Source organism: Streptomyces mesophilus (assembly GCF_040300965.1).
GTDB classification, from domain to species: domain Bacteria; phylum Actinomycetota; class Actinomycetes; order Streptomycetales; family Streptomycetaceae; genus Streptomyces; species Streptomyces mesophilus_A.
The window spans coordinates 1-57,075 of sequence record NZ_JBEPEW010000022.1; the positions used below are offsets into that span (position 1 = coordinate 1).

At 70.0% G+C, this 57,075-nt stretch carries 51 protein-coding genes (1 of these 51 only partly in view); 30 read left to right on the forward strand and 21 right to left on the reverse strand.

All coding sequences use genetic code 11. The features are described from left to right. The 3 genes from ABT367_RS11130 to ABT367_RS11140 form a co-directional block, all read right to left on the reverse strand. Nucleotides 1-2,012, reverse strand: a 2,012-nt coding sequence (locus ABT367_RS11130; protein ID WP_352251854.1) for an iron-containing redox enzyme family protein, incomplete at its 3' end; no start/stop codon positions are given. Nucleotides 2,013-2,346: 334 nt separating this feature from the next. Then, nucleotides 2,347-3,381, reverse strand: coding sequence for a GDSL-type esterase/lipase family protein (locus ABT367_RS11135; protein ID WP_352251856.1), 1,035 nt, complete (start codon nucleotides 3,379-3,381; stop codon nucleotides 2,347-2,349). Nucleotides 3,382-3,438: 57 nt separating this feature from the next. Further along, entirely contained in the window at nucleotides 3,439-4,674 is a 1,236-nt protein-coding gene (locus ABT367_RS11140) for a trans-sulfuration enzyme family protein (protein WP_352251858.1), read from the reverse strand. 234 nt (nucleotides 4,675-4,908) lie between these two features. On the opposite strand from ABT367_RS11140, the gene ABT367_RS11145 reads away from it, so the two are divergent. Both ABT367_RS11145 and ABT367_RS11150 read left to right on the forward strand, forming a co-directional pair. Beyond that, the gene (locus ABT367_RS11145; protein WP_352251860.1) at nucleotides 4,909-5,904 is read left to right on the forward strand and encodes a PDR/VanB family oxidoreductase; all 996 of its coding nucleotides are present in this window, start codon (nucleotides 4,909-4,911) and stop codon (nucleotides 5,902-5,904) included. 30 nt (nucleotides 5,905-5,934) lie between these two features. Then, nucleotides 5,935-6,108 (forward strand): hypothetical protein, encoded by a 174-nt coding sequence (locus ABT367_RS11150; protein ID WP_352251862.1) that lies wholly within the window; start codon nucleotides 5,935-5,937, stop codon nucleotides 6,106-6,108. Between the two features lie 62 nt (nucleotides 6,109-6,170). On the opposite strand, the gene ychF is transcribed toward ABT367_RS11150, so the two are convergent. Beyond that, the gene (ychF, locus tag ABT367_RS11155; RefSeq protein ID WP_352251864.1) at nucleotides 6,171-7,259 is read right to left on the reverse strand and encodes a redox-regulated ATPase YchF; all 1,089 of its coding nucleotides are present in this window, start codon (nucleotides 7,257-7,259) and stop codon (nucleotides 6,171-6,173) included. Nucleotides 7,260-7,506: 247 nt separating this feature from the next. Between ychF and ppgK the strand changes: the two genes are divergently transcribed. Together ppgK and ABT367_RS11165 are read left to right on the forward strand one after the other, a co-directional pair. Then, a complete protein-coding gene (gene ppgK, locus ABT367_RS11160) occupies nucleotides 7,507-8,262 on the forward strand; it encodes a polyphosphate--glucose phosphotransferase (protein ID WP_352251866.1) in 756 nt (251 codons plus the stop codon). A gap of 89 nt (nucleotides 8,263-8,351) precedes the next feature. After that, nucleotides 8,352-8,987, forward strand: a complete 636-nt coding sequence (locus ABT367_RS11165; protein ID WP_434975443.1) for a DUF6542 domain-containing protein — start codon at nucleotides 8,352-8,354, stop codon at nucleotides 8,985-8,987. A 139-nt stretch (nucleotides 8,988-9,126) separates the two neighbouring features. On the opposite strand, the gene ABT367_RS11170 is transcribed toward ABT367_RS11165, so the two are convergent. Then, nucleotides 9,127-10,110: a 4-hydroxy-3-methylbut-2-enyl diphosphate reductase gene (locus ABT367_RS11170; protein WP_352251868.1), complete on the reverse strand. Its 984-nt coding sequence runs from the start codon at nucleotides 10,108-10,110 to the stop codon at nucleotides 9,127-9,129. Nucleotides 10,111-10,185: 75 nt separating this feature from the next. Between ABT367_RS11170 and ABT367_RS11175 the strand changes: the two genes are divergently transcribed. From ABT367_RS11175 to ABT367_RS11185, 3 genes are read left to right on the forward strand one after another with little or no spacing between them, the layout of a single operon-like run. Then, the gene (locus ABT367_RS11175) at nucleotides 10,186-11,562 is read left to right on the forward strand and encodes an APC family permease (RefSeq protein ID WP_352251870.1); all 1,377 of its coding nucleotides are present in this window, start codon (nucleotides 10,186-10,188) and stop codon (nucleotides 11,560-11,562) included. 51 nt (nucleotides 11,563-11,613) lie between these two features. Then, entirely contained in the window at nucleotides 11,614-12,870 is a 1,257-nt protein-coding gene (xseA, locus tag ABT367_RS11180) for an exodeoxyribonuclease VII large subunit (protein WP_352251872.1), read from the forward strand. After that, nucleotides 12,867-13,103, forward strand: coding sequence for an exodeoxyribonuclease VII small subunit (locus tag ABT367_RS11185; protein WP_352251874.1), 237 nt, complete (start codon nucleotides 12,867-12,869; stop codon nucleotides 13,101-13,103). Before xseA ends, ABT367_RS11185 begins: the two co-directional genes overlap by 4 nt. Before the next feature lie 119 nt (nucleotides 13,104-13,222). Here ABT367_RS11185 and ABT367_RS11190 read toward each other — a convergent pair whose 3' ends face one another. Further along, complete coding sequence (locus ABT367_RS11190) at nucleotides 13,223-13,813, reverse strand: malonic semialdehyde reductase (RefSeq protein ID WP_352251876.1); 591 nt, start codon at nucleotides 13,811-13,813, stop codon at nucleotides 13,223-13,225. 151 nt (nucleotides 13,814-13,964) lie between these two features. Continuing rightward, nucleotides 13,965-14,522 carry a DUF4245 domain-containing protein gene (locus ABT367_RS11195; protein WP_434975444.1) on the reverse strand — a complete coding sequence of 186 codons (558 nt, stop codon included), beginning with the start codon at nucleotides 14,520-14,522 and terminating at the stop codon, nucleotides 13,965-13,967. Nucleotides 14,523-14,666: 144 nt separating this feature from the next. Between ABT367_RS11195 and glpX the strand changes: the two genes are divergently transcribed. Then, a complete protein-coding gene (gene glpX, locus ABT367_RS11200; protein ID WP_352251880.1) occupies nucleotides 14,667-15,704 on the forward strand; it encodes a class II fructose-bisphosphatase in 1,038 nt (345 codons plus the stop codon). Between the two features lie 63 nt (nucleotides 15,705-15,767). On the opposite strand, the gene ABT367_RS11205 is transcribed toward glpX, so the two are convergent. After that, nucleotides 15,768-16,874: a pectin acetylesterase-family hydrolase gene (locus tag ABT367_RS11205; RefSeq protein WP_352251882.1), complete on the reverse strand. Its 1,107-nt coding sequence runs from the start codon at nucleotides 16,872-16,874 to the stop codon at nucleotides 15,768-15,770. 111 nt (nucleotides 16,875-16,985) lie between these two features. Here ABT367_RS11205 and ABT367_RS11210 point away from each other — a divergent pair, with 111 nt between their 5' ends. Together ABT367_RS11210 and ABT367_RS11215 are read left to right on the forward strand one after the other, a co-directional pair. Continuing rightward, nucleotides 16,986-18,236: a sensor histidine kinase gene (locus ABT367_RS11210; protein WP_352251884.1), complete on the forward strand. Its 1,251-nt coding sequence runs from the start codon at nucleotides 16,986-16,988 to the stop codon at nucleotides 18,234-18,236. Then, the gene (locus tag ABT367_RS11215) at nucleotides 18,233-18,898 is read left to right on the forward strand and encodes a response regulator transcription factor (RefSeq protein ID WP_352251886.1); all 666 of its coding nucleotides are present in this window, start codon (nucleotides 18,233-18,235) and stop codon (nucleotides 18,896-18,898) included. Before ABT367_RS11210 ends, ABT367_RS11215 begins: the two co-directional genes overlap by 4 nt. A gap of 77 nt (nucleotides 18,899-18,975) precedes the next feature. Here the strand turns inward: ABT367_RS11215 and ABT367_RS11220 are convergent, their stop codons facing one another. Both ABT367_RS11220 and ABT367_RS11225 read right to left on the reverse strand, forming a co-directional pair. Continuing rightward, nucleotides 18,976-19,356 carry a WhiB family transcriptional regulator gene (locus tag ABT367_RS11220; protein WP_199545654.1) on the reverse strand — a complete coding sequence of 127 codons (381 nt, stop codon included), beginning with the start codon at nucleotides 19,354-19,356 and terminating at the stop codon, nucleotides 18,976-18,978. A gap of 116 nt (nucleotides 19,357-19,472) precedes the next feature. After that, nucleotides 19,473-20,228 carry a DUF1707 SHOCT-like domain-containing protein gene (locus ABT367_RS11225; protein ID WP_352251888.1) on the reverse strand — a complete coding sequence of 252 codons (756 nt, stop codon included), beginning with the start codon at nucleotides 20,226-20,228 and terminating at the stop codon, nucleotides 19,473-19,475. Nucleotides 20,229-20,387: 159 nt separating this feature from the next. Here ABT367_RS11225 and ABT367_RS11230 point away from each other — a divergent pair, with 159 nt between their 5' ends. The 3 genes from ABT367_RS11230 to ABT367_RS11240 all read left to right on the forward strand — a co-directional run bounded on the left by ABT367_RS11230 (nucleotide 20,388) and on the right by ABT367_RS11240 (nucleotide 24,683). Then, nucleotides 20,388-22,055 (forward strand): fumarate hydratase, encoded by a 1,668-nt coding sequence (locus tag ABT367_RS11230; protein ID WP_352251890.1) that lies wholly within the window; start codon nucleotides 20,388-20,390, stop codon nucleotides 22,053-22,055. A gap of 180 nt (nucleotides 22,056-22,235) precedes the next feature. Beyond that, entirely contained in the window at nucleotides 22,236-23,054 is an 819-nt protein-coding gene (locus ABT367_RS11235; protein WP_352251892.1) for a hypothetical protein, read from the forward strand. Between the two features lie 12 nt (nucleotides 23,055-23,066). Beyond that, entirely contained in the window at nucleotides 23,067-24,683 is a 1,617-nt protein-coding gene (locus tag ABT367_RS11240; protein WP_352251894.1) for a hypothetical protein, read from the forward strand. Nucleotides 24,684-24,744: 61 nt separating this feature from the next. Here the strand turns inward: ABT367_RS11240 and ABT367_RS11245 are convergent, their stop codons facing one another. Further along, the gene (locus tag ABT367_RS11245; protein ID WP_352251896.1) at nucleotides 24,745-25,653 is read right to left on the reverse strand and encodes a trypsin-like serine peptidase; all 909 of its coding nucleotides are present in this window, start codon (nucleotides 25,651-25,653) and stop codon (nucleotides 24,745-24,747) included. 112 nt (nucleotides 25,654-25,765) lie between these two features. Between ABT367_RS11245 and ABT367_RS11250 the strand changes: the two genes are divergently transcribed. The 3 genes from ABT367_RS11250 to ABT367_RS11260 all read left to right on the forward strand — a co-directional run bounded on the left by ABT367_RS11250 (nucleotide 25,766) and on the right by ABT367_RS11260 (nucleotide 30,207). Further along, nucleotides 25,766-27,172, forward strand: a complete 1,407-nt coding sequence (locus ABT367_RS11250; RefSeq protein WP_352251898.1) for a class II fumarate hydratase — start codon at nucleotides 25,766-25,768, stop codon at nucleotides 27,170-27,172. Nucleotides 27,173-27,208: 36 nt separating this feature from the next. Further along, nucleotides 27,209-27,886, forward strand: coding sequence for a cytidylyl-2-hydroxypropylphosphonate hydrolase (fomD, locus tag ABT367_RS11255; protein WP_352251900.1), 678 nt, complete (start codon nucleotides 27,209-27,211; stop codon nucleotides 27,884-27,886). A 182-nt stretch (nucleotides 27,887-28,068) separates the two neighbouring features. Continuing rightward, entirely contained in the window at nucleotides 28,069-30,207 is a 2,139-nt protein-coding gene (locus ABT367_RS11260) for an ATP-binding SpoIIE family protein phosphatase (protein ID WP_352251902.1), read from the forward strand. 201 nt (nucleotides 30,208-30,408) lie between these two features. Here the strand turns inward: ABT367_RS11260 and ABT367_RS11265 are convergent, their stop codons facing one another. Together ABT367_RS11265 and ABT367_RS11270 are read right to left on the reverse strand one after the other, a co-directional pair. Further along, the gene (locus tag ABT367_RS11265) at nucleotides 30,409-31,929 is read right to left on the reverse strand and encodes a hypothetical protein (RefSeq protein ID WP_352251904.1); all 1,521 of its coding nucleotides are present in this window, start codon (nucleotides 31,927-31,929) and stop codon (nucleotides 30,409-30,411) included. A 213-nt stretch (nucleotides 31,930-32,142) separates the two neighbouring features. Continuing rightward, nucleotides 32,143-34,626, reverse strand: a complete 2,484-nt coding sequence (locus tag ABT367_RS11270) for a transglycosylase domain-containing protein (protein WP_352251906.1) — start codon at nucleotides 34,624-34,626, stop codon at nucleotides 32,143-32,145. Between the two features lie 313 nt (nucleotides 34,627-34,939). Here ABT367_RS11270 and ABT367_RS11275 point away from each other — a divergent pair, with 313 nt between their 5' ends. From ABT367_RS11275 to ABT367_RS11300, 6 genes are all read left to right on the forward strand, one after another. Further along, nucleotides 34,940-35,899 (forward strand): SPFH domain-containing protein, encoded by a 960-nt coding sequence (locus ABT367_RS11275; protein ID WP_434975445.1) that lies wholly within the window; start codon nucleotides 34,940-34,942, stop codon nucleotides 35,897-35,899. Further along, nucleotides 35,896-36,150, forward strand: coding sequence for a hypothetical protein (locus ABT367_RS11280; RefSeq protein ID WP_352251910.1), 255 nt, complete (start codon nucleotides 35,896-35,898; stop codon nucleotides 36,148-36,150). Before ABT367_RS11275 ends, ABT367_RS11280 begins: the two co-directional genes overlap by 4 nt. 105 nt (nucleotides 36,151-36,255) lie before the next feature. Beyond that, complete coding sequence (locus tag ABT367_RS11285) at nucleotides 36,256-36,663, forward strand: hypothetical protein (protein WP_352251997.1); 408 nt, start codon at nucleotides 36,256-36,258, stop codon at nucleotides 36,661-36,663. 129 nt (nucleotides 36,664-36,792) lie between these two features. After that, nucleotides 36,793-37,320 (forward strand): PadR family transcriptional regulator, encoded by a 528-nt coding sequence (locus ABT367_RS11290; RefSeq protein WP_165335484.1) that lies wholly within the window; start codon nucleotides 36,793-36,795, stop codon nucleotides 37,318-37,320. After that, nucleotides 37,317-38,006, forward strand: coding sequence for an ABC transporter ATP-binding protein (locus tag ABT367_RS11295; RefSeq protein ID WP_352251912.1), 690 nt, complete (start codon nucleotides 37,317-37,319; stop codon nucleotides 38,004-38,006). The genes ABT367_RS11290 and ABT367_RS11295 overlap by 4 nt, the downstream gene beginning before the upstream one ends. Before the next feature lie 23 nt (nucleotides 38,007-38,029). Continuing rightward, entirely contained in the window at nucleotides 38,030-40,333 is a 2,304-nt protein-coding gene (locus ABT367_RS11300; protein ID WP_352252000.1) for an ABC transporter permease, read from the forward strand. A 116-nt stretch (nucleotides 40,334-40,449) separates the two neighbouring features. Here ABT367_RS11300 and ABT367_RS11305 read toward each other — a convergent pair whose 3' ends face one another. Beyond that, entirely contained in the window at nucleotides 40,450-41,391 is a 942-nt protein-coding gene (locus tag ABT367_RS11305; RefSeq protein WP_352251914.1) for a hydrogen peroxide-inducible genes activator, read from the reverse strand. A 145-nt stretch (nucleotides 41,392-41,536) separates the two neighbouring features. On the opposite strand from ABT367_RS11305, the gene ABT367_RS11310 reads away from it, so the two are divergent. Further along, on the forward strand, nucleotides 41,537-42,091 hold the full coding sequence (locus ABT367_RS11310) for a peroxiredoxin (protein ID WP_352251916.1): 555 nt from the start codon (nucleotides 41,537-41,539) through the stop codon (nucleotides 42,089-42,091). Between the two features lie 6 nt (nucleotides 42,092-42,097). Continuing rightward, nucleotides 42,098-42,643, forward strand: a complete 546-nt coding sequence (locus tag ABT367_RS11315) for an alkyl hydroperoxide reductase (protein WP_352251918.1) — start codon at nucleotides 42,098-42,100, stop codon at nucleotides 42,641-42,643. A 120-nt stretch (nucleotides 42,644-42,763) separates the two neighbouring features. Here ABT367_RS11315 and ABT367_RS11320 read toward each other — a convergent pair whose 3' ends face one another. The 5 genes from ABT367_RS11320 to ABT367_RS11340 form a co-directional block, all read right to left on the reverse strand. Further along, complete coding sequence (locus ABT367_RS11320) at nucleotides 42,764-43,495, reverse strand: hypothetical protein (protein ID WP_352251920.1); 732 nt, start codon at nucleotides 43,493-43,495, stop codon at nucleotides 42,764-42,766. Then, entirely contained in the window at nucleotides 43,492-44,841 is a 1,350-nt protein-coding gene (locus tag ABT367_RS11325) for an AI-2E family transporter (protein WP_352251922.1), read from the reverse strand. The genes ABT367_RS11320 and ABT367_RS11325 overlap by 4 nt, the downstream gene beginning before the upstream one ends. Nucleotides 44,842-44,977: 136 nt before the next feature. After that, nucleotides 44,978-45,682 (reverse strand): transglycosylase SLT domain-containing protein, encoded by a 705-nt coding sequence (locus tag ABT367_RS11330; protein ID WP_352251924.1) that lies wholly within the window; start codon nucleotides 45,680-45,682, stop codon nucleotides 44,978-44,980. Nucleotides 45,683-46,114: 432 nt separating this feature from the next. Beyond that, a complete protein-coding gene (locus ABT367_RS11335; RefSeq protein WP_352251926.1) occupies nucleotides 46,115-47,437 on the reverse strand; it encodes a PhoH family protein in 1,323 nt (440 codons plus the stop codon). Between the two features lie 317 nt (nucleotides 47,438-47,754). After that, entirely contained in the window at nucleotides 47,755-48,540 is a 786-nt protein-coding gene (locus ABT367_RS11340; protein WP_352251928.1) for an isoprenyl transferase, read from the reverse strand. 113 nt (nucleotides 48,541-48,653) lie between these two features. Between ABT367_RS11340 and mgrA the strand changes: the two genes are divergently transcribed. Beyond that, a complete protein-coding gene (gene mgrA, locus ABT367_RS11345) occupies nucleotides 48,654-49,691 on the forward strand; it encodes an L-glyceraldehyde 3-phosphate reductase (protein WP_352251930.1) in 1,038 nt (345 codons plus the stop codon). A gap of 226 nt (nucleotides 49,692-49,917) precedes the next feature. On the opposite strand, the gene ABT367_RS11350 is transcribed toward mgrA, so the two are convergent. Continuing rightward, nucleotides 49,918-50,667: an A24 family peptidase gene (locus ABT367_RS11350; RefSeq protein WP_352251932.1), complete on the reverse strand. Its 750-nt coding sequence runs from the start codon at nucleotides 50,665-50,667 to the stop codon at nucleotides 49,918-49,920. Between the two features lie 74 nt (nucleotides 50,668-50,741). After that, entirely contained in the window at nucleotides 50,742-51,200 is a 459-nt protein-coding gene (locus ABT367_RS11355) for a hypothetical protein (RefSeq protein ID WP_352251934.1), read from the reverse strand. 362 nt (nucleotides 51,201-51,562) lie between these two features. Between ABT367_RS11355 and ABT367_RS11360 the strand changes: the two genes are divergently transcribed. The 5 genes from ABT367_RS11360 to ABT367_RS11380 all read left to right on the forward strand — a co-directional run. Further along, on the forward strand, nucleotides 51,563-52,705 hold the full coding sequence (locus ABT367_RS11360; RefSeq protein ID WP_352251936.1) for a winged helix DNA-binding domain-containing protein: 1,143 nt from the start codon (nucleotides 51,563-51,565) through the stop codon (nucleotides 52,703-52,705). A 391-nt stretch (nucleotides 52,706-53,096) separates the two neighbouring features. Further along, complete coding sequence (locus ABT367_RS11365; RefSeq protein WP_352251938.1) at nucleotides 53,097-55,340, forward strand: hypothetical protein; 2,244 nt, start codon at nucleotides 53,097-53,099, stop codon at nucleotides 55,338-55,340. A 36-nt stretch (nucleotides 55,341-55,376) separates the two neighbouring features. Further along, entirely contained in the window at nucleotides 55,377-56,048 is a 672-nt protein-coding gene (locus ABT367_RS11370) for a hypothetical protein (protein WP_352251939.1), read from the forward strand. Nucleotides 56,049-56,094: 46 nt separating this feature from the next. Then, on the forward strand, nucleotides 56,095-56,592 hold the full coding sequence (locus ABT367_RS11375; RefSeq protein ID WP_352251941.1) for a nitroreductase family deazaflavin-dependent oxidoreductase: 498 nt from the start codon (nucleotides 56,095-56,097) through the stop codon (nucleotides 56,590-56,592). A gap of 10 nt (nucleotides 56,593-56,602) precedes the next feature. Continuing rightward, on the forward strand, nucleotides 56,603-57,075 hold the 5' portion of the coding sequence (locus tag ABT367_RS11380) for a methyltransferase domain-containing protein (RefSeq protein ID WP_352251942.1). The gene runs 337 nt beyond the window's last position; only the first 473 of its 810 coding nucleotides appear in the window; its start codon is at nucleotides 56,603-56,605; the stop codon falls past the right edge of the window.

The following is a 57,075-nucleotide window of genomic DNA, read 5'->3' on the forward strand; positions in this document are numbered from 1 at the left end:
CCGGACGGCGGGTTGAGCGAGCGATAGCCGGTGCGGACGCGCTGCCATGCGGTGTCGAGCGCGGCGGCGCCCTGGGACGCGGTGATCGAGGCGAGATAGGTGTCAATGGCGTCCGCGGCCCAGGCCGAGTGGCCGGTGGCGACGTTGTCCACGGTGTTGTGGATGTCGACGAAGCGGGTGCTGAACCCGTACTTCTTGAGCGCGAGCCGGGCGCGGCGGTAGGTGCCGCCGACGCCGGAGAGTTCCATCGCCAGGTTCAGGCCGAGCACTTCGGGCATGAAGGTCTGCGGGAAGCGGCCGATGCTCAGCCAGTAGACGGGCAGTTCGAAGGACCCGTCGCGGAAGCCCTCGAACGACGCGAACTCGCGGGAGGCGGTCGGCGGCAGGTCGTGGCCCATCTCGAGCAGGACCTCGCGGTAGATCAGCGGATGGTTGAGGTCCGCCTCGCCGTTGCCGAGTTCGTCCCAGTACGTATCGAAGAGCGAATGGCCGATCTCCGACGAGGCGTGCTCGTAGTCGGTGAAGCCCTTGATCCAGGCGCCGTCGATCAGAGTGAGCGGCGCCAACTGGACGGTGGAGTCGATGAGTTCCTCGAGGCTGGGCAGCTCCTGCGTCGCGCCCTGCTCGAAGGCCTCGCTGTGCCTGTCATGCATGTCGACCAGCCAGGGCCGCAGGCCCTGCGGGGTCCACCGCTCGGGCAGCGGCATGGACGAGTCGTCGATGCCGTGCCGCGAACGGCCGAGCCAGCCGTGCACGTACTCGCGTGCGTAGGCACGTACCGCCGGGGTGTCCGTGCGGCCCAGCAGCAGGTGGTAGGCCTCACGGACATCGGCCGGCGGCGTGCCGTCGGTCTCCGCCCGCCAGGCGCCGAGGGCGAGCGGACGGGCGGGGGCGAGCGCACCGCCGGCCTCCGGGGTGCCTTCTGCAGGGCCGGACAGCGAGCCGATCCAGCGGCGTACGACACCGAGGTCGTCGGGCGAGAAGACCCGGAACATCCGGCCCTTCTCCCCGACGAGGCCGGTTACCAGCATGCTCTGCTCGGGCGCGCCCGGGCGGACCAGACGACTGCGGGACAGGGCGGCGAGCATCGACCGCGGATCGGTCTGGCACTCCTTGAGCCAGTCGGCCAACTGCCGCCCCTCCAGGGCGTAGTCGTGGTGGTAGACCGAGCCTTCGCGTGCCCGCAGCCGCATCAGCTCGGCCATCTCGAAGACCGGGTCGCGGGCCTCGCTGAGCTCCGTGAAAAGCCGACCGCTCCACTCCCGCAGAGCGGCGAGCGCCCAGCGGAAGCCGATGGCGGCCCGGGTGCGGGCCGCGTCGCCGTCGCGGGCGACGACGGCCGCCACCGCGCGCTCGGCGAGCTCGATGCCGGTGCGGCCCTCGCCCCGCCGGGTCGCGGGATCGAGGACGTCCCAGCGCGTGCCGGTCGGCCGCTGGGCCCGTACGAGCGTCAGCGCGGGCAGCAGGCCCACGGAGCGCAGACACAGGTCGGCGCCGAGGATCTCCGGCAGGAAGTCGTCGGGCCTGCGGCTCATGGCGAGCAGCAAGGCCGGCACCCGGAAGTGACCGTCGTCGATGCGCTGGTCCGCTGTGAGACGGCGGGCGGGCACCGCGTTCTCGGAGACGTCGAGCTGTCGCAGGACAGCCAGATAGGCGTCCCCGCGCGAGGCGCGCGGGGCACCGACGCCCAGGTCGGAGGCGTACAGGGCAAGGACGGCCAGGACCGCCGGGTCGTCCCCGTTGCCCGGTGAGCTCAGCCACTGGAGCCAGGCGCCGGACATCAGGGACAGCGGCGCGCAGGCCAGCGCGGCGCGGCGCCCCAGGACCTCACGGGTCTGGACGGTGAGCGGTGCGAGCAGCTCCTGGTACTGCAGGGACTCCGCGGCCGACCAGTCGGCGGCCCGCTGCCGCAGCTCGCCAAGGCTTCCGTCGGCGTCCAGGGTGCCTTCGAGCTCGGCCCGTATCTCGGTCAGGAGACGGCCCGCGGGCAGAGCCGCTTCCGGGTCGACCACCCTTCCGTAGACGGTCCGTGATGCTTCGACGGCAGGGGACTGCGCGCCAGGGGCGCGGGACAGTGCTGCAGCGACAGTGGGCGCTGACACTTCAAGCCTCTTTCTGGTTCACCGGCGGGACGGGCACTGGTCGGGGCGGCGACTGACCGGACTGACAGCGGTGGGGAGTGGTCTGGCTGACGGGAGGGGGCGGCTCAGAACATCGGGTAGATGGAGGCGTCGTTCTTCGGCTTCGGCTTGCGGCCGAGCAGCTTGTAGAAGAAGTTGCGCAGAGCGGTCATCGGACTGTGCCTTTCGGGGAGTTGACGGCAAATACGGGGACGGGCGGACGGGGTCAGGAGAGCTCGAGCTCCTTGGCGAGCAGCCCCGCGACGAGGTCGTGGCCCTCGTCGGTGAAGTGGATTCGGTCGACGAACAGCCAGTCGTCGTTTCCGATCACGTCGGCGATGACCGGGTTGATGTCCAGGTAGCGCACACCCAGCCGCTCGCAGCCGGCCTGGAGTTCCTTGGAGTACGTCTCACGGGCCGACATGGAGGAGATGTCGCCGTAGACCTCACCGAAGTTCGATATCCCGTCGAGTTCGGCGAAGATCAGCTTCTCCTGCGGGGCCGGCTCTTCGCGGACCCAAGTGGCCAGCGGCTGCAGCACGAAACTCAGCTTCGCCCCCATGCCCTCGGCCAGCAGCTTCCAGGAATCCAGGTGCCGCAGGGTCAGGTCGGTGGCCAGGCCGATCTGCTCGGCAAGCTCGGGCACCCGGGTGTCCTCCACCGCGGGCCCGGCCGCCCCCTTGCGGCGGCCGCCGAACAGGCCGCGGCCCACAGACGCCTTGCGGTTTCGGGCGCGCAGCTCCTCCATCTGCCCGTAGAAATCGTTGCAGTTGAAGAACGCGCCGCTGTCGCCGCGCACGGAGGCCGGCAGACGGCTCAGGCCAAGGTTGTTGAAGCCGGAGAACAGAACGATCTCGTCCACCTGCGGCAGCAGATGCCGGTACAAGGTGAAGAGCAGCAGCTCCTGGGTCGAATTGTGGCTGCGGCCACCGAAGTTCAGCCAGGGCAGCGAGGGTGCGTGCCTCTTCCACAGGTACGAGGACAGAGTGTCGCCGTCGGTGCTCGCACCGATGCCGAACGCCGTGGAGCTGCCGGCGAGCAGGCGCACAGGGCCGTCGGGCAGTGGCCCGCCGACCGAGGCCTTCTGGCCGCCGGGGCCCTCGGAGAGCCGGAAGCCGAGCCGGTCCGTGTTGACGACGTCGGAGCGGTGGCCGGCCGCGTGGAAGTACATCAGATACGGCATCCAGCGGATGTCTCCGCGGTCGTCGAACTTCTCGGCGTACTGCTGCATCTGCGGGGTGAGGCTGGCGCGATGGGACATGGTGACAACTCCGGGGAAAACTAGGCGAGTTGAAAGGTCGAGGCCGGGCGGAAGGGATCAGGCGAGCGCCTGCGCGAAGTCCGCCTTCAGGTCCTCCAGGTGTTCGAGGCCCACGGCGATACGTACTGTCCCCTCGGTGATGCCGATGGCCCGCAGCCCTTCGCCGTCCATGGAGCGATGCGACGTCGCCGACGGTTGCTGCACGAGGGTCTTGAAACCGCCGAGCGAGACCGCGCGGTCCACGAGCCGCAGGCGGCGGGTGAACTCGAGGGTCTCCTTGCGGCCCCCGGCGACATCGATGGCGAAGACGCCGCCGTAGCCGTTGGGCAGCAGACGCTGAGCCAGTTCGTGGCCGGGGTGGTCCGGCAGTCCGGGCCAGTGCACCCCCTCCACGGCGGGGTGCTGCGACAGGAAGTGCGCGAGACCGTCGGCGTTCTCGTGGTGGCGCCGCATCCGCAGGCCCAGCGTGGCGAGACCGCGCAGCGTCAGCCAGGCGGCGAACGGATCGGCGACCGTGCCGGTCTCCAGCGAGCGCGACCAGACGTCCCGGTGCAGCCCTGCATCCGCGAAAGACGCGATGCCACCGAGGACGTCGCAGTGGCCGGACAGGTACTTCGTGGAGGAGTGGATCACCACGTCGGCGCCCATCGACAAGGGACGGCAGCCGAGGGGGGAAGCGAAGGTGTTGTCGACGACGCAGGTCAGCCCGGCGGCCTTGCCGGCTGCGAAGAAGGCCGGCAAGTCGGTGACTTGGGCCGTGGGGTTGGAGAGGGTCTCCAGATAGAGAACCTTCGTGGAGGGCCGCAAAGCGGCGGTCACTTCAGCGGGATCCCGCCCTTCGACGTAAGTGACCCCCACCCCGTAGCGTGCCGCAAGGTCCTTCAGAAGCGCGAATGTTCCGCCGTAGAGATGCTTTTGGACAATGACATGGTCGCCGCTGCCGACCAGCGTATGCAGCAGGGTGTGAATGGCGCCCATACCGCTCGCGGCGGCGAGGCTGGCCGCTGCGCCTTCCAGCGAAGAGATCGCGTTCTCCAGCGCGCGCACCGTGGGGTTGGTGTTGCGAAGGTAGGCGAACGACTCAGGGCTGTTGATGGCCTCCGCCAGCTCCTCCGGGTCGTCATAACCGAAGTTGGCAGTCTGGTAGAGCGGAGTGTTCAGCGGTCGCGCTCCGCCCAGATCCGGGATCCCTACATGGATCGCACGGGTCTCCGGGTGCAGCTGGTTCGGCACGATTTTCCTCTCGCTGGTACTCCGCCGACGAAGACAGCCGAGCGGCACGATGTAGGGCAACGGGGCTCAGATTCATCCACCGCGGATCCCGTTGTCACCAGTTCTCGGCTGCCATGAACCGGCCCGGCACACGTGTGCCACAAGGCTCTGCCGTCTCCGCGGCGGCGTCTTTTCCCGCGGCCTTGGCACGTCCGTGCCGATGCACATCCATGCCGCGCGCAGACCGGGACACCACTGAGCCTGCCGGTGCAGGATGGCCGACCGTCGCGCACAAGCAAGGAGGGCCAGCGGCCGATGAACAACGAACCGTCGCCGAACGACGCAGCACAGGTACGGCCGCTCGTCGTCGTCCACACGCAGTACGAGGCCGAGGGCGTCCTCTCGCTCACCCTGGCGGATCCCCACCGCGCTCCGCTTCCCGCCTGGGAGCCGGGGGCCCACGTGGATGTCATCCTGCCGTCGGGGCTGATCCGCTCATACTCGCTGTGCGGCAGCCTGCAGGACCGCCACACCTACCGCATCGCGGTACTGCTGACCCCGGACAGCCGCGGCGGCTCGGCGGAGGTGCACAGGGTGGGGACAGTCGGGCAGCAGCTGGACGTGCGCGGCCCCCGTAACCATTTCCCCCTCGTCCCGGCCGCTGACTACCGGTTCATCGCGGGCGGCATCGGCATCACTCCGCTCCTGCCCATGCTCCGCCGGCTCTCCCATACCCCCGGGTCTCCCCGCTGGTCGCTGCTCTACGGGGGACGGTCACTGCGAAGCATGGCCTTCCGGGACGAGCTCGCCGCCCTGCCCGGAGGGGAGGTGACCCTGTGGCCACAGGACATCAACGGCCTGCCCGATCCGAGTCGCCTCCTTGCCGCAACGACCGCCACGACAGCGGTCTACTGCTGCGGTCCGGAGGGACTCCTGCAAGAGGTGCGGGCCTGCGCAATGCGCAGACTGCCACCGGGTGCTCTGCACACCGAGACGTTCGGAGCACCCACCAAGACGGACACGACGGTGACCGGCGCGAGCAGCGAGGAGTTCGAGGTGGAGCTCCGTCGCTCTGGTGTCACTCTGCGCGTTCCCGCCGGGCGGAGCCTCCTGGATGTGGTGCGCGAGGTGGTACCGGAGGTGCCGTACTCCTGCGGGGAGGGCATGTGCGGCACATGCGAGACGAAGGTGCTCGAGGGGACTGCGGACCACCGCGACCTGCTGCTCAGTGAGGCCGAGAGGCAGGCTGGCAACACGATGATGATCTGCGTGAGCCGCTCGGCGACACCTCGGCTGACGCTGGACCTGTAGGCGGGGCGATGAACAGGGAGGACCAGATACATGACCATGTCCAACGAGCAGGCCTCAGACCACCCACGGCAGCCCCTCACTTTGCTCGACGATGAACTCGTGGAGGCCGGCTCCGCTCTGCTGCGCGAGTACCTCCGCGCCGCCACGGACATCGGAATCCGCCCCACTTCCCTGCCTGCCCTCGGCGAGCTGCCAAAGGGCTGACGTACGTTGAAACGGCCGCGTCCCCCACCCCGGGACGCGGCCGTTTCACCTATGGAATGCCGTCAGACGTTGAAGCGGAACTCCACCACATCCCCGTCCTGCATCACATACTCCTTGCCCTCCATGCGCGCCTTGCCCTTCGCGCGGGCCTCGGCCACCGAACCCGTTTCGACCAGGTCGTCGAAGGAGATGACCTCGGCCTTGATGAAGCCCTTCTGGAAGTCCGTGTGGATGACGCCGGCCGCCTCGGGGGCCGTGGCGCCCTTCTTGATGGTCCAGGCGCGGGATTCCTTCGGGCCGGCCGTCAAGTAGGTCTGCAGCCCGAGGGTGTTGAAGCCGACGCGGGCGAGGGTGGCGAGGCCGGGCTCCTCGGCGCCGACGGACTGGAGGAGCTCCAGGGCGTCCTCGGCGTCGAGTTCGGCGAGGTCCTGCTCGAGCTTCGCGTTCAGGAAGATGGCCTCCGCCGGAGCGACCAGGGCGCTCTGCTCCGCCTTGAAGGCGTCGTCCGTGAGCTCGTCCTCGTCGACGTTGAAGACGTAGAGGAAGGGCTTGGTCGTCAGCAGGTGCAGGTCGTGCAGGAGCTCCTCGTTGCCGGAGCCCTGGACGATGCCCGCGGAGAAGAGGGTGTCGCCCTTCTCCAGGATCTCCTTGGCGGCCTCGACCGCGGCGACCTTCGGGCCGATGTCCTTCTTGATGCGCGACTCCTTCTGGAGGCGCGGCAGGACCTTCTCGATGGTCTGGAGGTCGGCGAGGATCAGCTCGGTGTTGATCGTCTCGATGTCGTCCTTGGGCGAGACCTTGCCGTCGACGTGCACGACGTTCTCGTCCTTGAAGGCGCGGATGACCTGGCAGATCGCGTCGGACTCACGGATGTTCGCGAGGAACTTGTTGCCCAGGCCCTCGCCCTCGGAGGCGCCGCGCACGATGCCCGCGATGTCCACGAAGTCGACCGTCGCCGGGAGGATCTTCTGCGAACCGAAGATCTCGGCGAGCTTGGTGAGCCGCTCGTCGGGCACACCGACCACACCGACGTTGGGCTCGATCGTGGCGAACGGGTAGTTGGCCGCGAGGACGTCGTTCTTGGTCAGGGCGTTGAACAGGGTCGACTTGCCGACGTTGGGCAGACCGACGATTCCGATCGTGAGCGACACGTTTGACCGACTTCCCGTACGTACGTAATGGGTGATGAGTGAGAGCTACACAGGCAGCCCTCGCGGGCGGGCCGACACACCAGTTTAGGGCCGCCGCGGGGTGGGTGCGGCCCCGGCTGTCAAGGCGGGCGGTCCGGGAGGCTGCGGAACGGACGGTCCAGGCACCGGGGCGGGCGTGCTCGGCGTTGTGACGGGAGTTCTCGGCGCTCCGGACGTGACCGTCCGTGGTCCGACGTAACGTGGAGGAATGGAGACAGAGATCTTCGGTGTGGACATTGGCGGGTCCGGGATCAAGGGCGCCCCGGTCGATCTGGCGCGCGGGGACCTGTCGCAGCCCCGGCACAAGGTGCTGACACCGCATCCGGCGACGCCTGAGGCCGTGGCCGGATGCGTAAGAGAGGTCGTCGAGCATTTCGGCTGGTCGGGGCCGGTCGGTGTGACGTTCCCCGGGGTCGTCACGGGTGGCTCGACGATTCGTACGGCCGCCAATGTGGACAAGGCCTGGGTCGACGTCGACGCCCGCGAGCTGCTGAGCGGGGCCATCGGCGGTCTGCCGGTGACCGTGCTCAATGACGCGGACGCGGCCGGTCTGGCCGAGATGCGGGTCGGCGCCGGCAAGGGGCGCGGCGGGACGGTGATGCTGCTTACGTTCGGCACGGGGATCGGCAGCGCGCTCTTCGTCGACGGGCGCCTCGTGCCCAATACGGAGCTGGGCCACCTCGAGCTGCACGGGCACGACGCCGAGAAGCGGGCGTCCACGAAGGCCCGCGACGACGAGCAGCTGACCTGGGAGCACTGGGCCCGCCGTGTGCAGAAGTATCTGGCGCACCTGGAGATGCTGTTCTCGCCGGAGCTGTTCATCATCGGCGGCGGTGTGAGCCGCAAGTCCGCGAAGTTCCTGCCGTTGATCGAGGGGATCAAGGCGGAGCTGGCGCCGGCCGAGCTGCTGAACAACGCGGGGATCGTGGGCGCCGCCATGGCGGCGCACGAGGACCACGCCTAGGACCGGGTCATCCGAACGCAACGCCAAGCCGCGCCAAAAGCGCGTGTCCCACGCCCGTAATGCCGCGAAGGCCTGCCTACGTTGGGTCGGTGGAGCAACACAGCACTCGGCCCGCCCGTGACACACAGCCCCGCCCCGCCCCTCTGCCGCCCCAGGCACAGGCCCCCGAGGCCATGCCGGGACCGCGGCGCGGCAGCGCTCCGCGGCCGGTGCCGGCCGGACCGCCCGCCGCCCGCGCGGTGCGCGGCGGAGTCCAGGCGGTGCGCCGCGGCTATCTCGCCGTTCGCGCCATGCCGAACCCGCGCCTGACCGGGCTCGGGGCCGGGCTGGGGGCCACGGTGGTGCTGCTCTTCGTCGCCTGTGTGGACCGGCTGCTCTTCGACGGGTCGGTCGCGCTGTACGGCTGCTTCTTCCTGCTGGTCAGCGCGCTGGCCGCGTTCTGGGTGCGGCCGGCCGACCTGGTGACCGCGCCCGTCGCCGTACCGATCGCCTTCGCCCTGGGGCTGCTGCCGATCGCGGGCGGCGACGGGGGGTTCGGCGGTCAGCTGATGGGGCTGATCACGGCACTCGCGCTCAACGCGGGCTGGCTCTACGGCGGCACGCTCGTCGCAGGCCTGATCTCGACGGTCCGCAAGATCCGTGACATGAACCGGCGGCGGGCCCTGCGCGCCGCCGCACACCGCCCGCCGCACAGAAGGCCGGCCCGCGAAACAGGCCGCGCCTAGAGCTCGCGGGACTCCGCCCACACTCCCGAGAGCGCGCCGGCCTCCGCCCACACTCCCAAGAGCGCGCCGGACTCCGCCCACACTCCCAAGAGCGCGCCGGACTCCGCCCACCCTCGACGTCGGACGACGCCCGCACTCCCTACAGCTCGCCGGCCTCCGACCGCAGATCCCGCCGCAGCTCCTTGGGCAGTGAGAAGACGATGGACTCCTCGGCCGCCTTGACCGTCTCCACGTCCTCGTAGCCGCGCTGGGCCAGCCACTCCAGGACCTCGTCGACCAGGACCTCGGGGACCGAGGCGCCCGAGGTGACGCCGACCGTGGAGACGCCCTCCAGCCAGGCCTCCTCGATCTCGCTCGCGAAGTCGACCAGGTACGAGGCCTGCGCGCCGGCCTGCAGGGCGACCTCGACCAGGCGCTTGGAGTTGGACGAGTTGCGCGAGCCGACCACGATCACGAGGTCCGCTTCGGCACCCATCTGCTTGACCGCGAGCTGGCGGTTCTGCGTCGCGTAGCAGATGTCGTCCGACGGGGGCGAGATCAGACCGGGGAACTTGGTCTTCAGGGCGTCGACCGTCTCCATCGTCTCGTCGACGGAGAGCGTGGTCTGGGAGAGCCAGACGACCTTGGACGGGTCGCGGACCTCGACCTTCTCGACGTCCTTGGGGCCGTCGACCAGCTGGATGTGGTCCGGGGCCTCGCCGGAGGTGCCGATGACCTCCTCGTGGCCCTCGTGCCCGATCAGGAGGATGTCGTAGTCCTCGTCGGCGAACCGGATGGCTTCCTTGTGGACCTTGGTGACCAGCGGGCAGGTCGCGTCGATCGTGGCGAGGCGGCCGGCCTTGGCCTCCTCGTGGACGGTCGGGGCGACGCCGTGCGCGGAGAACATCACGATGTTGCCCGGCGGCACCTCCTCCGTCCGCTCGACGAAGATGGCGCCCTTCCGCTCCAGGGTCTGCACCACGTACTTGTTGTGCACGATCTCGTGGCGTACGTAGACCGGCGCCCCGTACTGCTCCAGGGCCTTCTCGACAGCGATCACGGCGCGGTCCACGCCCGCGCAATAGCCACGGGGAGCGGCGAGCAGGACACGTCGGGCGGGGCTCGTTGCAGTCATGTACCCCATCGTAAGGCCGTGCTCAACAGGTCAAAGATCCCCACCTTGGGGAGACTGGGGCTTGAGTTGACCAGGAGGCCCAGGATGTCCGCAGAGCCCAGTCAGACGCCGAGCCCGATGCCCACCGGGGAGCACGAGGGGCTGCGCCGCACGCTCGGCTTCCGGGACCTTGTCGTCTACGGCCTGCTCTTCATCGCCCCGATGGCCCCCGTGGGTGTCTTCGGGGCCCTCGACGCCAAGTCGCACGGCGCGGTCGCGCTGGTCTACATCGTGGCGACGATCGCGATGGCCTTCACCGCGTACAGCTATGCGCAGATGGTGCGGGTCGTCCCGCAGGCGGGTTCGGTGTTCGCGTACGCGCGGGCGGCGCTCGGGCGCGGGCCCGGGTTCATCGCCGGGTGGATGGCGATGCTGGACTATCTGCTGATCCCGGCCGTGGCGTATCTGTTCTGCGGGATCGCGATGAACGCGCTGGTGCCGGATGTGTCGCGGTGGGTGTGGACCGCGCTCGCCGTCGTCATCACGACCGCGCTCAATCTGACCGGCGTACGGACCGCCGCGAAGGTCGGCTTCCTGGTGCTCGCCATGGAGATCGTGGTGCTGCTCGTCTTCATGGTTTCGGCGGTCGTCGTGCTCGTACGGGACGGGGCCCAGCGGGACTGGCTGTCGCCGCTCACGGGCGACGGGACCTTCGCGCTCTCGGCCGTCCTCGGGGCCGTGTCGATCGCGGTGCTCTCGTATCTCGGCTTCGACGCGATCGCGTCCTTCGCCGAGGAGGTCACGGGCGGGTCGGCGAAGGTGGCGCGGGCCGTGCTCTTCTGTCTGGGGCTCGCGGGCTTCCTGTTCATCGCGCAGACGTATCTGGTCGCCCTGCTCGAACCGATGTCGTCCGCGGAACTCGCCGCGAGCCCGGAGAAGCAGGGGTCCGCCTTCTACGACGCCGTGGATGTGTCGGTCGGCACCTGGCTGCACGATCTGGTGGCCGTCAGCAAGGCGATCGGCGCGGCCTTCGCGGCGCTGGCCGGGCAGGCCGCGGCGGGGCGGCTGCTGTTCGCGATGGGCCGCGACCGGCGGCTGCCGAAACTTCTCTCCCGTACGGATTCCGGGGTGCCGCGGATCGCGCTGTCCATCGCCGCGGTGATCACGATGGTCGCGGCGGTGTGGGCGGCGTCGCGGGACGACGGGATGGACCATCTGGTCTCGGTCGTGGACATCGGCGCCCTGGTCGCCTTCACGATGCTGCACGCCTCGGTGATCGCCTGGTTCGGCGTCCGCAAGCTGGGCGGCGAGGTCAGCTGGTGGCGGCACTGGCTGGTGCCGGTGCTCGGCGCGGTGATCGCGATCGCGGTGATCGTGGAGGCTTCGCGGGCGGCGCAGATCGTGGGGGCCTGCTGGCTGGCGGTCGGCCTTGTGGTGCTCCTGGTTCAGCGCGGGCGGCGGACCGAGGAGCCCGCGGCCTGACCCACGGGTTGACCGGGCTCGATGTCGGCGCGCGCCACTACCCTCCTACGCATGGCTCTCAACACATCCGCCGATGCGCCCCTGCCCGTGGGCGAGGTCTCGCGGCTCATCGGGGGGTGGATCGACCGGCTCGGCGCGGTGTGGGTCGAGGGGCAGATCACCCAGCTGTCGCGGCGGCCCGGCGCCGGCGTGGTGTTCCTGACGCTGCGCGATCCCTCGTACGACATCTCCGTCAGCGTCACCTGCTTCCGCGGCGTCTTCGACGCGGTGGCCGATGTGGTCTCCGAGGGCGCGCGGGTCGTGGTGCTCGCGAAGCCCGAGTGGTACGCGCCGAGGGGGCAGCTCTCGCTGCGGGCCACCGAGATAAAGCCGGTCGGCGTGGGTGAACTGCTCGCCAGACTGGAGCAGTTGAAGAAGGCGCTGGCCTCGGAAGGGCTCTTCGCCCCCGAGCGCAAGCGGCGGCTGCCGTTCCTGCCGCAGATGATCGGCCTGGTCACGGGCCGGGCCTCGGCGGCCGAGCGTGATGTCCTGGAGAACGCGCGGCACCGCTGGCCCGCGGTCCGTTTCGAGGTACGGAACGTGGCGGTGCAGGGCGTCCACGCGGTGCCGCAGGTGGTGCAGGCCGTCAAGGAGCTCGACGAGCTCGACGCCGTGGACGTGATCATCGTGGCGCGCGGCGGCGGCAGCGTGGAGGATCTGCTGCCGTTCTCCGACGAGCAGCTCATCCGGGCCGTCTCGGCCTGCCGTACGCCGGTGGTCTCGGCGATCGGGCACGAACCGGACTCGCCGCTGCTCGACCTCGTGGCCGACCTCAGGGCCTCCACCCCGACGGACGCGGCGAAGAAGGTCGTCCCCGATGTCGGCGAGGAGCTCGACCGGGTGCAGCTGATGCGCGAGCGGGCGCGGCGGGCGGTCGACAATCTGCTCGACCGTGAGGAGCGCGGTCTTGCCGTCGCGATGTCCCGGCCCTCGATGGAGCATCCGCACCGGATGGTCGACGAGCGCGAGCAGCAGATCGACCTCCTGGTGGAGCGCAGCCGGCGCACCCTGGGCCACCTGCTCGACCGGGCCGACTCCGAGCTGACCCACACCCGGGCCCGCGTGGTGGCCCTCTCCCCCGCGGCCACCCTGCAGCGCGGATACGCGGTGCTGCAGCGCGGTGACGGCTCGGTGGTGCGGGCCGCGGGCGAGATCGCGGCGGGCGAGGCGCTGCGGGCGCGGGTCGCCGACGGGGAGTTCACGGTCACGCGGACCGATGACGTATCCGACATGGACACTGAGACGAACGATGAGGAGAACGGGGCATGAGCGTGACGGAAGAGGCCCTGGGGTACGAGCAGGCCCGCGACGAACTCGTCGACGTGGTCCGCCGCTTGGAGGCGGGCGGCACGACACTCGAGGAATCGCTCGCCCTGTGGGAGCGCGGCGAGGAGCTGGCGAAGGTGTGCCGGCGGTGGCTGGACGGGGCACGGGCGCGGCTGGACGCGGCGCTCGCTTCCGAACAGGCTGAGGTCGCTGAGGTCGCTGAGGTCGACGAATAGGAGCCCTCAGAAACCCCGGGACACCCCCACCCACAAGCCCCTAGCCCCTCCCTCCAACACACACGAAAGCCCCCGACGGCAGGTCGGGGGCTTTCACGTATACGGAAGTGGGGTGGGACTCAGACCGTCGTGATGACGTCCTCGTACGCCAGACGCGGGGAGCGCGGGAACCACGCGTCCTCGCCCGGCTTGCCGATGTTGACGACCATCAGCGGGGTGTGGTCGTCGTCCAGGAACTCCTTCTGGACGCCCGCGAAGTCGAACCCGGTCATCGGTCCTGCGGCCAGGCCCGCGGCGCGGACGCCGACGATGAAGTACGCGGCCTGCAGCGCGGCGTTCAGCTGCGCGGCACCCTCACGGACCGGACGCTCGCTGAAGAACATGTCCTTGGCCTGCGGGAAGTGCGGGAGCAGGGCCGGCAGCTCCTCGTGGAACTCGTTGTCCGCGGACAGGATCGCGACCAGCGGGGCGGAAGCGGTCTTCGGCTGGTTGCCCTCGGCCATGTGCTGGACCAGGCGCTCACGGGCCTCGGCGGAGCGGACCAGGGTGATGCGCAGCGGCGACTGGTTGAAGGCGGTCGGGCCGTACTTCACCAGGTCGTAGATCGCCTGGACCTGCTCCTCGGTCACCGGCTCGTCGGTGAACGTGTTGGCGGTACGGGCCTCGCGGAAGAGGAGGTCCTGTGCGGCGGCGTCGAGTGCGAGGGTCATGCGAGGCAACCTTTTCGGGCGGTACGGGGGTGGGGGCGCCGGTTTGATCGATCATCGATCGGGCCGACGTCTACGACCATAAGCCCATGACGTTTAACTTTCAACCAAGACTGGAGCGGAGTGATCCGCTTCACAGCCGGAGAGCGGAAACTCAGGCCTTGTCGGCGGGCGCGGGCTCCAGGGAGCCCGCCACCTCGGTCAGCCGCGCCATGGACCCGCTGCCGGTGACGACCGTGGTGGCCCCGCCCTCCTGGAGCACGAGGGCGTCGTACTCGTCACCCTCGTACCGCTTCCAGTCCTTGCCGCCGATGCGCTCGGTCTTCCCGGTGTCCTTGGCGTCCTGGCTCTGGTCCGCGATGAACGGACCCGGCTTGCCCGTGGACTGCTCGACCGCGACGTACTTGCCGTCCGGTCCGTGGAAGCCGAGGTGCCAGTGCTCGTCGTCGGCGCCGCGGTAGCGCACCGAGGTCGCCTTCCAGTCCTTGTCCAGGCCCTTCGGGGCGAGGACCGGGTACGACGCCGCGCGGGACGCCGTGGAGAGGGCGGCTTTCAGCTCCGCCGAGTTCACCGGCTTCACCGGGGTCGCCGATTCGTCGTGCGGGATGAAGATGTAGATCACCGCGACGACGGCTCCGATGACCGCCATCGACAGGACCATGTCCCGGACCGTTTTCGTCTTGCCTGCGCTGCTGCCTGCCACGTCCCCCATATTCGCAGGTGCGGGGGTCTGCCCCGACAGGACCCCGGGGTCCGCTCAGACGTGACCCCCCCTGCTCATTTTGTCGACGTACCGATAGAGTCCAGTGGTACACCCTCATCCGGCCGTCGCCGTTCCCAAGAGAGGTTCGTTCCGATGACCGTGCATCATCACCAACTCCCTTCCGAGCTCGAGGTTCCCTCCGAAGCTCCCGATCGCAACCTCGCCCTGGAGCTCGTCCGGGTCACCGAAGCCGCGGCCATGGCCGCAGGCCGCTGGGTCGGACGCGGCGACAAGAACGGCGCGGACGGTGCGGCCGTGCGCGCCATGCGGACCCTGGTCTCGACCGTCTCGATGAATGGCGTGGTCGTCATCGGCGAGGGCGAGAAGGACGAAGCGCCGATGCTCTTCAACGGCGAGCGGGTCGGTGACGGCACCGGAGCCGAGTGCGATATCGCCGTGGACCCGATCGACGGCACGACGCTGACCGCCAAGGGCATGCCGAACGCCGTGGCCGTCCTCGCCGCCGCCGACCGGGGCACGATGTTCGACCCGTCGGCCGTGTTCTACATGGACAAGCTGGTCACGGGCCCCGAAGCCGCCGACTACGTCGACATCGACGCTCCCGTGTCGGTGAACATCCGCCGTGTCGCGAAGGCCAAGAAGGCCTCGCCCGAGGACGTCACCGTGGTCATCCTGGACCGTCCCCGGCACGAGGGGATCATCAAGGAGATCCGCGAGACCGGCGCCCGGATCAAGCTGATCTCGGACGGCGACGTGGCCGGCTCGATCCTCGCGGTGCGCGAGGGTACGGGCGTCGATCTCCTGCTCGGCATCGGCGGTACGCCGGAGGGCATCATCTCGGCCTGCGCCATCAAGTGCCTCGGCGGTGTGATCCAGGGCAAGCTCTGGCCGAAGGACGACGCGGAGCGCCAGCGGGCGCTCGACGCCGGGCACGACCTGGACCGGGTCCTGTCCACCAACGACCTGGTCTCCGGCGAGAACGTCTTCTTCGTCGCGACCGGCATCACCGACGGCGAGCTCCTGCGCGGAGTGCGCTACCGCTCCGAGACGGCCACCACCTCGTCGCTCGTGATGCGCTCGAAGTCCGGCACGATCCGCCAGATCGACTCGGAGCACCGCCTGTCGAAACTGCGCGCGTACAGCGCCGTCGACTTCGACCGCGCGCGGTAAGTACCTCCACGTGGAACGGGGCGCCCCTTGTGCGAAGGGGCGCCCCGTCCGCGTATCGGAGCGTCAGTCGCAGTTCTCGCAATGCACGTCACCGGGCGGGTCACCGGTGACCAGGTCCCCGACCCAGTCGGCAAGGCGGACGCCTTCCACCTCGATCTCGTAGAACTTGTCCCATTCGAAGATTCCGTGGTCGTCGGTGGGTGCCGTGAAACTGTGGACGGTCACTCCGGTCCGCTCGATCGCCGCCTCGTTGGCGTCGATCTCCGCGAGGATGTCAGGGGGCTGCGAGGCCATCCACTCCGTCACCTCCACCGCCGCGCTCGGATCGTGGGCGAAGTCGAAGCGGGACAGGATCAGGTCGGGGTCGTGCCGACCGACCTTGGCCCAGAAGTCGGGTGGGCCCCACTGAGCCGGTTCGGCCCCCTCGACCGCCCATGTCGGCATGGCGTCGTACGCGCCCCATGTAGCGTCGAGAACCCGGGTGTTGAAGTCGGGGTGATCCGGCCAGGCGCCCGACTGGCCGCCCAGTACGGTGACCTTCGCGTCCGGGAGACGGTCGGAGACGAGCCCGCCGTACAGGGGAGCCGCGACCGAGCCCGCGGTCTTGCCGACCACCACGACCTCCGTGGCATCGGGGTACTGCTCGGCCAAGTAGTCAAGCGCTGCGGTGCCGTTGACGTAACCGCGGTGCTGGACGGTCAGGTCCGGCCCGTACTCGTGCGAGGCGTTGCCCAGGTGTGCGTCGCCCGTGCAGGACGTCACGAACAGGTACGAGTACCCGGTGAACGGGTTCCCCGAAGCGGTGAAGTCGAAGATCCCGTCCTGGTTGCTGTTGTGCGGGCCCTCGTGTTCAAGGCTCCAGTCGTACTCCGCTTCCTCCACGTCCGCGAACGCGCAGGCCGTCGCGGACCAGCAGACCCCGCCGCCGTTCAGGTAGAGCACCACCTTCTTCGGGTCGGCCCGCCGGTCCCAGAAGGCGTACTCGCTGCCGTCGGCGCACTGGCAGTCACCTCCCGGCTCGATCCGCTTCCACTCGGCGGCGGCCCAGTCCGACTCGCGGGAGCCGAGTACGTACACGAGTGCCGTGCCGAGGAGCGCCACCGCGATCAGTACGACGGCGAGCCGCCGGCCGCCGGTGAGCGCGCCCGTCGTTCTGCTTCGTAACCTCATGCCGGCATGGTGGCCGGGCTCCCGCGCCGTCGTCGTCTGCCTGAGGTCATGGCCACGAGCATGACCACAGGCACATCCGGAGAAGACGGTTCTGCCCTAACCTCAACCGGGATGAACGGGTGGGGTGTTGGGGTATCCGCGTGGACGGGCAGGCCGGCGGTCCAGGACGCCGGCCTGGTGGTGCTGCTCCTGACCGGAACCGTGGCCTGGCGGGGCGCACCCGTCGAGGCGACTTCGGGGTGGGCGGTGTCCGCGGTGTGTCTGCTCGCCGTCCTGGTCCGTCGCCGGTGGCCGGTGGCGGCGCTCGTCGCCGCGTCGGCCGGCTCCCTTGCGCACATGGCGATCGTCACCGGTCCGACCTTCGCCGATCTGGCGGCGCCGATCGTGCTCGCCTCCCTCGCGAGCCGGTACGGCCGGGCCGCCTCGCTGACGGCGCTGGGGCTCACCTTGCTAGTTGCCGGCGGCTGGTCGCTGTACGTGGCCCTCGACGGGAAGGTCGACGGGTGGGCGCTGGAGCAGGTTCCGGGCGTGGGGGGCCACGCCCTCGGGGAGCCCGAGGAGGGTGGTGACCCGGGACCCGGGCCGACGGACTGGGGGACGCTGCCGCTGTTCGGCACGCTGATCGCGGGCTGGGCGGTCGGGGCGAGCGCCCGCAGCCGCCGCGCGTATCTCGACGCCCTCGCCACCCGGGCCCGCGACCTCGAGCGCGAACGGGACCAGCGCGCCGCGCTGGCGGCCGCGGCCGAACGCGACCGGCTGACACGCGAGTTGCACGACGTGGTGGCGCACGGCCTCTCGGTCATCGTCATGCAGGCACAGGGCGCCGGGGCCGCGTTCGACAAGCGGCCGGCGGACGCCCGTGCCGCGCTGGCGACCATCGTGGACACGGGCCGGGCGTCGCTGGCGGACATGCGCCGGGTGCTGGCCTCGGACAGTTCGGCCGGGACGAACCGGCACCCGGCGCCCGGGCTCGACCGACTGCCTCAACTCATCGACCGGGTAAGGGAGTCGGGCCTCCGGGTCGGACTGCACACCGAGGGCCCGCCCGGCGCACTCCCGGCCGTCGTCGACCTGTCGGCGTACCGGATCGTCCAGGAGGCGCTGACCAACGTCATGAAGCACGCGGGTCCGACGGCCCGCGCCGAGGTGACGGTACGACGCACCGGGAACGCGCTGACCATAGAGGTGGCCGACGACGGCGACACGGGCGCCGGATCGGCCGACGACAACGCCGGCAACGGTCTGCGCGGCATGCGGGACCGAGTGGCGCTCCTCGGCGGCGAGATGTCCGCGGCACCCGTACCCGGCGGCGGATTCGCCGTACGGGTCCGCCTGCCCCTCGCTCAGGAGGGTGCCGGGTGATCCGGGTCCTGCTCGCCGACGACCAGGTGCTGCTGCGCGAAGGCGTACGGATGATCCTGGAGAACGCCGACGACATGGAGGTCGTCGGCGAGGCCGGCGACGGCGCGCAGGCCTCGGCCATGGCGGTCGCGCTCGCGCCCGATGTCGTCCTGATGGACATCCGGATGCCCGACGTGGACGGTGTGGAGGCGACCCGCCTGATCCGCGAGAGCGCGCCGGACGGACCGAAGGTGCTCGTACTCACCACGTTCGACCTGGACGAGTACGTGTACGCGGCGCTGCGCGCGGGGGCCTGCGGCTTCATCCTCAAGGACACGCTCGCGCCCGACCTGCTGTCCGCGATCCGGGCGGTGGCCCGGGGCGACGCCATGGTGGCGCCCGCGGTGACACGGCGCCTGATAGAACGCCACATCGGCGCCGACGGCGATCCGCTGCCCCGCGCGGACTCCGAACTCGACGGCCTGACCGGGCGGGAACGCGAGGTCCTCGTCCTCGTCGCCCGCGGCCTCTCCAATACGGAGATCGCCCGGCGCCTCTTCCTCACCGAGGGCACGGTGAAGGGGCATGTGAGCCGGATCCTCGCCAAACTCGGTCTGCGCGACCGGGTGCAGGCCGTCGTCCTCGCCTACGAGTGCGGCCTGGTCCGCCCCGGCCTGACCTAGGGCATACGCAAAGGGGCACCCCTCGCCACAAGAGGCGCCCCTTCACGCAGGCGTGTGAATTCAGGCGGGCGTGTGAACTACCCGGCCGCAGCTATCCGGTTGACCGAGTGGACCGACTTCTGGAGTTCCACGTCGCGGCGCCGGCGGCGGGCCAGGACCACGCGGCGTTCGGCGGCGGTGAGGCCGCCCCATACTCCGTACGGCTCGGGCTGGAGCAGGGCGTGCTCGCGGCACTCGACCATCACGGGGCAGCGGGCGCACACCCGTTTCGCGGCCTGTTCGCGCGAAAGGCGCGCGGCCGTGGGCTCCTTGGACGGGGCGAAGAACAGCCCTGCCTCGTCACGCCTGCACACCGCCTCGGTGTGCCAGGGGACTTCCGAATCTCGCGTCGGCACCCTCTGAGTCGGGATCGCAGGGATCGCGGTGACCGGAAGGGACTGATGCGGAGGGTGCAGCACGGTCTACTCCTGACGACGGATTCGCAAGCGAGTGACGATGCAGCAGCCCTACCCGCTGTGCGCGGGCCTATGCACTGAGTTCCGATGCCGTCCGGTCATCCGGCGTGCTCGTGCGGTCAGTTCAGGTGCTTGCGCATATGCCTGGCCACCGTGCGCCCCACGTACTTGTGCAGGTCCTCGATGAACTTTCCGCGCTTGGGCCTGGCCTCGATGTTGCCGAGCACCGCATAGCCGTCCACGAAGACGACGGGCGCGTCCGAGTCGCCGGCGTCCAGGGCCTCGACCTCGAAGTTGCCGAAGACACCGCTGCCGCTGCCGCGCAGCGAGACGTTCTCCGGTACGCGGACCTCGACGTTGCCGAAGACGGAGACGGCCTTGATGACCACCTGCTGGTACTCGAAGATCGCCTCGGTCAAGTCGATCTCGACATTGCCGAAGACCGCGTACGCATGCGTCCTGCGGCCCACGCGCCAGCGGCCCTTGCGGGTGGTGGAGCTGAAGACCGCGACCAGGTTCTCGTCGGCCGTGACCGGCACCGCCCCCGGGGTCGGCTGGTCGCCGACGGGGGCGGCCGGGCGCGACTGGTGGGCGCCGGGCAGGTCCGCGACATACGGCTCGAGCTCGGCGACGGTCTTCGCCTGGTACACCCCGTCTATCCGCTCGGAGTGCTCGTCCGCGGTGAGCCGGCCCTCGGCGAGCGCGGAGCTGAGGATCTCGGCGGTACGGTCGCGGTCCGCGTCCGAGGCGCGCAGGCCCACGGGCTTGGGCGGGGCATCGGCGAGCGCGGGCTCGGGCGCCGGCTTGGTCAGCGAAGGCTTCGCCGGCGCGCGCTCGGGCTCGGACTCGGGCTTGGGGTGCTTTTCGAGGTCCACACACAGCAGCATACGAAACGCGATAGATCGCGACTACCCCGCGAACCCGCGAACTGAGCCTTACCTCACAAGTTCAGGGACGGTCCCGGGTCCTACCCTTAAGGGTGCTTGCCAACAGGACGTCAAGCGCCGTCTGCCGATGTAGAGGAATGGCCGAGAATGCCGGAGTTCGCGTACACCGATCTGCTGCCGACCGGTGAGGACACCACCCCGTACCGCCTGGTGACCTCGGAGGGTGTCTCGACCGTCGAGGGGCCGGACGGGCGGACGTTCCTCAAGGTGGAGCCCGAAGCGCTGCGCAAGCTCGCCGAAGAGGCCATCCACGACATCCAGCACTACCTGCGCCCGGCGCACCTCGCCCAGCTGCGCCGGATCATCGACGACCCGGAGGCGAGCGGCAACGACAAGTTCGTCGCGCTCGACCTGCTGAAGAACGCCAACATCGCGGCCGCCGGCGTACTTCCCATGTGCCAGGACACCGGCACGGCGATCGTCATGGGCAAGCGCGGCCAGAACGTGCTGACCGAGGGCGGCGACGAGGCGGCGCTTTCGCGCGGCATCTACGACGCGTACCAGAACCTGAACCTGCGCTACTCGCAGATGGCCCCGGTCACCATGTGGGAGGAGAAGAACACCGGCTCCAACCTCCCGGCGCAGATCGAGCTCTACGCGACCGACGGCGGCGCGTACAAGTTCCTCTTCATGGCCAAGGGCGGCGGCTCGGCCAACAAGTCCTTCCTCTACCAGGAGACGAAGGCCGTTCTGAACGAGTCCTCCATGATGAAGTTCCTGGAGGAGAAGATCCGTTCGCTCGGCACGGCCGCCTGTCCGCCGTACCACCTGGCGATCGTCGTCGGCGGCACCAGCGCCGAGCACGCCCTGAAGACCGCCAAGTACGCCTCCGCGCACTACCTGGACGAGCTGCCCTCCGAGGGCTCGGAGCTCGGCCACGGCTTCCGCGACAAGGACTTGGAGGAGAAGGTCTTCGAGCTCACGCAGAAGCTCGGGATCGGCGCCCAGTTCGGCGGCAAGTACTTCTGCCACGACGTACGCGTGGTGCGGCTGCCGCGGCACGGCGCGTCCTGCCCGGTCGCGATCGCGGTGTCCTGCTCGGCGGACCGCCAGGCGCAGGCCAAGATCACGGCCGAGGGCGTGTTCCTGGAGGAGCTGGAGAAGGACCCGGCGCGCTTCCTGCCCGACACCACCGACGAGCATCTCGAAGAGGGCGACGTCGTCAAGATCGACCTCAACCAGCCGATGGACGAGATCCTCGCCGAACTCACCAAGTACCCGGTCAAGACCCGCCTCTCGCTGACCGGCCCGCTGGTCGTGGCGCGCGACATCGCGCACGCCAAGATCAAGGAGCGGCTCGACGCGGGCGAGGAGATGCCGCAGTACCTCAAGGACCACCCGGTCTACTACGCCGGTCCGGCCAAGACGCCCGAGGGCTACGCGTCCGGTTCGTTCGGTCCGACCACGGCCGGGCGCATGGACTCCTACGTGGAGCAGTTCCAGGCCGCGGGCGGCTCCAAGGTGATGCTCGCCAAGGGCAACCGGTCCAAGCAGGTCACGGACGCGTGCGACGCCCACGGCGGCTTCTACCTCGGCTCGATCGGCGGTCCCGCCGCGCGTCTGGCGCAGGACTGCATCAAGAAGGTCGAGGTCGTCGAGTACGAGGAGCTCGGCATGGAGGCCGTATGGAAGATCGAGGTCGAGGACTTCCCGGCGTTCATCGTGGTGGACGACAAGGGGCATGACTTCTTCCAGGAGCCGGCCGGGCCGCCGACGATCCTGAACATTCCGGTGCGGGCGCCCGGTCAGGCGTAAACGTCCCGCAGACACACCAACGGGTCACCCTCCGCAGTCTTCCGATTGCGGAGGGTGATCGCATATTCGAGGGTGGAGATCACCGTGCCCATCTGGGCATTACGCGCCTCGGGGTGAAGTGTCCCGGGGTTCCAGGGGCTCCTGTTCGTCGCCCCTGGCGTACGGAAGGATCCCGCCCCCATGCACCGGAAGCAGTTCCTGACCGTCGCACTGTCCGCCGCCCTGTGCGGAACGCTCGCGCTCGGCTCGGCCGTGTCCGCCGCGCCCAAGGATCCGACCCCGGCCGCCACGGGGCCGGTCCAGGAGCCGCCCACGCTCCCGCCGCTGCCGTCGCTGACCACTCCCCCGCCGGCCCAGCCCGACGCCGCGGGACCGACGCCGAGCCCCACCCCGTGGTTCACCTTCCCGACGTTCTCGTGGCCCCCGGCGCCGAGCCCCTCGCAGCCGCCGGCCAGCGGGGAACCGACGCCCAAGCCCACCGGGCCCGAGTTCGATCCGGCGTACGACATGGTCGGCAAGCGCAAGAAGCTGGCCGGCACCTGGAAGACCATCGGCAAGTTCGGCAACGGCGCGGGTGACACGGCCGACTTCGCCGGCACGGTGCTCAGCGGCGAGAAGGACCCGAAGGTCCTGGCCGCGGCCGAGCTCAAGGCCAACGCGAGCCTGGACAACCTGCTCGGCGGGTTCGCGGGCGGGCCTCCCGGCACCGACCGGGCCAAGGCGTACCGCGTCCTCGAAGGGACGATCCAGGCGCTCAAGGCGGAGAACAAGGCCATCAAGGAAGCCGGTCTGCGCGGCGACCTGGCAGGGCTCGCGATCCACGCGGGCTTCGCGATGATGCACATGTCCTTCCTCGCCGCGGATGTCTTCGTGAACATCGCCCTGAGCGTGGTCGGCCAGGTGCTGCCGTTCGACATCCCCGAGTTCAAGTTCACGCCGCCGGCGGTGCCGACCACGACGGCGACGCCGGCTCCGGGTCCCGGCGGCAGCGGCCGGTGACGGCGGCCTGAGATGAGCATCGAGGACCCCACACCCTCGCCCGGCGGTCCGGAACCGGGCATCGAGCCTCCGGCGCCGGGGGCGGAATCCATGACGCCCGGCACGGAGCCCACACCGTCCGCCGCCACGGCTGCCGCGGCCGCGGCGGCCACGGCCCAGGCGACGGCGGGCATGGAGGAGGAGGCGCGCCGGCGCGCCGACGGCCGGGGCGGGGACGGCCCGGACCTCGGCAAGGACGGCGGGGACGGTGGAAGCGGCGGGGACGACGGGGGCGGTGGGGACGACGGGGACGAGCCCGAGACCCCCGCCACCGGGATCTGGCCGCGCCGCCTGGAGCGGGCCAACTGGGTGCTGCTCGGTCTCACCGCGATCGCCACGGTCATCACCGCGATCCGGTACTTCACCGAGGACGTGGACGCGGGCCACACCCAGCGCGACAACTGGGCGCCCGTGCTGATCTGCGCCGTCCTGTTCGCCCTCAGCCTGTCGGCGGCGCTGCTCCGGCCGTTCCTGCTCACCACCAAGCGCTGTGTGCTGATGTCGCTCGCCGCCACCGCGATCTTCATCGTCGGCACGGTGACGATCTGGCAGGTCGTCAACAACGACAAGAACATCAACACGATCGTCGGCACCGCCGTGCAGTCGGACGCCGACACCAAGCGGGTGCTCGGGCAGTACTTCGGGCCGAAGGTGATGGGCGGTCTGAAGCTGATCCCGACCGGTCTGTTCATCCAGGGCGCGAAGTTCACGGGCCCGCAGGAGGTCGAGGTCAACGGCTATGTGTGGCAGCGCTACACCAAGGACATCCCGGAGACCAGCCGCGCGGTGACCTTCCCCGAGGCGCCCGACGGCTACTCGATGGACGAGGTCTACAAGGTGGACCTGCCGAACGGGCAGCAGGTGCGCGGCTGGCACTTCAACCTGACCCTGCGGCAGAAGTTCAGCTACGGCAAGTACCCGCTGGACAAGCAGAACATCTGGCTGCGGATGTGGACGGTCAGCGCCTTCGAGCCCGAGATGATCGTGCCGGACTTCTCCTCGTACCCGCCCTGGAAGTACGACCGTCTCGGCCTGGACCAGTCGATCGTGTCCGAGGGCTGGAGCCCGTACTACACGGCGTACAGCTATCAGGAGCACGAGTACTCGATGACCTATGGCGTACGGCCCTTCTCAGGGCCCAACGTCAAGGCGCCGGACATGTACTTCAACATCGGCGTCGCGCGCAGCTATGCGGGACCGATGACCGGCAAGCTGCTCCAGTCGCTGTTCATCGCCGCGATCATGTTCCTGGCGCTGTTCGTGTACACGAAGGACGACCGGCGCAATCCGCGGTTCGGCTTCTCGACGTGGACGGCGATCTCGTTCGCGGTGTCGCTGCTGCTCGTGGTGGTGGTCGACCAGACGCAGATCCGGGAGATCGTCGGCGACACCTCGCTCAGCTATATGGAGTTCTTCGCCATCGCCCAGTACGTGGTCATCATGGGCATCTTCGCCAACGCGATCATTCTGGGTACGGAGACGAAGATCCGGGCTCTTGAGTGGCGGGACAATCTGCTGCCGACGCTGCTCTACTGGCCCGTGCTCATCGGGCTGTTCTTCCTGTTCACGGTGATCGTGTTCGCCAACTGACCCCGCGTATACGGGAGGTGGCCGCGCGATCGCGCGCGGCCACCTCCCGTTTCTCGGAGCGCTACTTCCGCTGCTCCTGCTCGAACAGCTTGCGCGCCTTCTCCGTGAACACCGCCCCCCAGGCCGAGTTCTCGAAGGCCGGCTCCTTGGGGCGGGAGCTGGTGACGGCGACCTGGACGTCCTCGCCCTCGGGGGTGCGTGCGTACCAGGGGCCGCCGCTGGCGCCGTGGGTGAGGCGGCACGGGGAGAGCTGTTCGCCGCCCTTGAGGCGTTCGTCAGTGAGGGCCGTGGTGGGGCCCGAGCAGTACTGGAGGGACTCGCCGTCGTACGGCTTGTCGACGGGGTAGCCGAGTGCGGTCTTCTCGCCCGCGACCGGCTCGAAGACCGCGCGCCGGGCGCCGGTGACGTCCTCGACGCGGCGGCCCTGCTCGTCGGGGCCGAGGTACAGGAACGCGAAGTCCGCCTCGTGGTCCTCGGCGCTCTGCCAGGCACCGTCGATGCCACCGGACTTCGCCACGTAACTGCCGTGCGGTTTCGCGCCCTTGTCGTACGCGGGGACGAAGAGCATCCGCTTCATCCAGCCGCCGGCGGCCTTGAGGTGCACACAGTGCGCGGCCGTGGCGATCACACTGCGGTTGGCGGATTTCACGACGGCGGCGGTGCACGAGGCGTCGCGGTCGGGGCCGCCCTCCTCGGCCGGGCGGATCGTCAGGAACAGCTTGCCGACATTGCGCACGGGCTCGGCGCCGAGGGTCCAGGGGACGCCGTCGGGGCGGTCGCCGCCGGGGGCGTGGCGTGCGGCTTCGCGCATCCGGTCCTCGGTCCAGTACGCGCGGATGGCGGCGTCGGAGGCGTCGGGGGCGTAGACGGCGGGGGCCGAAGGGGCCTGGGCGCCGGGGCCGGAGGGGGCCTCTGGAGTGAACGCAGTCGCAAGGAGTGCTCCTGCGACTACGGAGAGTATTCCGATCATGTCTCGAACATAAGGCGGAGGCCGGATCATGGCTCGTCAAAGGGGGCCGCTGCGGGAATAGGGGGTACCCAGTCGATGCTCTCGGTTACAGAGACGACCGGAAGGCAGGGCGATGGCGCGCTACGTGGACGAAGCAGCCGAGTACCGGATCGAACACGACTCCATGGGTGAGGTGCGGGTCCCCGCACACGCCAAGTGGCGCGCGCAGACGCAGCGCGCGGTGGAGAACTTCCCCGTCTCCGGACAGCGCATCGAGCGCGCCCACATCCGCGCGCTCGCGCAGATCAAGGGCGCGGCCGCCAAGGTGAACGCCTCGCTCGGCGTCGTCGACAAGGACATCGCGGAGGCCATCGAGTCCGCCGCGGCCGAGGTCGCGGACGGGCGCTGGGACGAGCACTTCCCCGTGGACGTCTTCCAGACCGGCTCCGGCACCTCGTCCAACATGAACACGAACGAGGTCATCGCGACCCTGGCGACCGAGCGCCTCGGCCGCGATGTGCACCCCAACGACCACGTGAACGCCTCCCAGTCGTCCAACGACGTGTTCCCCTCCTCGATCCACATCGCCGCGACCGAGGCGGTGACGCGGGATCTGATGCCAGCCCTGGAACACCTGGCGGCCTCGCTGGAGCGCAAGTCCGAGGAGTTCGCCGAGGTCGTGAAGTCCGGGCGTACGCACCTGATGGACGCCACACCGGTGACCCTGGGCCAGGAGTTCGGCGGGTACGCGGCCCAAGTCCGGTACGGCGTCGAGCGGTTGAAGGCCTCGCTCCCCCGGCTCGCGGAGCTGCCGCTCGGCGGCACCGCGGTCGGCACCGGCATCAACACCCCGGCCGGCTTCTCGGCCGCGGTGATCGCCGAGGTCGCCGACGCGACCGGTCTTCCGCTGACCGAGGCGCGCGACCACTTCGAGGCGCAGGGCGCGCGGGACGGCCTGGTCGAGACCTCCGGACAGCTGCGGACCATCGCGGTCGGCCTCACGAAGATCGCGAACGATCTGCGCTGGATGGCCTCGGGCCCCCGCACCGGTCTCGCGGAGATCAACCTGCCCGATCTGCAGCCCGGTTCGTCGATCATGCCCGGCAAGGTCAATCCGGTGATCCCCGAGGCCGTCCTGATGGTCGCGGCCCAGGTGCAGGGCAACGACGTGACCGTCTCGGTCGCGGGCGCGGCCGGCAACTTCGAGCTCAACGTGATGCTGCCGGTGCTCGCCAAGAACGTCCTCGAATCCGTACGGCTGCTCGCCAACGCCTCCCGGCTGCTCGCCGACCGCACCGTGGACGGGATCACGGCCAACGCCGAGCGGGCCCGGGAGTACGCCGAGTCCTCGCCGTCCGTGGTCACCCCGCTCAACAAGTACATCGGGTACGAGGAGGCGGCGAAGGTCGCGAAGAAGTCCCTCGCCGAGCGGAAGACGATCCGGGAGGTTGTCCTCGAATCGGGTTATGTCGAGCAGGGGTTGCTGACGGAGGCGCAGCTGGACGAGGCGCTGGATGTGCTCCGTATGACACGCCCATGACGCCTCCGCGCTGATCCGGCCACCTAATATCTGGTCATGAACGAGCACGGCAGGACCGCAGACGGAGTGGAGCGCTGGGCGCCCGGGAGCCACATTCTGTGGCGCTACCGCGAGAACGGCGGCGATCAGATCCACATCTGCCGTCCCGTGACCGTCGTGCGCGACACCGCCGAGCTGCTCGCCGTGTGGATGGCTCCCGGGACCGAATGCGTACGGCCGGTGCTCGCCGACGGGACGCCCGTGCACCACGAGCCGCTGGCCACCCGCTACACCAAGCCGCGCGCCGTGGTGCGCGACCGGTGGCACGGCGCCGGGGTCCTCAAGCTCGCGCAGCCCGGCGAGCCCTGGTCGGTCTGGCTGTTCTGGGAGCAGGGCTGGCGGTTCAAGAACTTCTACGTCAACCTCGAGGAGCCGCTGGCCCGTTGGTCGGGGGGCGTCGACTCCGAGGACCACTTCCTCGACATCTCCGTCCACCCCGACCGCAGCTGGCACTGGCGGGACGAGGACGAGTTCGCCGAGGCCCAGCGGGCCGGCCTGATGGACTCCGGGCAGGCACGCGCGGTGCGCGAGGCGGGCCGTGCGGCCATCGAGGTCGTACGGGACTGGGGTTCCCCGTTCTGCGACGGCTGGCCCCAGTGGCGACCGGATCCGGCCTGGCGCAGACCGGTTCTGCCCGAGGACTGGGATCGTACGCCCGCGCGTGTGTCCACATGAGACCCTTGATGCGCCCCCAGGGAGCAAACGTAGGATCGTCCTCCGGAAGTAGGAACTCACAGGGCTTGCGCACCACTTGACGGAGTGTCACTGAGATTCGGCAGGGACGTGGACATAGGGCACGCGCGCGGCTCGATCGGCGGGGCCGGACGCGGCGCCCCGGACGGACGGATTCGACACGCGTGACGGAGCACCCCACCTCCCACGACGGCGGCCGCGCGAAGGCCGCCGGAGCGACCGGCCCCGCGGAACCTCGCGGGGCGGTGCTGCATTCCCCGGACACCCCTGCGGCCATGGCGTTACCTGCCCAGGGCGAACCGTCGGGGGCCGAGCATGCGCAGGTCCCGGAGGGGCAGGCGCCCTCGGAGGCGCGCCCCGGAGCACGGCCCGGGTCCCAGTCGGACACGTCCTCGGGCACCGGCCCGGGTGCGGGTTCCGGCGGGTCCACCAGCACCTCCTCCGGTACGTCCCCCAGTACATCCCCCGGTGCGTCCTCCGGCCGTACGAAGAGGGGGTCCAAGTCGTCCGCGCGCCGCGCCGCCGACCAGGACGCCCCGCCGGGGAACTCCGGCAACTCCGGTGGCGTTCCCGCCGCACGCGGCGGTGACAAGGCGCGCCGCGAAGGCGACCGGCTGCGGTTCGTGGGCGCGGCGACGCGCCGGATCGCCCGGGGCATGGATCTCGACGAGATCGTGATGGGCCTGTGCCGGGCCACCGTGCCGACGTTCTCCGACGTGATCCTCGTCTATCTGCGCGATCCGCTGCCCGTGGGCGAGGAGCGTCCCGTCGGGCCCGTGGTGCTGCGGCTGCGCCGTACCGACCGGATACCCGACTCCCCCGAGGATACGGAAGACTCCGTGACCGACGGCGTCCTGCAGCCCGTGCTCCAGCTGCAGCCGGACGCCGGGCCGGCCGCCGAGCTCTGCGAGGTGCAGACCGGCGGGGCGCTCGCCGAGGTGCTGCGCGGGGTGCGGCCGGTGTTCGGGGAGTCCGCGACCTCGCGGGCCGCGCTGACCGAACTGCTCGGCGAGGACAGGCCGTTGCCCGTCGCCCGCCGTGTGATTCTCGCTCCGCTCAGAGGACGCCGGCGGGTGATCGGGGCGGCGGTGTTCCTGCGGCGGCCCGAGCGGGCCGCGTTCGAAGGGGACGATCTCCTGGTCGCGGCGCAGCTCGCGACACACACCGCGCTCGGGATCGACAAGGCGGTCCTGTACGGCCGCGAGGCGTATATCGCCGACGAACTGCAGCGCACCATGCTGCCGGAGACGCTGCCGCAGCCGACGGGTGTGAAGCTCGCGAGCCGCTATCTGCCGGCCGCCGAGACCGCCCGGGTGGGCGGTGACTGGTACGACGCGATTCCGCTGCCGGGCAGCCGGGTCGCCCTGGTCGTCGGGGACGTCATGGGTCACTCGATGACCAGTGCGGCCATCATGGGGCAGCTGCGCACGACCGCGCAGACGCTCGCGGGGCTCGATCTGCCGCCGCAGGAAGTCCTGCACCACCTGGACGAACAGGCCCAGCGGCTCGGCTCCGACCGGATGGCGACCTGCCTGTACGCGGTGTACGACCCGGTCGCGCACCGCATCACCATCGCCAACGCGGGCCATCCGCCTCCCGTGTTGCTGCACATCGGCGGACGGGCCGAGGTCCTTCGCGTGCCCGCGGGGGCGCCGATCGGGGTCGGCGGGGTCGACTTCGAGGCCGTGGAGCTGGACGCCCCGGCCGGGGCGACGCTGCTCCTGTACACGGACGGTCTGGTCGAGTCCCGGTTGCGGGACGTGTGGACCGGGATCGAGCAGCTGCGGGAACGCCTCGCAGCGACCGCCCAGCTGACGGGCCCGGACCACTCGCCGCCGCTCGAGGCGCTGTGCGACGACGTGCTCGACATGCTCGGTCCCGGTGACCGTGACGACGACATCGCTCTGCTCGCGGCCCGCTTCGACGGGATCGCGCCCAGCGATGTCGCGTACTGGTACCTGGAGCCCGAGGACTCCGCTCCCTCACGGGCCCGGCGCCTTGCGCGGCGGGCACTCGAGCGGTGGGGGCTCGAGTCGCATACGGATGCGATCGAGCTCCTGGTCAGCGAGGTCGTGACCAATGCGGTGCGGTACGCGTCGCGGCCGATAACGCTGCGGCTGTTGCGGACGGATGTGCTGCGGTGCGAAGTCGTGGACGACGTACCGCAGTTGCCCCGTCTGCGGCAGGCGCGAGCCACGGATGAGGGTGGGCGGGGGCTGTACCTGGTCAACCGGATGGCCCGCCGTTGGGGGGCCACACGGTTGTCCACCGGCAAGGTGGTGTGGTTCGAGCTGAATCGGTGAGGGTCGGTTTGGCTGGGCTCGGCTCGGCGGCTTGGGGTGCGGGTATCCCAGGGTTTCCGGGGGCTCCTATTCGTCGCCCCCGGCGCCCCTTCCCGAAACCGGGGGCTCCGCCCCCGGACCCCTGCATCCGAACTTCGTTCGGATCTGCTCAAACGCCGCAGGGGCTGGGTGCGCCGCACGTGCTGGGATTGCCTGCGGGAGTCACAGCAGCGTGAGCTGGAGCGTCGCGCTGTACTCCCCCGGTGGGACGAAGCCCGGGAGGGTCAGGGAGAGGGCGGCGTCCGCCTTGAACTTGCCGCCTGTCATCGGGGTGCGCATGTGGTGGCCCATCGTGCACAGGGAGGACGCCTGGGCGCCGAGCGGACCCGGGGTGCCGGCGACCGGGCGGCCGACGCTGCCGGTCTGCGCGGTGCAGGACGGGGTCCAGGTGACCGAGCCGGCCGGGATGGTGCCGCCGTTGCCGTTGGTCAGGTTCGTGAGGGTCGCCGTCAGGGACCAGCCGATGTTGTGGCCGCGGCCGTCGGAGACCGTGACGGTGTTCAACGCACCGGTCGCGGTGGACTGTTGCCCGAGGTCGAGGGCGCCGAAGTCGACGGAGTCACCGGACTGGGTCATCGCCAGCGGCCCCGGAGTGATGTAGGCGGCCAGGTGCTGCCGCCCCTGAGCGCCGCCCGATCCGTGTCCTGGTGGCGGGGTGCGGTCGGTGTGCCCGGGGGGCGGGGACGAGGGGTCGGCCGTCGGATCGTCGCCACCTGGATCACCTGGGCCACCCGTGCCGTCGGGGAACGAGTCGGCCGGCCGGGACGGGTGCGGGCCCGGGTCGTCAGAGGCCGGCTGCCCGTCCCGTACGCGGAGCGGGACGCTCGCTTCCCGCGCCCCGTCGAAGATCCGCAGCCGGTGGTCGCCGGCCGGCACCATGTCCTGGCCGGCGAGGGTGACCGTCCCGGAGAGCCGTCCGTCGGAGGCCACCTCGAGCGCGGTACGGGCGAACTTGGCCGGACTGCACCCCGTACCGTCCTGACCGCACAGCAGCGCACGCGGCGCGGCGCCCGGCGTCCAGCGCGTACCGCTCAGCCCGACCACGGCGCCGGGCAGCACTGAGCGGTCCGCCGCCGTGAGGGTGGCGGCCGGGCGGGGCTCACCCTTGACGTCGACCGTGCCGATCACGTCCGCCCCGGACCGTACGGCACAAGGGGTTTCGAAGTCCCGGTCGAGCACGTGGGTGACGGTGAGGGTCCGGGTGGGTGTGAGCTTCACCGGTCCGCGGGCGTCCGGCGGCATCATGAAGTCGCCTTCGTACGACGGGACTTGGATGCGCTCGGGGGCGAGGGGCACGTCGACCGGGGCCTGCTTGCCGAAGACGGTGACCGTGCCGTCCGCGCCGCCGGAGAGCGCGAACTCGATGCCCGCCGTGAAGGGCGCGTCGTCCAGCTCCATCGGGCTGGTCGCGGGAGTCGGGCCGAGGTCCACCTCGACATGGACGGTGCCGCCGGGGGCGACCTCGGCGGGGCCGATCCTGACCGTGATCTTCTGCTGCCCGGTCTTCTCGCCCTGACCTGCGGGGAGTTGGCACGTGACGGTCGGTTCGGTGGTGACGCCCTGTGCGGCGGAGGCCTCGGGGCTCGGCGATTCGGCGGCTCCCGCCGCGCCCGTCGAGAGCAGCAGGCCGAAGACGGTGGCCACGGCGAGGCGGCGCGGGAGCACAGGTCTTCGCACCGGCATCAGGGGCCCCCTTCGTCCGCGTCGGCCGCCCTGCGCACATCCCGTACACAACCGGCACACACATCTGACGCACATTCAGATGTGCGGGGGCGGAGAAGTCAAGGCAGGTGGAGACGTTACCGCTGGGAACCTCGACTCCCGCACGGACAGCCGGGGTTGTACGCGCGAAGGCGCCCGGAACCGTGACGGTTCCGGGCGCCTTGCGTGCCGGTGCTAATCCCGGGGTTTGCCCTGGTCGTTATTGGGGTCGTCCGGGTCCGGGTCGATCGTGATCGGCGGCTCGTACGTCGGATCCCCGGTCGTCGGCGGTTCGGTCGTGGGATCGTCCGTCGGCGGTTCGGTCGTGGGGTCGTCCGTCGGCGGCTTCGTCGTCGGATCCTGAGTCTCCGGCGGCTCCGTCGTGGGCGGCGCGGTCGTCGGGGGCGCGGTCGTGGGCGGCGGGGCGACGCCCACACCCATGTCCGTCTCCAGGTCGAAGCGCGCGTCCGAACCGCCGTTCAGGGCGCCGAGGGTGTACGCGGCCCAGATGCGGGACGGGAAGCCGGAGCCGTGGATGGTGTCCTCGCCGCCCGCACCGCGCAGGGAGACGTGGTTGCCGGCCGCGGCAGGCTTGCCGTCGGGCCGCTTCAGGCCTCCGCCGCCCTCGGGCGCCTCACCGTAGATACCGACGACGGTGACCAGTTCGGGGGTGTATCCCGCGAACAGCGCCGAGACGTTGTTGTCGGACGTACCGGTCTTGCCCGCGGCCTTGTACTTGCCCGCGTACTCGCCCTTGAGCACGGTGGAGCCGGTGCCGTCGCTGGTCACGCCCTGCAGAACCGAGGTGATGGTGTCGGCGGTCTCCCGCTTGATCACCTGGTCGCCGATGGGCTCGGGGACCCACTCCCCGGACTTCGAGTGCTCGGCCTTCGCGATGATCGACGGCGTGACCTTCTTGCCGTGCGCGTCGAAGGTCGCGTACACACCGGCCATGTCGAGCGGACTGGCACCCATGGACCCGAGGGTCATGGCGGGGTGCGGGTCGAACTCCTTCATACCGAGGGCTTCCGCGGTCTCCTTGACGTTGTCCATGCCGACGTCCGCACCGAGGCCCGCGAACACCGAGTTGATGGACTTGTCCATACCGCGCTGGACGGTGACATCGCCGTAGTCGTCGTTGCCCTCGTTCGGCGGCGCGTAGGTCTGGCCGCCACCGAAGTCGATCTTCGTCTTGCTGTCGCCGTCGTAGATCGTGTTCGGCGTGATCGGCCGGCCGTCCTTGGTCGACCTGTTCTCGAGTGCCGAGGCCAGGATCACCGGCTTGAAGGTCGAGGACGCCTGATAGTCGCGCTGGATCGCCATGTTGTGCTGCTTGAGCGCGTCCTCGCCACCGTAGAGGGCGACGATCTTGCCGGTCTTCGGGTCGACGGAGACGGCGCCCGCCTTCACCGCGGCGTCCACCTTGCGGGACTTCGGGTCGAGCTTGTCGGTCAGCTGGTCGGCGACCGCCTTCTCCAGCGACTTCTGCTTCTTCTTGTCGATGTTGACCGTGATCGTCCAGCCGCCCTGGTCGATCTTCTTCAGCGCCTCTTCGGCGGTCAGCTCGTCGGTCTCCATCAGATGCCGGGCGAGCTCGTTCTTGGCGGCTTCGACGATGTAGCCGTTCTGGCCCTTCAGACCCGGGTTCTGCGTGGGCTTGAGGGGCTCCTTGAACTCCTGCTCGGCGCGCTCGCTCGGGCTGAGCCAGCCCATCTCGACCATGTTGTCGAGGGCGTACGCCCAGCGCTGCTTCGCGAGCGTCTTGCCCGTCTCGGAGGCGATCGCCCAGTCGTACTGGTTCGGCGCCTGGAGCAGGGCGGCGAGATACGCGCCTTCGGAGAGGCTGAGCTGATCCGCGTCCTTGCCGTAGTAGGCCTGGGCCGCGGCCTGGATTCCGTTGACGCCCCGGCCGAAGTAGCTGGTGTTCAGATACCCGGCGAGGATCTCGTCCTTGGACACCTGGCGGTCGACCTTGAGGGCGATCACCAGCTCCTGCACCTTGCGGCTGACCGTCTGCTCCTGCGACAGGTAGAAGTTCTTCACGTACTGCTGGGTGATCGTCGAACCACCCTGCCGGCCCTTGCCCATGAGCGTGTTCAGGACGCCGCGGCTCGTGCCCTTGATGTCGACGCCGGGGTCCTTGTAGAAGGTCTTGTTCTCGGCCGCGACGACGACCTGCTGGATCGGCCTCGGAATCTTGTCGAGGCCGACGATCTCGCGCTTGGTCTCGCCCACGTTCGCGATCGTCTTGCCGCTCGCGTCCTTGTAGACGTTGCTCTGCTGCGTCGCGTCCACATTGGGGTCGGGGATGTCGACATACAGATACAGGCCGACAGCCGCCGCCATCCCGAGCAGGATCATCCCGAAGAAGGTTCCGAGGATCTTCTTCCAGGTGAATATTCGGCGCAACAGGCTCCGATCATCGCGTTCGCGGCGCGTGGCGGCCCGGCGGCGGTCGGCACGGCCGCCGTGGTCGCCTCCGTCGTCATGTCCGTATCCGGGACCGGCTCCGGGGCCACGTCCGTAGCCGTCCGACGGGGAACCGACCGAGCGGTGTCCGCGCTGCTGACCGATGTCCGGTCCGCGCTCCATCCGGCGGGCGCCGGCCGGCGGCGAGGTCGCTGCCCGGCGGGCACCGCCGCCGCGCTGCCTCGCTCGCCTTTCTTCCGCTCGGCCCATGGTTCGCGTTGCTCCAGTCGTGTCTCGGCTTCCCCCGGGTCAGCTCAGAAAGCTAACACCGCAGCTGGGGACAAAGGGATGACGATCCGGTCTTTTACGGACGTGACAATCAGCACCTGTCCTACAGGAACCGACTACTGCGGGGCTCGAACGGTTGCTCCTCCGGATGTGAAGGATCGGTTCCGGTGCCGTGACCGGTCCTGTTTGTGGGAGTTGATACCTGTTCGTAACGCTTCACAGCAATGTGGCGCTGCTCTCGTACGCACGATAAAGTGATATCAGTTTGCTAGGTCGACGAGGGCGTCTCGTCGGCATGGACACCCACGGGGAGCCGGACATGACCTCTCAAGACACCACCCCCACACCCGACGTTCCGCAGATGCCGGAGCCGCGCGTACGGGAGTTCCAGGCGCATTCCATCGGGGGCGGGCTCGCCCTGCTCTTCGGACTCGTCGGCCTGCTCGGCGGCGTCGGGCTCGTGGTGGGCGCGACGGCGGTGGACTCGGGCGGCGCGAAGGCGGCCCTGATCATCTCCGGGATCCTGATCGGTCTCGCCGCGTTCCTCGCGATGTGCGGTCTGAACATGGTCGCGCCGGGCGAGGCCCGGGTGGTCCAGCTCTTCGGGCGCTACCGCGGCACGATCCGCGAGGACGGTCTGCGCTGGGTGAACCCGCTCACCTCGCGGACCAAGATCTCCACGCGCGTACGCAACCACGAGACCGCCGTCCTCAAGGTCAACGACGCCTACGGCAACCCCATCGAGCTGGCCGCGGTCGTCGTCTGGAAGGTCGAGGACACCGCGCAGGCCTCGTTCGAGGTCGACGACTTCGTCGAGTTCGTCTCGACGCAGACCGAGGCCGCCGTGCGGCACATCGCGATCGAGTACCCCTATGACGCGTACGACTCGGAGCAGCTCTCGCTGCGCGAGAACGCCGAGGAAATCACCGAGAAGCTGGCCATCGAGCTGCACGCGCGGGTCGAGGCGGCGGGTGTGCGGATCATCGAGTCCCGGTTCACGCACCTCGCGTACGCACCCGAGATCGCCTCCGCGATGCTGCAGCGCCAGCAGGCCGGTGCGGTGGTCGCGGCGCGGCAGCAGATCGTCGAGGGTGCGGTCGGCATGGTCGAGTCGGCGATCGCGCGGATCACGGAGCAGGACATCGTCGAGCTCGACCAGGAGCGCAAGGCCGCGATGGTGTCCAACCTGATGGTGGTCCTGTGCGGTGACCGGGCGGCGCAGCCTGTGATCAACACAGGGACCCTGTACCAGTGAGCGCGGACCCCGAACCCGAGCACGAACCCGGTTCCGGTCCTCGCCGGCGGTCGGCCGGCGCGGCTCGCAAGCAGGTGCTGCTCCGGCTCGATCCGCTCGTGTACGACGCGCTCGCGCGGTGGGCGGGGGACGAACTGCGGTCCGCGAACGCGCAGATCGAGTTCCTGCTGCGACAGGCGCTGAAGGACGCGGGGCGGCTGCCGGGGGCGGCGGGGCCGCTGCCTCGCAGAGGGCGGCCGCCCAAGTCGTAAGCCAGGGGGCGGGTCCGACGCGCCTGCGGCGGGCCTTCTTCCCCCGCCCCGCCCCTTCCCGAAACCGGGGCTCCGCCCCGGACCCCGCATCCGAACTTCGTTCGGATCTCCTCAAGCGCCGGAGGGGCTGACAGTCTGCGGCAGGCAGCCGGCTCGCCCGGTGACGCCGGGGCTCTCGCGTCGCTGCGGACGCTGCATCGTGTCTGCCGGGTGTACTCCGGTGTCGGGATCGCGGTGCCGGTGCTCGGGTTCGCGACCGCGGTCGCTCTCGGTGTCATGGGCGATCCCTGGCTGATCGCGTCGATCGTGCTGACCGTCGCGGCGGCGGCCGTCCTGATGGTGCTGATCCTGCCCGCGCAGGACGAGGCCCTCGAAGCGGCGGTGCAGCCCGAGCGCGCACCGCAGACGGGTGCCGACCGCCGGCTCGCCATGCTCGCCGGGGTCTTCAACCTGCTGTGGGCCACCGTCACCGTGCTGATGATCGTGCGCCCCGGCTCCACCACCGGAGCCTGAGCCGAGGCCGTTGACAGAATTGTGACATCGGGCGCTGACCTGCGAGGACAGCGCCCGATTCGCATATCCGGGGCAGCTATACACCCCACGTATACACACGGCGTATACACCCTGTGTACAGTCATCGGCATGTCCATCGGTCACACACTCCTGGGCCTGCTCGAGAGCGGCCCCCGCCATGGTTACGACCTCAAGCGCGCCTTCGACGAGAAGTTCGGGCACGACAAGCCGCTGCACTACGGGCAGGTCTACTCGACGATGTCGCGGCTCCTGAAGAACGGTCTCGTCGAGGTCGACGGCGTGGAGGCCGGCGGCGGGCCCGAGCGCAAGCGGTACGCGATCACGGAAGCCGGGATCACCGACGTACAGCAGTGGCTGGCGACGCCGGAGAAGCCCGAGCCGTATCTCTCCTCGACCCTCTACACGAAGGTCGTGCTCGCGCTGCTCACCGGCCGTGACGCCGGCGACCTGCTCGACACCCAGCGCTCGGAGCATCTGCGGATGATGCGGATCCTCACCGACCGCAAGCGCAAGGGCGATCTCGCCGATCAACTGATCTGCGACCACGCGCTGTTCCACCTCGAAGCCGATCTGCGCTGGCTGGAGCTCACCGCCGCGCGTCTCGACAAGCTGGCGAAGGCGGTGACGGAGGGATGAGCGCGCCTGCCGGTTCCCTGTTGTCCGCGCAGGATCTGCGCAAGGCCTACGGGCCGACCGCCGCGCTCGACGGAGCGCACTTCTCCATCCACGCCGGCGAGGTCGTCGCCGTCATGGGCCCCTCCGGGTCCGGCAAGTCGACGCTCCTGCACTGTCTCGCCGGCATCGTGCCGCCGGACGACGGGACCATCACGTACAACGGCCGCGAGCTGAGCGGCATGAGCGATGCCGAACGCAGTGCGCTGCGCCGCTCCGAGTTCGGCTTCGTCTTCCAGTTCGGCCAGCTCGTCCCCGAGCTGAGCTGTGTGGAGAACGTCGCGCTCCCGCTGCGCCTGAACGGCGCCAAGCGCAAGGACGCCGAGCGCACCGCGCTCACCTGGATGGAGCGCCTGGAGGTCGACGACCTCGCGAAGAAGCGACCGGGCGAGGTCTCCGGCGGTCAGGGACAGCGCGTCGCGGTGGCCCGCTCCCTGGTCACCAACCCGCGGGTGCTGTTCGCGGACGAGCCGACCGGTGCGCTCGACTCGCTCAACGGCGAGCGCGTGATGCAGCTCCTGACGGATGCGGCCCGTTCGACCAACGCCGCCGTCGTCCTCGTCACGCACGAGGCCCGGGTCGCCGCGTATTCGGACCGCGAGATCGTCGTACGCGACGGCAAGTCGCGCGATATGGAGCACGTGCTGTGAACGCGTGGATCAGGGATCTGGCCATGGGTGCCCGGTTCGCCGTCACCGGCGGGCGCGAAGGATGGGTGCGTGCGGTCCTCACGGCGGTCGGCGTCGGGCTCGGCGTGGCGCTGCTCCTGGTGACGACGGCCATCCCGAACGCGCTGCAGTCCCGGGAGATACGCGGCGAGGCCCGCGACGACTACCGGATGAGCGATCAGGTCATGCCCAAGGGCGACGACACGGTGATCGTGGCGCAGGTCGACACGGTGTTCCGCGGCGAGGACGTACGCGGCCGGATCATGCAGCCCGAGGGCGCCGAGGCGCCGCTGCCGCCCGGGATCCCGGCCTATCCGAAGGCCGGTGACGTCCTGGTGTCGCCCGCGCTCGCCGACCTGTTGAAGTCCGGCGGCGCGCAGCTGCTCGACAAGCGCATCGACGGAAACATCGTCGGCACGATCGGCGACGCCGGACTCATCGGGCCGCATGAACTCTCGTACATCAAGGGCGCGGACGATCTCGTGCCCACCGGTTACCGGATGCACCGCCTCGACTCGTTCGGCACGGACGCGCAGCGCGAGGAGATGGATCCGCGGCTGCTGCTGCTCACACTGATCATCTTCATCGTGCTGCTCATGCCCGTGGGCGTGTTCATCGCCACGGCCGTACGGTTCGGCGGCGAGCGGCGCGACCGGCGGCTCGCGGCCCTGCGCCTGATCGGCGCGGACGGCCGGATGGCGCGCCGGATCGCCGCGGGCGAGGCCTGCGCCGGGTCACTGCTCGGCCTGGTCGTCGGCGGTGGACTGTTCCTCGCCGCACGGCAGTTGGCGCCCCGGCTCCAGGTGATGGACATCAGTGTCTTCTCGCACGACCTCGCCCCGGCGCCCGCGCTGGTCGTCCTGGTGGCGCTCGCGGTGCCGGCCGCCGCGGTGGCGGTGACACTGTTCGCGCTGCGCGGCGTCGTGATCGAGCCGCTCGGCGTGGTCCGCACCGCCAAGCCCTCGCGGCGCCGGCTGTGGTGGCGGCTGCTGCTCCCGGTGGCCGGGCTCGCCCTGCTCTCCCCGATGATCGGGAAGGGCAACGAGAACGGGGACTTCAACCAGTGGATGGTCACCAGCGGTGTCGTCCTGCTCCTGGTCGGCATCACGGCGATCCTGCCGTGGCTGGTCGAGGCGGTCGTCGCCCGGCTCGGCGGCGGCGCGGTGTCCTGGCAACTGGCCGTACGACGGCTGCAGTTGAGCAGTGGCTCGGCGGCCCGCCTGGTCAACGGCATCGCGGTCGCGGTGGCGGGGGCGATCGCGCTGCAGATGCTGTTCGCGGGCGTGTCCTCGTACTACACGAAGGACACCGGCGAGGATCCTGCGCGTGCGGACCTCAGCCTGTATCTGCCCGAGTCCCGGGACACCTTCCGCCAGCTCGCCGAGCAGCAGCGCGCGCTGCAGGAAACCCCCGGTGTCACCAAGGTGACGGCGCCGGTCGCGCAGACCGTCGCGGCCGACCGGGCCGTCGATCCCGAGGGCAACGCCTCGGTCACCAGCGGGAGTTGTGCCGCGCTGCGTGATCTGGCCGGGCTGCCCTCCTGCAAGGACGGCGATGTGTTCCAGGTCGTCGGAGCCGAGTACGACGAGGAGACCCCCAAGCTCGCGAAGCCGGGCGGCACGGTCTATCTGAACCCGAGGTACGGGACCGGCAAGGACGAGGCCGTGCGGTGGCGGCTGCCCGCGCAGCTCGAGGAAGCCACCCCGAAGGCCACCCCTGACGGCGGGGAGACGAGTGGCTTCCTGGTGACGACGGGCGCACTGCCCGAGGCCGCCCGGCAGGCGATGACGGGACACGTGTACGTCAAGACCGACCCGGCGGTGGCGGACGCACGGGACGAGGTGCGCACCGCGGTCGCGCAGATCGCCCCGCTCACGGAGGTCAACCAACTGGCCGCCACGGAACGGTCGCAGCGCTTCGACTCGATCCGTACGGGTCTGTTCGTCGGCGCGACCTGCGTCCTGCTCCTGATCGGCGCGAGCCTGCTGGTCTCGCAGCTGGAACAGCTCCGCGAGCGCCGCAAGCTGCTCGCGGCCCTGGTCGCGTTCGGCACGCGGCGCCGCACCCTGAGCCTGTCGGTGCTGTGGCAGACGGCCGTCCCCATCGCGCTCGGACTGCTGCTCGCCGCGGGCGTCGGGCTCGGGCTCGGTGTGGTCCTCCTGAAGATGGTCGACACCGCGGTGGCCGTGGACTGGCCGTCGGTCCTGGCGATGACGGGCGTGGGCGCGGGGGTGGTCCTCGCGGTCACCTTGCTGAGCCTGCCGCCGCTGATGCGGATGATGCGGCCGGAGGGGTTGCGGACCGAGTAGGTGGGGGCGCCGCCGGTCGGGGCTCGGGGTGGGGGTGCCGGTCGGGGCTCGGGGTGGGGTGCGGGTGGGTGGGGTGCGGGTTCGTGGCGCCTGCGGCGTGGGGCTGAAAGATCTGCTCAAACGCCGCAGGGGCTGATAGGCAACCCCCGCACCGCCTCCCGTAGCTCCGACGCCAGCTCCCCGTACTCCTCCGCCCGTGCCGAGCCCGCCCGTGCCACCAACGCGATGCGGCGCGACGGTGCCGGGCTCGCGAAGGTGCCCGTGACCAGCTGGGACGAGCGGGAGGTTTCCACGTCCAAGGCCGTGCGCGGGAGCAGGGTCGCGCCGATGCCGCCCGCGACCAACTGGACCAGGGTCGACAGGCTCGCGGCCGTCGTCGTGACGGGGGCGTCCGCGCGGCCCGCCTCACGGCACACCTCGAGGGCCTGGTCGCGCAGGCAGTGGCCTTCGCCGAGGAGCAGCAGGTCGAGCTCGCGCAGCACCGCGCGCGGAATGCCCTCGCGGCCGCCCAGCTCATGGCCGAGCGGCGCCACGAGCACGAAGTCCTCGTCGAAGAGCGGGAGTTCCACCAGGCCCGGAACGCCGAGCGGCACGGCGAGCAGCAGGAGATCGAGGCGGCCCGCCGCCAGTCCCTCGACCAGGGAGGACGTCTGCTCCTCGTGGATCTGCAGATCGAGGGTCGGGTAGCGCTCGCGTACGAGACGCAGCACCGTCGGCAGCAGATACGGCGCCACCGTCGGGATCACGCCCAGCCTGAGCGCCCCCGTGAAGGGCCCGCGAACCGCCTCGGCCTCTTCGACCAGCGTGTCCATCGCATCGAGCACCGCACGCGCCCGCCCCGCCAGCCGCTCCCCCGCCTCGGTGAGCAGCACCTTGCGTGTGGTGCGCTCGACCAGCCGTACCCCCAGGACGTCCTCGAGGGCCGACACCGCACCCGAAAGCGCGGGCTGGCTCATCCCGATCGCCGCCGCGGCATCGCGGAAGTGCAGCTGCTCGGCGACCGCGACGAACGCGCGCAGCTGCGCCGGGCTGGGCTGCCGGGGCCGTCTTCCCGCCACCGCGTCCACCTCACTGATAACCGGACTCGATCAACGGCACCGAGTCTAACTATTTCTGCGATCAGTACGCACCGTGCCAAGATCGACCCCGTCCATCCCCCAGGAAAGCCCCCAAAAGGGACTATCCGTAGTGCAAGGAGAGCGCGTGCTCACTGTCGGTGACAAGTTCCCCACGTTCGAACTGACCGCCTGCGTCTCGCTGGAGAAGGGCAAGGAGTTCGCGCAGATCGACCACAAGACCTACGAGGGCAAGTGGAAGATCGTCTTCGCGTGGCCCAAGGACTTCACCTTCGTGTGCCCGACCGAGATCGCCGCCTTCGGCAAGCTGAACGAGGAGTTCGCCGACCGCGACGCGCAGGTCCTCGGCTTCTCCGGTGACTCCGAGTTCGTGCACCACGCCTGGCGCAAGGACCACCCGGACCTGACCGACCTGCCGTTCCCGATGATGGCCGACTCGAAGCACGAGCTCATGCGCGACCTCGGCATCGAGGGCGAGGACGGCTTCGCCAAGCGCGCCGTCTTCATCGTCGACCAGAACAACGAGATCCAGTTCTCCATGGTGACCGCCGGCTCCGTCGGCCGTAACCCCAAGGAGGTCCTGCGGGTCCTCGACGCGCTGCAGACCGACGAGCTGTGCCCGTGCAACTGGAACAAGGGCGAGGACACCCTTGACGCCGGTGCGCTGCTCGCGGGCGAGTGATCACCGATGGCTCTCGATGACCTCAAGTCCGCCGTCCCGGACTACGCCAAGGACCTGAAGCTGAACCTCGGTTCGGTGATCGGCAACTCCGAGCTGCCCGAGCAGCAGCTCTGGGGCACGGTGCTCGCCTGCGCCATCGCCTCCCGCTCGCCGCGCGTGCTGCGCGAGCTGGAGCCCGAGGCGCGCGAGCACCTCTCCCCCGAGGCGTACGCCGCCGCCAAGTCCGCTGCCGCGATCATGGCGATGAACAACGTCTTCTACCGCACGCGCCACCTGCTCTCCGACCCGGAGTACGGCACGATGCGCGCCGGTCTGCGGATGAACGTCATCGGCAACCCGGGTGTGGAGAAGGTCGACTTCGAGCTGTGGTCGCTCGCCGTCTCCGCGATCAACGGCTGCGGCCAGTGCCTCGACTCGCACGAGCAGGTGCTCCGCAAGGCGGGCATGGACCGCGAGACGATCCAGGAGGCCGTGAAGATCGCGGCCGTCGTGCAGGCCGTGGGCGCGACGCTGGACGCGGAGGCCGTGCTGGCCGAGGCGGTCGCCGTCTAATCGGACGTACGAGACGTACGGGATCTGCGAGACGTACGAGACCTACGGAATGTATGCCGCGTACGACAACGCCGAGGGCCCGCCGACCGGTTCAGGTCGGCGGGCCCTCGGCGTTCACGTTCACTTCTTCAGGTCCTGCATCAGGACCTTCATGTCCTCGATCATCAGCTCCCGCACTCCCCTGAAGTCGGGTTCGGGGGGCGGCACGAACTCGTCCTCGTCCATCGACACGTCGTCGTACGACTGGGAGATGGTCATCTGCAGGACCACCGGGCCGTCCAGGACGTCGAGCGTCGGCTGGCCGTAGCTGTCGCCCGGGGTGTAGTAGGCCCGTTCACCGAGTCGGGTGACCTCCTTGATCTCGGCCGAGTCGGACTCGTCGTACCAGTCCTTCTGGGTCGCGAGGGTCTTGAACTCCGGCTCCGGATCCACCTCTTTGTGCAGGGCGAAGGAGAGGTTCACCGCGTACCGGACGCCACCCTGTCCGGGCTCCCCCAGTTCCTGCTCCCCCAGCTCCGCCGTGCACCACGCGCGGTCGAGGGCGGGGTCCTTGCGCACCGCGCGATGCGCGGGCGTGCGCTTGCCGTATTTGACGCTCAGCGAGGCCAGGGTGGCCGTGGTGCACAGATCGTCGGGCAGCCGGTAGCCCTCGAGGCCGGTCTCGGCGCCCGCCCGCACCGCGTACAGCGAACCGGCCCACACCGCCGAAGCCACGAGCGCCCCGCCGAGCGCCCAGAGCCAGGGCCGCCGCGGCCCGGGCTCACGTCGTACGGGATCGGGCGGTGCCACCACGTCCACGGCGTACGGGGGTATCTCGCCGTCCTCGCCGACCAGTTCGGGTTCGGATATCACGGGCTGTCCTCGGCGGTCCGTGCCGCCGGCTCCTGGGTCGCCGCCGCGGCCTGCTGCAACGCGTTCTCCTGCGCATGCGTCCGCAGATATCCCACCACGGTGTTCGTCACGGCGACCAGGGGTACGGCGACGACCGCCCCACCGATCCCGGCCACCATGCCGCCGGCCGCGACCGAGAGCACCACGGCGAGCGGATGCACCCGTACCGCGCGGCCGAGGATGAACGGCTGCAGCACATGGCCCTCGATCTGCTGTACGGCGAGGACGACGATCAAGGCCATCAGGGCGGTGAAGACGCCCTGGGTCACGAGCGCGACCACCACCGCGAGGGCGCCCGAGACGACCGCGCCGACGAGCGGGATGAACGCGAACAGGAAGATGAACACGGCGAGCGGTACGGCCATCGGGACATCGAGGAAGTAGATGCCGATACCGATGAAGATGGCGTCGATCAGAGCCACTATCACCGTCCCGCGCACGTACGCGGTCAGCGTCCGCCAGGCGCGCGGCCCCGCGCCCGCGACCCCCGGACGGGCCGCGGCCGGGACCAGCTTGAGGCTCCAGCGCCAGATCCGCTTGCCGTCGTAGAGCAGGAAGAGCGTGGAGAACATCGCGAGCAGGATGCCGGTGAGGATCTCCACCATCACCGTGACACCGGCCAGACCCGCGGAGGTGATCTCCTCGGTGTTGGTGCCGACGGCGTCGCGGAGGTTCTTCGCGATGTCGTTGATCTCGTCCCCGGTGACATGGAACGGGCTGTCCAGGAGCCACTTCTGGAGCTCGTCGATACCGCGCTGCACCTGGTTGGAGAGGTCGTCCAGGTTCTCCATGACCTGCCAGACCACGAACCAGCCGACCAGGCCCATGATGACGAAGCCCGCGATGAACGTGACGGCCGTGGCGAGGCCCCTGGGCAGCCCCATCCGCTTGAGGCGGGAGACGGTGGGCTGGAGCAGCGCCGTGATCAGCAGGGCCGCGACGAACGCGAACACCACCAGCTGTACGGAGGAGATGGCCCGCATCAGCACCCACAGCGTGCCCGCGAGCACCAGGAAGCGCCAGCCGGCCTCGGCGGCGACGCGGACGCTCCAGGGCACGGCGGCCACCGGGTCGGCCTTGGCCGCTATGGCCGGCGCGTAGGCGGGGGGTGCGGGGACGGTGCCGTTGCCGTTCCCGTTGCCGGGGGAACCCTCGTCGCCGTCCGGTGACTTGGACACCCCGAGGGCGACCGGCTCGGGTGCGGGCTCATCGGCGGCCTCCGCCCGGGCCCGGCGCTCCTCCAGACGCTCGCCCGCCCGGGCGACGCCGGTACCGAGCCGGCTCAGCCAGCCTGGCAGTCTCGACATGATGTTCCTTCTTCCCCCCACTGATCCCCCCGGATCCCGAACGGCTCGAACCTACACGCGCGAAGCCCCCCACCGAAGGACGGTGAGGGGCTCCGTGAAGTTGAGCGCCGGAAGCGGCTTTTCTCCGCGGTCCGGATCAGTACCAGTTGTTCGCCTGCCAGAAGTTCCAGGCTCCGCACGGGCTGCCGTAGCGGGAGTCCATGTAGTTCAGGCCCCACTTGATCTGGGTGGCGGGGTTGGTCTGCCAGTCGGCACCGGCCGAGACCATCTTCGAACCCGGCAGCGCCTGCATCAGACCGTAGGCACCGGAGGACGGGTTGGTGGCCTTGTAGTTCCAGCTGGACTCGTGGTCCACGATGTTGCTGAAGCACTGGAACTGGTCGGCGGGCACCATCTGCCGCGCCATCGCCTGGACTTCGGCGACCGAGTACGAGGACTGCTGGGCGAAGTCGCCCGCGTCGCGGGTGGCCGAGCGGCTCGCGGCGAGCTTGGCCTCGCGCTCCTTGGCCTTCTTCTCGGCCTCGGCCTTCTCGGCGGCTTCCTTCTTCGCGACGGCGTCGGCGGCAGCCTGCTTGCGGGCCTCTTCCTCCGCGGACTTCTGCGCCACGACGTCGGCGGCGGCAGCCTGCGCGTCGGCCTGCTGGTTCAGCGAGGCAGTCTGCACCTCGACCTGCTGGCCTGCGGGTATGTCTGCGAGGAGAGTCCCTCCGTCGGCAGCGGTCGCCTCGAAGTCGTTCGAGGTCTCCTGGGTGCTGCCCGAGGCAACGCCCACAACTGCGCCGACAGTGGTGACCGCGGTGGCCGAGGCCACTGCGAATCCCCGGACCGAAATCCGGCTCACACGGTTTCCTTCCAGCATCGCCCGAGGGGTGACCTTTCGGGCGCAATCTTGCCCCTCGCGCTGGCTTCCGGCTGATACGTGGTCACTGGAAGCACGGACCCGGTGGGGCAACTCCTGTGCGGGAGGAGCCTCTTGTGTCGCGGGTGGCATACGGCGATCGCTATGTAGTTGAGGTCCAACTGGTCCTGTGCCGCTGGGGGTACAGGAGTGCCGTATGCGGGGCCTGACAGGAGCAAGACTCTGCCGGAACCGGACGCCGCGAGGCAATTCCGCGTTGCGTGGGAAAGCTCACACCCCGTTTACCCCACCAGTTTTCTGGAACCCCGGACGCACAAGGGCGCCGCGCGAGTAAGCTCTTCGGCTTACCTGCGCGGCGCCCAAGTACCGCTTAATACCGCAGACTTCCCAGTCCCCTCAGACGGCCCAGACCTCTCAGGCGTGACCGTCTTCGAGCATTTCGGTCACAAGCGCCGCGATCTGCGAACGCTCCGAGCGCGTCAGCGTGACATGCGCGAACAGCGGATGCCCCTTCAGCTTCTCGACCACGGCGACGACTCCGTCGTAGCGCCCGACCCTGAGGTTGTCGCGCTGGGCGACGTCATGGGTCAGGACGACACGGGAATTCGCTCCGATACGGGACAGAACGGTCAACAGAACGTTCCGCTCCAGGGATTGGGCCTCGTCCACGATCACGAACGCGTCATGGAGCGAGCGTCCGCGGATGTGGGTGAGCGGGAGCACCTCGAGCATCCCGCGCGCCGAGATCTCCTCGATGACCTCCTTGCCCGTCACCGCCCCGAGGGTGTCGAACACGGCCTGCGCCCACGGGCCCATCTTCTCGGCCTCGGTGCCGGGCAGATAGCCGAGCTCCTGCCCGCCGACCGCGTAGAGCGGACGGAAGACCATCACCTTCTGGTGCTGGCGCCGCTCCAGGACCGCCTCGAGTCCCGCGCACAGAGCGAGCGCGGACTTTCCGGTGCCGGCCCGGCCGCCCATCGACACGATGCCGATGTCCGGGTCCTGGAGGAGATCGAGCGCGATGCGCTGCTCGGCGCTGCGCCCCTTGATGCCGAAGACCTCGCGGTCCCCTCGTACGAGCCGGACGTTGCCGTCCGCCGTGACGCGGCCGAGTGCCTTTCCTCGCTCGGAGTTGAGCACCAGACCCGTGTGCACGGGCATGTCGGACGCCTCCGGTACGTACAGCGTCTGCTCCTCGTAGAGCAGATCGATCTGTTCGCCGGAGAGGTCGAGTTCGGACATTCCGGTCCAGCCGGACTCTGTGATGGCGAGCTCGGCGCGGTACTCCTCGGCGAGCAGACCCACGGAGGAAGCCTTGATACGGAGCGGAAGGTCCTTGGAGACGACCGTGACGTCGTACCCCTCGGCCTGGAGATTGCGGGCGACCGCGAGGATCCGCGAGTCGTTGTCGCCGAGACGGTAGCCGGCCGGGAGCACGCCGGGGTCCGAGTGGTTGAGCTCGACGCGCAGAGTGCCGCCCAAGTCCCCGAGCGGGATGGGGGCGTCGAGCCGGCCGTGGAGGATGCGGTAGTCGTCGAGCCGGCGCAAGGCCTGCCGGGCGAAGTACCCGAGCTCCGGGTGATGCCGTTTCGCCTCGAGCTCCGTGACGACGACGATCGGGAGAACGACCTCGTGTTCGTCGAAACGGTTCAGGGCGCCCGGGTCGGCCAGCAGGACGCTGGTGTCGAGAACATAGGTGCGCCTGTCGGGCATGCGGCGCTTAGTGCTGGTCACCACGGAAGGACGTACCCCCTCAGCAGAGGTCGGGGAGCGACGACGTCGCGGGTTTTCCTGGACCGGTCGGCCTGCATGGGCCGAAGACCGGCCCCCCACGTCGCCGTACGGTGCGTACGGTCCACCTGGTGCAAAGGGCCTCCCGGGTGAGCGGACTCCGTGCCGCTCACTGAGATACGGCATCCGTTTGTCGGACGCCGACCTGACAGGGATATTCCCTCGAACACGCGAAGCCATGCAATGGCATATGACGACGCGTTCGTGAACGGCCGGTGACGTGTGTCACCGGGGTCGCACAGGGCGCACGGCCGGGGCGCGGCTCAGGCCCCGAACCGCCGGTGCCGCGCGGCGTAGTCCCTGAGGGCGCGCAGGAAGTCGACCTTGCGGAAGGCCGGCCAGAAAACCTCACAGAAGTAGTACTCCGACAGGGCCGACTGCCACAGCATGAATCCGGACAGGCGTTGCTCGCCCGAGGTGCGGATGATGAGGTCGGGGTCCGGCTGGGCGCTCGTGTAGAGGTGCTTGCCGATGGTCTCGACATCGACGGCTTCCGCGGCCTGCTCCAGGGAGACTCCCCGGTCGGCGGCGTCGAGCAGCATCGAGCGGACCGCGTCGGCGATCTCCTGGCGGCCGCCGTAGCCGATCGCGACGTTGACCAGTATTCCCTGGTTGGCGGCGCTGGCCTCTTCCGCTTCCTTCAGCACGTTCTGCAGGCCCACGGGAAGGACGTGGGTGGCGCCGACATGGTGGACGCGCCAGCGGCCGTCGCGCGCGAGCGAGCGGACCGTGTCCTCGATGATGCCGAGGAGCGGGACGAGCTCCTCCTGGGGGCGGTCGAAGTTGTCCGTCGAGAGCAGCCACAGCGTGACCACCTCGACGTCCGTCTCGGAGCACCAGCCGAGGAACTCCCCGATCTTGTCCGCGCCCGCCTGATGTCCCTGGGCGGTGGTGGAGCCGGCGGCCTTGGCCCAGCGTCGGTTGCCGTCCATGATGACGCCGATGTGCTTGGGCACCTGGTCGTGGTCCAGGTGGCCCTCCACGCGGCTCGCGTACAGCCTGACCAGCAGGCCGCGCAGCCCGTCGCGCAGGCTTGTAAAACCAGCCACGTTCGTTTCAGCCCCTCACGTGCAGACGGCAGTCCCCGAGGGCGAAAGCCTACCGCTGGAAAACGGAGGCACCGCCGCCGGGTATGTCACAGGTCTGACGTAGCTTCGTCACCATGAACGACTCCGCCAACTACGCCGCATCGGCCGACCGGTACGACTCCATGGAGTACCGCCGTACGGGCCGCAGCGGTCTGAAGCTGCCCGCGATTTCACTCGGCCTGTGGCACAACTTCGGTGACGACCGCGGCCTCGACAACCAGCGCGCGATCCTGCGCCGCGCCTTCGACCTGGGCGTCACGCACTTCGATCTCGCGAACAACTACGGACCGCCGCCCGGCAGTGCCGAGTTGAACTTCGGCAAGCTCCTCGCGCAGGACTTCGCGCCGTACCGGGACGAGCTGGTCATCTCCAGCAAGGCCGGCTATCTGATGCACCCCGGTCCGTACGGGGAGTGGGGCAGCCGCAAGTACCTGCTGTCGTCCCTGGACAACTCGCTGCGGCGGATGGGTCTCGACTACGTCGACATCTTCTACTCGCACCGCTTCGACCCGGACACCCCGCTCGAGGAGACGATGGGCGCGCTCGCCTCCGCCGTGCAGCAGGGCAAGGCGCTGTACGTGGGCATCTCCTCCTATACGAGTGAGCAGAGCCGCGAAGCCGCCCGCATCCTCGGGGAGATGGGGGTGCGTCCCCTCATCCACCAGCCCTCGTACTCGATGATCAACCGCTGGACCGAGGACGACGGGCTGCTCGACGTCCTCGAAGAGGCGGGCATGGGCTGCATCTCGTTCGTGCCGCTCGCGCAGGGGCTGCTCACGGGCAAGTACCTGAAGGGGATCCCGGAGGGTTCGCGTGCGACGCAGGGCAAGTCGCTCAACCCGGACCTGCTGAGCGACGAGGTCGTGCGCCGGCTCAACGGTCTGAACGACATCGCGGCCCGGCGCGGCCAGTCCCTCGCCCAGCTCGCCCTCACCTGGGTGCTGCGCGACGAGCGGATGACCTCGGCGCTGATCGGCGCGTCCAGCGTGAAGCAGCTGGAGGAGAACGTGGCGGCTCTGACGGGCCCGAAGCTCACGGACGAGGAGCTCACGGCGATCGACGAGTTCGCGGTGTCGACACCCGGGACGAATATCTGGGCCGGCCGTCGGTAGAAGACGGGGCGGGCACAGCCAGGAAAGAAAGAACGGGCCGGTCCATGGGGCCAGGAGCGACGAATAGGAGTCCCTGGAACCCCGGGATACCTCCACCCCAGGGCGTCGGCCACGTGAGGGGGAAAGAAAAAACGGGCCGGTCCATGGGGGGGAGATGGACCGGCCCGAGGGGGGGTTTCCACCATAACCCTTCGTAAGGGGTGCTGTGTGCATCGGCGTGGCGTAATTACCCTCCGAAGCCGCCGAGCAACACTCCGGTGGCCGCTCCGGCCAGCATGCAGGGGCCCAGCGGCATGGCGCTCTTGCGGCCCGCTCGGCCAAGCAGGACAAGGGCCGCGGCGTATCCACCGGCGTACATGATGCCCGCGAAGAAGCCCAGGAAAAGGATCTCCCAGCCGTACCACCCAAGGGTTACCCCGAGGACGATCGCCAACTTGACGTCCCCGAAGCCCATTCCGCTCGGGTGGGCCAGGAAGAGGGCGAAGTAGCCGCCGCCCAGGGCGAGTCCGCCGAGCAACGCCCCAGCCCAGCGGCCCTCCGCGGACGCGAAGAGCGCGGCGAGACCAAGGCCCGCGGCCGCCGCCCCCGCGAGGGGCAGCGTGAGGATGTCGGGGAGACGGTGAACGTTTCGGTCGACGGTCGCGAGCACCACCCCGAACGGGGTGAGCAGCAGCCACACCGCCAGCTCCGGCCGCGCCCCGGTCGACGCGGCGAGCGCCGCGCACAGGGCCGCGGTGAGCAGGACGAGGGCCGCGCTGCTGGGCCCGTACCGTCCGGTCTCGCAGCGCGACCGCCCCGTCTCGCAGCGCGTCGTGCCGAGCCAGCCGCCCCACGGGCCGGTGAGGGCGTGACCGGACGGGCAGACGGCACGCCAGGGCTGGCCGGCCGGGACGGAGAGCCGGTAGGCGACGCGGCCGGTGAGCGTTCCGGCGAGCGCGCCGTAGAGCGCCGCGAGCGCGATCAGAAGGGCAGGCACGGGCCGAGGCTAAAGGGCGCGGGGCGCGCACGTCATGGGTCCGTGGGCCCAACCACGGTCCGGCGTACGGGGGTTCAGTCCAGCGCCAGGTCGAGCAGGATGCCCGCGACGCAGCCGAGGCCCACACCCAGACTGGTGAGCAGGATTGCCTCGGAGGTCAGGTCCGCCCAGAGCCAGGCGAGGTGGAGCGCATGGGCGGCGAGCGGGACGGTGAGGGCGGCCAGCAGATGCTGTACGGGCGATTCGCGGAACGGGGCGCGGTGCAGGCGGCCCGCGACGAGCACCGTGAAGCCGGCGCAGACGGCGGCGGGCAGCGGAAGCGCGAGGAGATCGCCCCACGCGGACCACTCGGCGCCGGCCGGGGTGACGCCGTCGCCGAAGGGGCCGTAGCGGTTCTGGTCGGTCAACGGGTCGTGCAGGAGGGTCAGTTGGGGGTACGCGGTGAGGGCCAGGGCGAGCAGTCCCGCGGTCCAGGAGCGCAGCTGGGCGGCGCATGCGGCGAGGGGGCCTACGCGTATCGCCTGTCCGGTCATGGCGGCAAGCTAGGGGCCGGGCGGGCCCAGTGCCATGAGTCCGGGGGCCCAACATCACCGAGGCGCCCGGCGGGGACCGGCACAAGAAGGGACGGCACCGCGCAGCCCCCTCCACTGCGCGGTACCGTCCACCGCGCAATTTGCCCGCGCGAATTCTCGTTGGTCTGAACTTACGTGACGCCTACATCCCGATGGCCCGATTCCGGATAACAATGCGGATTCAAGGGGCCCATTGCGTACGTTATGCCCGAGTTCAGGGCCTTCCAGTGGGGGCACTGTGGTCTGAATCACGCCAGCGGCGAGGTCCCGGCGCGATCTCCGAACTCCCGGCGCCGCCGCGGAGCGCGGCCGATAATCCGTCCATGACTCGACGCGTCTCCTGGGCCGCGGCCCAGGCCCGGAGATTTGCCCGGCAGTCCCTGACCACCCCCGCCCAGGGAGATCCGTCCGAGGAGCTCGCCCGGCTCTCGGGCGCCATGTGCGGAACGCACGCCCAGGTGGCCTCCGCGGCGGAGCTGTCGCTCGCGCTGCGCCATGCCGACGCGACCCGTCAGGACGTACGCGATGCGCTTCTGAAAACGTCGACGCTGGTCAAGACGTACGGGCCGCGGGGCACCGTGCATCTGCTTCCGAGCGCCGAACTCCCGCTGTGGACCGGCGCGTTGTCGGCGCTGCCGACCGGTGCGCAGCACGCGGAGGGCGTCCGGCTCGACGCACGGCAGACCGATGAGGTCATCGCGGCCATCGCCGACGCGCTGACCGGGCGCTTTCTGACCGTCGACGAGATGACGGAGGAGATCGTGGCGCGTACGGGGCCGTGGGCGGGTGAACTGACGATGCCGGCATTCCAGACGATGTGGCCGCGCTGGCGGACGGTGCTGCACACGGCGGGGCACCGCGGGGCGCTCTGTTTCGGGCCGAACCGGGGGCGCAAGGTCACGTATACGCGTCCGGTGGCCGGGGATCCGGTGCCGGCCTCGTCGGCGCTCCCTGCGCTCGTGCGCCGGTATCTGCACGCGTACGGGCCCGCGACGCCCGAGTCCTTCGCCAAGTGGCTTGCGATTCCGGTCGGTTGGGCGCGGAAGGTGTTTCACGGGTGTGAAGTGGAGGAGGTCGAATTCGAGGGCTCGGCGGCGTGGGTCGCGGCCGGTGACACGGACTTCTCCGACGCCCCGGTGCGGGGTGTGCGACTGCTCCCGTACTTCGACTCGTACGGCATCGACGCCTATCCCCGGGAGCGGTTCTTTCCTGGGCGGGCCTTCGAGCGTGCCCTGGCGCGGGGGCAGGCGGGGAACTATCCACTCCTTGTGGTGGACGCCGAAGTGGCGGGCGTCTGGCACCAGAAGCGCTCGGGCAAGCGGCTCGCTGTGACGGTGGAGCCGCTGGGTGAGCTTCGCGCGGGGCAACTGCGCGCCTTGGAGGCCCAGGTCGCCCGCGTCGGCACGGCCCTGGAGGGGGAGGCCTCGCTCACGGTGGGTGAGGTCACGGTGGGGGCGCATGCGTAGGGGGCGGGTGGGGTCGCGTTTGGGGTGCGACTGGAGTTGGGGCGCGCGTCGGGGGTGCAGGGGGCGGAGCCCTCGCCATCGTCCCGCTGCGGGTGGGTGCCCGTGCGGTTTTCTCTCCCCCACCCCGCCCCTTCCCGAAACTGGGGCTTCGCCCCAGACCCCGCATCCGAACTTCGTTCGGACCGCCTCAAACGCCGGCGGGGCTGGATGTGCCCCGGGGTGCCGGGGCTGAAAGGTCCGGGCGAGCGCGGCGCGGGGCTCGTATGGGCGGGGGCGAGCCCCGGAGGGGAGATGGGGTCCGAGCTTGGGTCCTCAGGCCCATCCGCCTTTTCGCTGGTCATGGTTGCGTGGAGGAACTACCGCGCAGGCAGGACCAGTTGGGGGCGGGCACATGGCCGGCACGTACTACATGACGGGGTACGACCCCGTCCCGCAGCGCCGCCCGCTTCCCCGGGCGCTCGGCGGGGCCATGGCGATCACGTACGGACTGCTGGCCGTCGCCGTGTTCAGCAGCATCGGTGTGCTGATGGCCGCCGAGGAGCTGAACGGGGTCTTCGCCGGGCTGCTGCTGTACGCGCTGATACCCGGCCTCGTCGGGACGGTCGCCGCACGGCGCGCCTGGCGCGGTCAGGGGCGGGCCCGTTGGGCGCTGATCGGCGCGCACGGCCTGTACGTGCTCCAGGCGCTCGGCTCGCTGGGTCGTGGGGACGCGCAGGGCCTGACCCAGCTCCTGCTGCCGGTCACGGCGATCGTGCTGCTCAGCCGCGCGTCCACGCGTGACTGGTACGAGAGCGATCCGTACACCCGCACCGAACGGCGCCCGTTCAGCGTCGCGCGATGGATCAAGTGGCGTACGGACGAAGGGCAGTCGATGCCCGAGTACGCGGCCCTCCTCGCCCTGATCGCCGCGATCGTCGTGGGCGTGGTCGCCCTCGGGATGAACGGCACCATCTCAAGCACCGTGTCCAGCGCGGTGTGCACCATCACCGGCGGCGGGGACTGCGGCGGCGGAGACGGAGGCGGGAACGGGGGTGGCCCCGGCGGCGGCACAGGCGGCGCCCAAGGTGGCGCCCAGGGAGGGACCCAGGACGGAAACGGCGGCACCCAGGGCGGGACCGAGGGCGGCGGCGAGAACGGCGGAGGCGGGACCGAGGGCGGCGAGAACGGTGGCCCCGGTGAGGTCATCCCGGTGAGCAACAACGAAGAGGGCGGCGACGACAAGGGGTTCTGGGGACAGCTCGGCGACGTCGTCACGCAGCCCTTCAAAGCCGCCTGGGAGGACGTCAAGGGGACCTGGGACGCCGTCACCGACCCGGGCAAGTTCCTGTCCGACACCTGGAACGGGCTCAAGGACTACACCACCGACTGGTGGAGCAAGAAGGCCGAGGAGCTCGGCAAGCAGTGGGACGAGGGCGGCTGGAACTACCTCACCGTCCCGCTGAAGTGGATCTCCTCCCCCGAGGACTTCGTCACCGACTTCCTCATCGACTCCTTCATCGACACGGAGTCCTTCGAGAACGGGGACTGGGGCAAGGGCCTCGGGAACACCATCTGGAACATCGGCTCGGTCTTCATCCCGGGCGTGGGCGCCGCGAAGTGGCTGCAGAAGATCAACAAGCTCAACAAGGCCAACAAACTGCGGAAGCTGGGCGATCTGGCCGGCGACGCCGCCGGCAAAGCGCGCAAGGCCCGCGAAGCCGGTGACGTCGCTGGAGCCCGCAAGGCCGCCGACGAGGCGCAGCAGCACGCGGACGACGCGGCGAAGAAGGCCCGCGAGAACCCCGACGACGCGGATCTCGCCGAGGACGCGCGCACGGCGCAGGACCAGGCGCTCGCCGCCCGTACGGATGCCGCGAAGGCAGCCCTGCGCGGACGTGGCTCGTCGGTGTCGGACGACCAGATCGACGGTCTCGTCCAGCGGGCGCAGGACAATCCGACGGACGGCGGCATCAGCAAGAAGCAGGCCGCCGACGCCCTCGACGACCTGTCCGATCTGGCGAGCCGCCCCAATGTCCGCCCGGACGCGGCGAGTTCCCTCGAGGGCAAGGTCGCGAACGCCAAGACCGCCGACGCGCTCGACCAGGCCCGCGCCGAGGTGCACGCCGTGCAGCGCGCCGCCGACGACGCCGCGCCCGGGACGCAGGTGGACGCCGGACCCGGTACGGAGGCCGGGCGGCCCGCGGACCTCGGCTCCGAGCAGCTGGATCTGGACGGGATCCCCGACGCCGACGTGGCGTACAAGGCGAAGGACGGCACGTACCACGTGGTCGAGGTGAAGAACGCGGGCTCGGCCACCCGCAAGCCGGCCTTCGCCAACCAGGTGGAGCGCCTGCGGAAGTGGGCCGACAAGGCGCCGGGCCGCAAGGCGACCGTGGAGATCGACACCAATGACCGGTGGACGCAGATCTTCAGCGAGTTCAAGCCGGGGCGTGGCGGCAAGCCCGCGAAGGACTCCCGTACGGCGGCGGGCGAGATGGCGAAGAACAATGTCGATGTGTCGATCGGCGGCAAGAAGCTGAGCGCCGCCGAGATGGGCCGGATGCAGGATGCGATCAACACGAGGACACAGAACGGCACAATGGACTGGTCGAAGATGACGGACCCGGACGCGGCACGGGAGTACCTCGGAGTATGAGCATGGGCGGAGTGCGGTCGTGGGCGGAGTGCGGTCATGAGCGGTGAGCTCGACTGGGAGCCGGGAGTCGAGCGCTGGTCGTACGACGGGGACCACGCCCTGCCGGACTCGTTGCGCGCGCTCACCCCGCCCTGGGACCGCTGTCTCCCGGCCGAGGTCCGGTCGCTGCCCCGTACGGATACGGAGGTGGCGCGGGCCCGCGCCGCTCTGGTGGGTCTGCTCGACGACCCGCCGCCGCCCACGCCGCGCGCCCCGGCTCCCGGGCTCCTCGAACACGCCTGGGAGTGGGCGGGCTCGGCGGTACGCGAGCGGATCCCGCATCCGGCCGACGTCACGTGGCCGCGCGTGGACGCGATCGCCGCCGAACTCCTGCCTTCCGCAAAGCCGTTGGAGGCGCACGCTCTCTCCCATATCGAGGTCACGCTCCTGCACCTGATCCACGACTGGCGCGCGGACGCGGCCGACTCGATCTGGTCCTGGCTCGCGCTCGACCCCGACCCCGGGCGGTTCGCCGACTGGGCGGCCCCGCTCGCCGAGCGTTCCGTGACCGAGCGCCTGGAGGCCGACTCTGCGATCGCCTATCTCGGTGCGGCCGGTGCCGTGGACGCCCTGACACGCCTGGCCGAGAAGCCGGATGGGCCCGCCACCTGGGACGACGCGGAAACGGCCCGCGACATGCTGGCGGAGCTCCGTACACGCGGACGATAATCGGCGACCAACTGTCCCTTTTCTCCGAATAGTTGGGATCGCTGCCATGCCCTTGCCCGAGGATGCCCCCGGCACCACCCGGCAGGCACCGCCCGAGCGGCCGTCGTACATGGACTCCCGCTTCTTCAACCCGATGCTCAAGTACGTCTCGCGCACCCAGGCCGCGCTCTACCGGGCGACGGACGGCCGGATCGGCGGCACGTTCCGCGGTGAGCAGCCGATCTGCCTGCTCACCACCAAGGGCCGCAAGTCCGGCAAGCTGCGCACGAACTCGCTGATCTATCTCCCGTACGGGGATTCGGTGGTCGTGGTCGCGTCCAAGGGCGGCGCCCCGCAGCACCCGCTCTGGTACCGCAACCTCACCGCGGAGCCCAAGGTGCTCGTCCGTACCGGCGCCCACCTGCGCGCGATGCGGGCGCGGACGGCGGACAAGGCCGAGCGCGAGGAGCTGTGGCCGAAGCTGGTGGACCTGTACGAGGAGTACGCCTGGTACCAGTCCTGGACCGACCGGGAAATCCCGGTGGTGATCTGCGACCCGATCTAGCATCGGCCGCATGAGCACCGACCCCGTGAACACCGCACCCCACAGTGAGCGTTCCTTCGACGAGCTGGTCCGTGAAGCCGAAGAGGCCGACGTCTCCGGCTGGGACTTCAGCTGGTTCGAGGGGCGGGCCACCGAGCTGCGGCCCAGCTGGGGCTATCAGCGTCTGCTGTCCGAGCGCCTCGGTGCGGCCGGGGCGACGCTCGATCTGCAGACCGGCGGGGGTGAGGTGCTCGCGGGTGCGCTGCGGATGGCGGCGCGGGCGCCGGGAGTGAGCGCGGCGACGGAGGCGTATCCGCCGAATGTCCTGAAGGCCACGCGGCTGCTGCATCCGCTGGGGACGACGGTGGTGGCGGCTCCCGACGAGCCGCCGTTCCCCATCGCGGACGGGGCGTTCGACCTCGTGACCAGCCGGCATCCGGTGAAGGCGCATTTCGCGGAGATCGCGCGGGTGCTCGCGCCCGGCGGCACGTACTTCGCCCAGCA

Coding starts and splice junctions, on each gene's coding strand:
- ABT367_RS11135 (WP_352251856.1), bottom strand. CDS start 3,381: ATGTCCCATCGCGCCAGCCTCACCCCGCAGATGCAGCAGTACGCCGAG.
- ABT367_RS11145 (WP_352251860.1), top strand. CDS start 4,909: ATGAACAACGAACCGTCGCCGAACGACGCAGCACAGGTACGGCCGCTC.
- ABT367_RS11150 (WP_352251862.1), top strand. CDS start 5,935: ATGACCATGTCCAACGAGCAGGCCTCAGACCACCCACGGCAGCCCCTC.
- ppgK (WP_352251866.1), top strand. CDS start 7,507: ATGGAGACAGAGATCTTCGGTGTGGACATTGGCGGGTCCGGGATCAAG.
- ABT367_RS11170 (WP_352251868.1), bottom strand. CDS start 10,110: ATGGGGTACATGACTGCAACGAGCCCCGCCCGACGTGTCCTGCTCGCC.
- ABT367_RS11175 (WP_352251870.1), top strand. CDS start 10,186: ATGTCCGCAGAGCCCAGTCAGACGCCGAGCCCGATGCCCACCGGGGAG.
- xseA (WP_352251872.1), top strand. CDS start 11,614: ATGGCTCTCAACACATCCGCCGATGCGCCCCTGCCCGTGGGCGAGGTC.
- ABT367_RS11185 (WP_352251874.1), top strand. CDS start 12,867: ATGAGCGTGACGGAAGAGGCCCTGGGGTACGAGCAGGCCCGCGACGAA.
- ABT367_RS11190 (WP_352251876.1), bottom strand. CDS start 13,813: ATGACCCTCGCACTCGACGCCGCCGCACAGGACCTCCTCTTCCGCGAG.
- ABT367_RS11195 (WP_434975444.1), bottom strand. CDS start 14,522: ATGGGGGACGTGGCAGGCAGCAGCGCAGGCAAGACGAAAACGGTCCGG.
- glpX (WP_352251880.1), top strand. CDS start 14,667: ATGACCGTGCATCATCACCAACTCCCTTCCGAGCTCGAGGTTCCCTCC.
- ABT367_RS11205 (WP_352251882.1), bottom strand. CDS start 16,874: ATGAGGTTACGAAGCAGAACGACGGGCGCGCTCACCGGCGGCCGGCGG.
- ABT367_RS11210 (WP_352251884.1), top strand. CDS start 16,986: ATGAACGGGTGGGGTGTTGGGGTATCCGCGTGGACGGGCAGGCCGGCG.
- ABT367_RS11230 (WP_352251890.1), top strand. CDS start 20,388: ATGCCGGAGTTCGCGTACACCGATCTGCTGCCGACCGGTGAGGACACC.
- ABT367_RS11235 (WP_352251892.1), top strand. CDS start 22,236: ATGCACCGGAAGCAGTTCCTGACCGTCGCACTGTCCGCCGCCCTGTGC.
- ABT367_RS11240 (WP_352251894.1), top strand. CDS start 23,067: ATGAGCATCGAGGACCCCACACCCTCGCCCGGCGGTCCGGAACCGGGC.
- ABT367_RS11245 (WP_352251896.1), bottom strand. CDS start 25,653: ATGATCGGAATACTCTCCGTAGTCGCAGGAGCACTCCTTGCGACTGCG.
- ABT367_RS11250 (WP_352251898.1), top strand. CDS start 25,766: ATGGCGCGCTACGTGGACGAAGCAGCCGAGTACCGGATCGAACACGAC.
- fomD (WP_352251900.1), top strand. CDS start 27,209: ATGAACGAGCACGGCAGGACCGCAGACGGAGTGGAGCGCTGGGCGCCC.
- ABT367_RS11265 (WP_352251904.1), bottom strand. CDS start 31,929: ATGCCGGTGCGAAGACCTGTGCTCCCGCGCCGCCTCGCCGTGGCCACC.
- ABT367_RS11270 (WP_352251906.1), bottom strand. CDS start 34,626: ATGGGCCGAGCGGAAGAAAGGCGAGCGAGGCAGCGCGGCGGCGGTGCC.
- ABT367_RS11275 (WP_434975445.1), top strand. CDS start 34,940: ATGGACACCCACGGGGAGCCGGACATGACCTCTCAAGACACCACCCCC.
- ABT367_RS11290 (WP_165335484.1), top strand. CDS start 36,793: ATGTCCATCGGTCACACACTCCTGGGCCTGCTCGAGAGCGGCCCCCGC.
- ABT367_RS11295 (WP_352251912.1), top strand. CDS start 37,317: ATGAGCGCGCCTGCCGGTTCCCTGTTGTCCGCGCAGGATCTGCGCAAG.
- ABT367_RS11300 (WP_352252000.1), top strand. CDS start 38,030: ATGGGTGCCCGGTTCGCCGTCACCGGCGGGCGCGAAGGATGGGTGCGT.
- ABT367_RS11315 (WP_352251918.1), top strand. CDS start 42,098: ATGGCTCTCGATGACCTCAAGTCCGCCGTCCCGGACTACGCCAAGGAC.
- ABT367_RS11325 (WP_352251922.1), bottom strand. CDS start 44,841: ATGTCGAGACTGCCAGGCTGGCTGAGCCGGCTCGGTACCGGCGTCGCC.
- mgrA (WP_352251930.1), top strand. CDS start 48,654: ATGAACGACTCCGCCAACTACGCCGCATCGGCCGACCGGTACGACTCC.
- ABT367_RS11355 (WP_352251934.1), bottom strand. CDS start 51,200: ATGACCGGACAGGCGATACGCGTAGGCCCCCTCGCCGCATGCGCCGCC.
- ABT367_RS11360 (WP_352251936.1), top strand. CDS start 51,563: ATGACTCGACGCGTCTCCTGGGCCGCGGCCCAGGCCCGGAGATTTGCC.
- ABT367_RS11365 (WP_352251938.1), top strand. CDS start 53,097: ATGGCCGGCACGTACTACATGACGGGGTACGACCCCGTCCCGCAGCGC.
- ABT367_RS11370 (WP_352251939.1), top strand. CDS start 55,377: ATGAGCGGTGAGCTCGACTGGGAGCCGGGAGTCGAGCGCTGGTCGTAC.
- ABT367_RS11375 (WP_352251941.1), top strand. CDS start 56,095: ATGCCCTTGCCCGAGGATGCCCCCGGCACCACCCGGCAGGCACCGCCC.